This window comes from Desulfovibrio sp. Fe33 (genome assembly GCF_028532725.1).
Classification (GTDB): Bacteria; Desulfobacterota; Desulfovibrionia; order Desulfovibrionales; family Desulfovibrionaceae; genus Pseudodesulfovibrio.
In genome coordinates, this window is the sequence record NZ_JAQKGU010000002.1 from 112316 (window position 1) to 168145 (window position 55830).

Genomic DNA, 55830 nt, shown 5'->3' on the forward strand with positions numbered 1-55830 from the left:
TCGTGACCACGGTGAGGATCGGGGCCAGACGCAGGAAGGAGCCGTCGGACTCGTCCGCCTCGGCGATGAGGTAGTCGCCCTCGCCGAGCCGCGCGTTGGAGCCGTAGGTATTCAGCTTGCCGCCGATGATGACCGTCGGGTCCAGCCCCGCCTCGGTGAAGACGGTCGCCAGCAGCGATGTGGTGGTCGTCTTGCCGTGGGTTCCGGCCACGGCGATGCCGGTGCGCAGCCGCATGAGTTCGGCCAGCATCTCGGCGCGCGGGATGATCGGAATGCCTCGTTCACGGGCCGTCGCCAGCTCCGGGTTGCTGTCCGGGATGGCCGTGGACTTGATGAGCACGTCGGCTTCGCCCACGTTCTCCGCGCCGTGGCCGATGAAGACCGTGGCGCCCAGCTTTTCCAGCCGACGCACGGCCGCCGACGCGGACAGGTCCGAGCCGGTCACGGTGAAGCCCATGTTGATGAGCACTTCGGCGATGCCGTTCATGCCCGAACCGCCGATGCCGACCATGTGGATGTTGCTCACCCTGGCCCGCATGGCCGGACACGCTTCGCCGCCTACGGTAAGATAAGGTCCCTGTGCTGCCATAATGTATTACTCCTGCCCGGCCATGGCGGTCAGCCCGGCCACGATGTCGCGCGCCGCGAATCGTCTGGCCATGCCTTTGGCCGCCGTTTCCATGGATTCCAGCCGCTCGCGGTTGTCGAGCAGCTCGAACACCCGGTCGGCCAGCGTCGCGCCGCTCAACCCGGATTGGGGGAGCAGCTCGGCTGCGCCGATGTCGGTCATGGCCCTGGCGTTCATTGTCTGATGGTCGTGGGTGGCCTGGGGGAAGGGCACGAAGATGGCCGGAGCCCCCGCCGCCGCGATTTCAAAGACCGTGCTCGCCCCCGACCGGCATATCACCAGGTCGCAGGCGGAGTATTCGGTCCCCATGTCCTCGATAAATTCCCGGACCTGAGCCGGGTCCGCACCGGCGGCCTCATAGGCCGACCGCACGCGTGAAAAGTCGATCCGGCCCGTCTGGTGGACCAGGGTGACGCCAGCTTCCATGAACCGGGGCAGGGCCTCGATGACGGCGTCGTTGAGAGGCCTTGCGCCCTGGCTGCCGCCGAAGACGAAGACCCGTTTGCCCGGGACGCGGCCCCGCCGCCGTTCGCCCGCCTTGAAAATTTCTGGGCGCACCGGATTGCCGGTGAGGAAGGTCCGGTCCGCCGGGAACAGGCCCATGGCGTCCGGGAAGCTCAGGAAAATCCGGTTGACCATCTTCCCCAGAATCTTGTTGGTCACGCCGGGCACCGAGTTCTGCTCGTGCACGGCGGTGGGGATGCCCAGGATGCGGGCGGCCAGAACCGGGCAGAAGCCCGCGTAGCCGCCGAAGCCGATGACCGCGTCGGGACGGAAGCGCCACACTTCGAAGAGGGCCTTGGGGATGCCCGTGCCGAGCCAGCCCAGGCCGGAGAGCGCGCCGGGGATGCCCTTGCCCATGATGCCGCCTGCGGGCAGCTCCAGAAATTCCAGGCCGTGCTTGCGGGCCAGCTCGCCCTCGGGGCCGGGACCGCCCATGAACAGGATGCGCACGCCCTTGTTGTATTCGGTCAGGGCCGTGGCCACGGAAAGTGCCGGGAAGATGTGGCCGCCGGTGCCGCCGGTGGTCAGGACAACGCGGTTCAGGGTCATGCCTTGACCCTCCTGGAGAGATTGAGCAGGAGACCTGCGCAGATGAAGGAAACCGTCAGGCTCGATCCGCCGTAGGAAATGAACGGCATGGCCACGCCCTTGGGCGGCACCGTGCCCAGCACGACGGCCAGGTTCAGGATCATGCCGAGCGCCAGGATGCAGGTCACGCCGAAGGCCGTGAAGCGGTCCTGGAGGTCTTCGAGCCGCATGGCGATGCGGAAGGCCCGGTAAAGGAAGAAGCCGACCAGCAGGAAGAACAGGGACATGCCCACGAAACCGAGCTCCTCGCCGACCACGGCCATGATGAAGTCGTTGTGCGCCTCGGGCAGGAAGAAGAGCTTGCGCTGGCCCGCGCCGATGCCGGTGCCGAAAAGTTTGCCCGAGCCGAAGGCGTACAGGGATTGGACCAACTGATAGCCCTCGTTCTGGGCCGAGGCGAAGGGGTCGAGGAAGGCGGTCCATCGCTTGAAGCGGTAGGGCGAGGACGAGATGAGCAGCCAGCCCGCGCCGCCCGCGAAGATCAGCGAGATGAACAGGTAGCTGAACCGGGTGCCGCCCACCAGGCACATGAAGAAGAGCAGGCCGCACATGACCACCGCTCCGCCGAAATCGGGCTGGAGCAGGAGCAGGCCGCAGAGGAAGCCCGTCACCAGGAAGGGCGGCAGGAAGCCCACGGAGAAGGTCTGGACCAGGTCCTGCTTGCGGGCGAAGAAGTAGGCCAGATAGAGGACCAGGGCCACCTTGGCGTATTCCAAGGGCTGGATGTTGAAGGAGCCGATGCGCACCCAGCGGCTTGCGCCGTTGACGCTGGCTCCGAGCGGACTGGCGCACAGGGCCAGCAGCACGATGGCCAGGCCCACCCACAGATAGGTGAGGGAGAAGATGGCTTTGCGGGGAATCTGGATGCAGGCGATCATGGCCAGGATTCCCGCGCCTGTGAACATGAGCTGGCGCTTGAAGAAATAATAGGTGTCGCCATAGATGCGCTCGGCCATGATGCCCGAAGACGACAGGACCATGATGAGGCCGAACCCGGCCAGAAACAGGGTCGCCGTCAGGAGCCAGGGGTCCACGCGGCCCCCTGCGCCGTCTTTGCGGGCATTCAGGGTGCTAGTCATCAAGTCCCTCCACCGCGCGTTTGAAGTCCGCGCCGCGTTCCGCCATGTTGGCGTACTGGTCGAAGGAGGATGTGGCGGGAGAGAGCAGGATCACGTCGCCGGGCGCGGCCAGTCCGGCCTGCCGTCTGACAGCCTGCCCAAGGGTTTCGTCCCAGCTCACGGGGAACCGCTTCTTCAGCTCCGGCTCCAAGATTTCGCGCGATCCGCCGAACAGGCCCACGGCCGCCACGCGGCCTTCGATGGCCTCGGCGAAAGCCTTCACGTCGCCGCCTTTCCAGACGCCGCCCATGAGGACGCGCACCGGACGTTCAAAGGCGTGCACCGCCGCCTGGACCGCATCCAAGGTGGTGGCCTTGGAGTCGTTGACGTAAAGCACGCCGTTCTTCTCGGCCACGGGCTCAATGCGGTGGGCCAGGGGCCGGAAGTCCCGGATGGCCTCGGCCGCTTCTTCTTCGGTGACGCCGAACAGGCTTACCGCCCGCCAGGCGGCTTCCACGTTGGAGCGGTTGTGCTCGCCCATGAGGTGCGGGGCCTCGAAACGTTCGGTCGGCCCGAACCACTCCACGCGCGCATCGGTGAAGGCGCGCCCGTCGAGCAGGGGATGCAGGGAATCGTGGAGCAGCGCCGTGTCGTCGGCCGTCATCCGGCTGAACATGTGGAGCTTGGCGTCCAGGTATTCGTCCATGTCCGCATGATAGTCCAGGTGGTTGGCGGAGAAATTCAGGAACAGGCCCACGTGGGGCTTGAACTTGCGGCAGTTCTGCAACTGGAAGCTGGAGACCTCAAGAATAATGATGTCGGCCGGTTCCATGTCCAGCAGGTATTCGCACAGGGGCACGCCGATGTTGCCGCCGGTGAAGACCTTGCGTCCCGCCTTTTTCAGGATGGCGGAGATGAGCGTGGTGGTCGTGGTCTTGCCGTTGGAGCCGGTCACGGCGAGTATCGGGGCCTCAATGAACCAGGAGGCGAACTCCAGCTCGGAGAGCAGATTCTCGGGGGGCAGCCCTTCCAGGACCGGGGCCAGCTTGCGCACGGGCACGCCCGGGGAGAAGACCACGAGGTCCGCATCCGCGAAATGGGCCTTTTCGTGGGGGCCGGTGACGAGCTCCACCCTGTCCGCGAGCTTGCCGAGCTTGTCCGCGCCGATCTTTTCGTCGCGGTCGACCACCCGGACTTTAGCGCCGAGCGCGTCGAGCAGGCGTGCGGCGGCCAGACCGGACTTGCCGGTGCCGACAACAACGGCCTGTTTGTCTTTGAAGGCGGCGTCGCTGATGTGTTTTTGAACGATGCGGTTCATGACGCTACCTCAGCTTCAGGGTGGACAGGGCCATGAGGGCCATGAGTATGGACAAGATCCAGAACCGCACGATGATCTTGGATTCGGGGATGCCCTTGAGTTCGAAATGGTGGTGCAGGGGAGCCATCTTGAAGATGCGTTTGCCCCCGGTGAGCTTGAAATAGCCCACTTGAAGGATGACCGACAGGGTTTCGAAGACGAACACGCCGCCCACGATGGCCAGCAGCAGTTCCTGTTTGGCCAGCACGGCCACGAAGCCCAGCGCGCCGCCCAGGCCGAGGGACCCGACGTCGCCCATGAAGACCTGCGCCGGATGGGCGTTGAACCACAGGAAGCCGAGCCCCGCGCCGACCATCGCGCCGCAGAAAACCGTGACCTCGCCGATGCCCTGGATGTTCTGGACCTGGAGGTATTCGGCCATGGTGGCGTGGCCCGAAACGTAGATGAATATGGCGAAGCAGGCCATGGCCACGACCATGGGGCCGATGGCCAGCCCGTCCAGGCCGTCGGTCAGGTTGACCGCGTTGCTCGCTCCGACCATCACCACCAGGGCGAACGGCAGGTAAAACCAGCCGAGGTCCGGGTTGAAGTTCTTGAAGAACGGCACGGACAGCCGGGTGGAGTAGGCCGGTTCGTTGATGAGCAGGGCGATGGCCGCCGAGGCGACCAGGCATTGCAGGGTGAACTTCGCTCCGGCGGAAAGCCCCTTGTTGCGCCGTTTGACGACCTTGATGTAGTCGTCCGTGAAGCCTATGGCGCTGAATCCGGCAAAGGCCAGCAGGGTCAGCCAGACGTAGATGTTGGTCAGGTCGGCCCAGAGCAGGGTGGACATCCCCACGGAGAAGAGGATCATGATTCCGCCCATGGTCGGGGTTCCCTGCTTGGCCTGGTGCTTGGGACCGTCCTCGCGGATGTACTGGCCGCATTTTATCCTGGTCAGCCAACGAATCATGGCCGGACCCAACAGGATGGACAGGATCAGGGCCGTCAGGAGCGCCCACACCGAGCGGAAGGTGATGTAGCGGAAGACGTTGAGGACGCCGACATCCGAGCTGAGCGGAACGAGCAGGTTGTAAATCACTTTGCGCCTCCCTGGACTTCCGCGTTCAATTCCCGGCACAGGGCGTTGGCGAAGAGTTCCATCTTCAAGGATCGGGACCCTTTGACCAGGACCACGGCGCGGTCCAGTCCCAGGTCGCGCCAAGCCTCCAGAAATTCGTCGACATCGGCGATTTCGTGCGCCTTGCCGCCCAGGCCGCGTTCCACGTCGGCCCTGTGCTCGCCCTTGTAGAAGACCGCCGCCGGGGCTGCTTCGCCCGCGACGCGGCCGAGCTCTTCATGGCGCATGACGGTTTCGCCGCCGAGCTCGCGCATGTCGCCGAGGACCAGCACGAGGGGAAGCCCGCAGGCCATGCCCGCCGCGGTGCGGATGGCTTTGGCCGTGGAAAGGGGATTGGCGTTGTAGGTGTCGTCGATGACCGTGACGCCGCTGCCTATCTTGCAGCAGAACCGCTGGGGGTCGGCGGCCAGGGATTGCACGCCGTTGACGACGTCGTCGCGGGTCATGCCCAGGCAGTGGGCCGCAGCGGCCACGCAGGCCAGGTTCTCGGCGTAGTGCGTGCCGCAGAACGGAGCGGTCAGCTCGCCGTCGCCGTCGGGGGTGCGCAGCAGGTAGCGGCCCCGCCCGTCGGAGGTGGAGCCGAGGAAAACGGCGGAGAAATCGGTGTCCGCATCCTCCCTGCCGGAAAAGCCCACCGGGGCGTCCGTCAGTTCGAGGGCCGCGTTCCACAGCAGGGGATAGTCCCTGCCGATGACCGCGCTGCCGCCCTGGCGCAGGTAGCGGAGCAGGGAGGTCTTGGCCTGGGCCACACCCGCTTCGTTGCCGAGTCCTTCCAGGTGGCCGGGGCCGACATTGGTGATGATGGCCAGGTCCGGGCTGGCAACCGGAGCCAGCTCTTCCATGTCTCCGCGTCGGGAGATGCCCAATTCCATGATCCACAGCTCCTGGTCCGCGGATGCCTTGAGCATGGACATGGGCAGGCCGATCTGGTTGTTGAAATTCCGGTAGTTTTTGGCCGTTGCGAAACGTTGCGAGGCCACGGCGTGGAGCATTTCCTTGACCGTGGTCTTGCCCGCCGTGCCGGTCACGGCCACGAGTTTGGCGCCGCAGGTGTCGCGCCAGCAGGCGGCGAGCCTGCCCAGGGCGGACACGGTGTCGCGGACCATGATGACCGGCGCGCCGATGTCGCCGATCATGCGCGAAGCCACCACGGCGCAGGCGCCCTTTGCGGCGGCCTTGGCGGCGAATTCATGCCCGTCGAAATTTTCGCCCGCGATGCAAAAGAAGAGGTCGCCGGATTCCACTGTGCGGGAGTCCGTCTTCACTTCGGTGACGACGGTCTCCTCAAAGCCCTCGTCGGCGGGTGCGCCGAGGCAGCGTGCGACTTCAGCCAGGGTCAGATTCACGAATATACTTCCTCGATGGCTTTGAGCGCGGCTTCCTTGTCCGAGAAGTGGCGCTTTGTGGTGCCGATGATCTGGTAATCTTCATGGCCCTTGCCCGCGATGAGCAGGGCGTCGCCCGGTTCCATTTCAGCCACCGCCATCTTGATGGCCTCGGCCCGGTCGGGATTTTCCATTACGTGTTTGGCCTCGGCCAGGCCGGGGCGTGCGTCGTCCATGATGGCCGTCGGGTCCTCGGTGCGGGGGTTGTCCGAGGTGAGCACGGCCACGTTGGCGTAGCGTGCGGCGGATTGCGCCATGAGCGGGCGCTTGGTCCTGTCGCGGTCGCCGCCGCAGCCGAACACGGTGATGAGCCGCGTGAAATCCAGTTCCTTGAGGGTCCGCTGCACGTTTTCGAGGGCGTCCGGGGTGTGGGCGTAGTCCACGAAGATGTCCAGGTTCCTGTCGTTCATGACCCGCTCCAGGCGGCCGGGCACTCCGGGGAACGTGGCGAGCTTGCGCATGTCCTTGCCGCTCAGGCCGAGCTGAAGGCCGACGGCCTGCGCGGCCAGCAGGTTCAGGGCATTGAAGGAGCCGACCAGCGGGGACTTGACCACCCAGGTCTTGTTCTTCCAGGAAGTTTCGATCTCCATGCCCTGGCCGGTCATGGACAGGATGCGGCCTCTGAGCAGGGGCTTGTCGCCGACCTCGGAGGGCTCGCCGATGCCGTAGCCGACGCCGTTGTCGCAGTCGGCCAGGAGCCTTCGGCCGTAGGGGTCGTCGAAGTTGATGACCGCGGCCTTGTTCAGGCGCGGATATTCTGCGAAAAGCTTGGCCTTGGCCCGGAAATACGTCTCCATGTCGCCGTGGTAGTCCAGGTGGTCCTGGGTCAGGTTGGTGAACACGGCGGCGTCGAAGTCCAGCCCCGCGACGCGGTACTGGTCCAGGGCGTGGGAGGAGACTTCCATGACTGCCACGTCCACGTCCGCCTTCTTCATGTTGAAGAGCAGCTCGTGGATCATCCAGCAGTCCGGCGTGGTCAGGGGCGCGTCCATGGTGAAGCCGGGCCAGCGGTAGTTGACCGTGCCGAGCACGCCCACCTTGAGGCCGCTCGACGCCAGCAGGTGCTCGATGATGTAGGAGGTGGTAGTTTTGCCGTTCGTTCCGGTGACGGCCACCAGCTTGAGGTCGCGGTCGAGGAGGTGGAAGTAGGCGCGGGCCAGTTCGCCCAAGGCGATGGCGGGATTTTCCACATACACGGCCACGGCCCTATCTTCCACCACGGGCGCGACCAGGTCGCGGGCCGCTTCGGGGGCCACCACGTAACGCGCGCCGTTGTTCAGCGCGTCGGGAATGTAGTCCACGCCGCGCACCTTCGCGCCGGGCATGGCCACGAAGCATTCGCCGTCCTGGAGCTTGCGCGAATCGGTGCGCACCACCAGTCCTTTTTTCACCTTGTCCAACAGGGATTCGAAATCCATGACGCCCCGTACCTTTTCCTTTTCGCTATGAGAGCCAGAGAACAAAAACATCATCCGCCCCCTCCTTGGTTCGGTTGCCGGGCCAGGGCTGCCCCGCGGGCGGCTCCTGACGCGTGACCGTCATCCCATGTCCCTTGAGCACGGGAACGATTCCCATTCCCGCCAGGGTCTCCAACGCCCTGCGCACGGGAAGCCCCCTCATGTCGGGGACCCGGTCCTTGACGGCCGTGGCCACGGGCATGGGCACGGCCTTATCCAGCGGCGCGCCGGACAGGTCGGATGCGGGTTCGCTCACCGTTGCTTCGGCGTGCAGGGTCTCGGACAACTGGCCGTGGTAGGCCAGGGTGCGCACCGTCACCTCGCGGCAGACCGGAGCGGCGACCATGGAGCCGTATGGGGACTTCTGCGGTTCGTCGATCATGGTGATGACCAGCAACTCGGGTTTCTCGGCGGGAACCAGAGCCACGAAGGAAGAAAGATATTGGTCGCCGTAGCCGCCATTTTTGGAGGCCTTCTGCGCGGTGCCGGTCTTGCCCGCCATGGTGATGCCCTCGATGCGCGCGCTGCGGCCGGTGCCGTCTTCCTGGACCACTTCCTCCATCATCTTCAGGACGGCGGCGGCGGTCTCGGGGCTGAACACCTGGATGGAGGCGTTCCGGCGCATGTGCTCGGGAACCAGGATGAGATTCAGGTCCTTGGTGGCGCCCTGGTTGGCCAGGCAGAGGAAGCCCTTGGCCAACTGCACGGCGGTCACGCCGATGGACTGGCCGAAGCTGATGGCGGCGAGGTCCACGGAGGTCCAGGACCCCGGAGAACGAAGGATGCCCACGGCCTCGCCGGGCATTCCGAGATCGGTTTTTTCGCCGAAGCCCAGCTTGGTAAGGTAGTCGTAGTAAACGCCGGAGCCCAGCTCCATGCCGATCTTGGCCGAGCCGATGTTGGACGAGTAGCGCAGCACCTTGTGGGCGGGGAGCCATTTGGCGGGGTGGGTGTCCCGGATGACCTTGTTGGCCACCCGCCAGCGGCCGTTTTCGCAGTCGATGAGCGTGTCGGAGGAGATCAGGCCTTCCTGGATGGCGGCGGCGAAGAGCAGCGGCTTCATGGTCGAGCCGGGCTCGTAGATATCGGTCAGGGGGCGCAGCCTGCGCTGGGCAGGGTTGGACGAGCGCACCGTGTTCGGGTTGAAGAACGGGTCGCTGGCCATGGCCAGGATGTCGCCGGACGCGACGTCCACCACCAGGACGATGCCGGCGCGGGCGTCGTATTTGGCGATGGAGTTGGCGAGGGCCTGTTCGGCCGCGTGCTGGATGTGGGTGTCGATGGTCAGACGGACGTCCTTGCCGTTGACGTCGATCTCCCGGCCGTGGGCGTCGAGATAGAGCCTTCTGCCCGTGGCGTCGCGCTGGACCACGAACTCGGCCTTGCTCGGAGAGAGCAGCTTGTCGAAGAGATGTTCGACGCCTTCGCGGCCGCGGCCGTCGATATCTGTGAAGCCGAGCAGTTGCCCGGCCAGATGCCCGTTGGGGTAGATGCGGGAATGCTCCGTGGTCAGACGGACGCCCCGGAGGTCCGCCCTGTTCAGGGCGGCGGCTTCGCGGTCCGTGACCTGCCGCTTAATCCAGACGAATTTCTTGCGGGACTTGAGCTTGCGGTAGACGTCGCGGCGGGGAAGCTTGAGGTCGCGGGAAAGGACGTCGCAGGCCACGTCGAGATTGTCGATCTCGTGGGGACGAGCGAATACGGACTGGGCTTCCACGGAAGTAGCCAGCATCTCGCCGTTGCGGTCGAGAATGCGGCCCCGCTCGCCGTATTCGTATTCGGCGGCCAGGCTCTGCCTGGAGGCCTGCTCGGCCAGAGCGTCGCCCTCATGGAGCTGCACCCAGCCTGTGCGGACCCACAGAGCAGCGAGCGCAATCGAGAAGAGGGCCATGACGAACCCCATCTTGATCCCGCTGTGATCCGTGCGCCTTGTATTGTCCTTTGCCATCGTATTCCCTGTTTCCCACTATGGCGGCGCGTTGTATGGCTCAAGCGCGCCGCTATTGCGAGGCGATGCGCCGTATCTGGCCCGGCGCCGCAACTTCCAGGCCAAGCTGGCCCGCGAGCTTTTTGAGCCTGTAAGGCGAAACCAGGTTGTTCCTCTCAACCGTCAGCTTCGCGGCCAGATCCTCTTTCCGGCCCAGGCTTTGCTCCATCCGGCGCAGGTCGTACGCCAGATCCATGCGCTCAATGTTCAACCAAACCGCTCCCAGACCGAGGAACAACGCCATGCCCAACAGGCCCAGCACCATCCAAAGCAGTGTCTTGTCGGTCTTGCTCATGCTTGCTCTCCGTCGGGTCCGAGTTTCTCCGCCACCCGGAGCTTGGCGCTCCTGGCCCGGGGATTCGCGTCCCGTTCAGCCTGCGAGGCGATCATCGGCTTCTTCGTCAACACTTTCATCTCGGGCACGCCTCCGCAGGTGCAGTGGAGCTGATGCGGGGGACATTTGCACCCCTTGGCGGCATCCCGGAATGCGTATTTCACCGCCCTGTCCTCAAGGGAGTGAAACGAAATTATGGCCAGCCTCGCCCCCGGTTTCAGACGTCCGATTATGGTCGAAAGATATTGTTCAAGTTCCTCAAGTTCCCTGTTGACCGCTATACGCAGTCCCTGGAAGGTCCGGGTCGCCGGATGATTGCGCGCCGTATGCCGCATCTTGGGCGGGTAGGCGAGCCGCACGATCTCGGCCAGTTGGAGCGTCCTCGTGATCGCCTTTTCTTCCCGCGCCTTCAGTATTGCCGACGCGATCTTTCCGGCCAGGGGGTCTTCCCCGTACACCCGTATGATCCGCGCCAACTCCCCGTGTTTCAGCGTGTTCACGAGATCCTCGGCCGACGGGCCGGAATCCGGGTCCATGCGCATGTCCAGCGGGCCGTCGTGGATGAAGCTGAATCCTCTTTCAGCCTCGTCCAACTGCATGGATGAAACGCCGAGGTCCAAAACAGCGCCGTCCACCGTGTCCCACCCGGCCTCGTCCAAGGCTTCCTCAAACCTGGAAAAGGGCAGGTGGAAAAGGTGCGTCCGGCCGTCGAACGCCTTCAGGCGTTCGGTCGCGAGGGCAAGCGCCTCCGCGTCCCGGTCGAGCCCGACGAGTTCGGCTCCTTCGCCCGCCGCCTCCATGAGCGCCAGGCTGTGGCCGCCCATGCCCAGCGTGCCGTCCATGTAGCGGCCGCCCGGGCGGGGGTTGATCCACCGAACCACTTCCTGCAAAAGAACAGTCGTGTGGAGCGAGGCGGGGCTGACTTCTCCCGGTTTCATCTAGAACGGCAGGGAGACGTTGTTTTCCGCCAGCTCGGAGGACACGTCGTTATCCTCTTCGAGCAGGGCTTCGAAAGCTTCTGCGGACCAGATCTCGAATCGTCTGCCCGCGCCCATCACCACGACATCCTTGTCCAGCTTGCCGGACTTGCGCAGATGCGCGGGAATGGCGATGCGCCCTTGCTTGCCAACCGGGGTCACGGTGTATCCCAAGTTCAGCAGCCGGATGGTGTTCTGCATCGCGCGGCTGGGGACGCGAATGCTTTCCAGTTCGCTTATGAGTTCATCCCACTGTTTTGGAGTAATGCCGATGACATGCTTATCGTAGATGGTCAGCACCATGACCCCGTCCGGCAATTCGGCGTGGATCTCGTCCCGGAACTCGGGCGGCAGGATAAGCCGACCTTTGTCGTCCAGGCTTCTATGTGCGTGACCTCTGAATCTCATCATATCCCCCGGAAAACCATCTTGCTCCACATCTTTACACTATGTCTACACTAATTTCCACTTATTCCCACCTCTGCGCGAAAATCCCGGGAAAGTCAACCGCCACAACGGGAATTGATCGCCAAAATTCACCGAGTTTAATTGATTTTTTCGAGTGCTGAGCCTAGACTTTCACCAATCTGGAACGAGGGCCTGCGGCAATTGTTCTGTAAATTCAAAATACAAGATGAGCTTCGGCTAAAGCGCCCGGCTGGCGCGGAGCGGAGCTGGGAGGCTGTCATGGACAGGCATATAAAGATCATCGCCACCCTCGGCCCGGCCACCGGGACCTATGAATCGGTCAAGGAGCTGGTCACGTCCGGGGCCAAGATTTTCCGGCTCAACTTTTCCCATGGCGGCAAGGAATTCTTCGCCAAGATGGTGGAGATCATCCGAAAGCTGGAGGAAGAGACCGGGCTGACCCTGACCATTCTCCAGGACCTGTCCGGCCCTAAGATCCGCACCTGCGACGTGGGGCTGGGAGCCATCGAGGTCAGCAAGGGCACCGAGGTCCTGCTGGGCACCCCCGACAAGGTCAAGGGAGCGACGGAGCCGTTCATCTGCCTGGACATCCCCGAGATGTTCCACGGCGTCAAGGTCGGCGACCCCGTGGCCTTGTCCGACGGCATGATCCGCTTCAACGTGGTCAAGATCGAGGGCGAGAACCTTATCCGCCTGAAGGCCGTCAACTCGGGCATGTGTCCGCCGCGCAAGGGGATAACCTTCCCCGGCACGACCACTCCGCTGGCCCCGCTGACCGACAAGGACAAGAAGGACCTGGCCTTCGGCATGGAGCTGGGCGTGGATGTGGTGGCCATGAGTTTCGTCCAGAAGCCCGAGGACATCCGAAACCTGCGCAACGAGATGGCCAAGCACGGCAAGCCGCTGCCCATTGTGGCCAAGCTTGAACGCACCGCCGCCCTGGCCTGCCTGGACGAGATCGTGGACGAGGCCGACGGCATCATGGTCGCCCGCGGCGATCTCGGCCTGGAACTCGACCTGGCCGAGCTGCCCGTGGCCCAGAAAAGAATCATCAAGCAGTGCAATAAGGCCGGGAAGCCGGTTATCGTGGCGACCCAGATGCTTCTGTCCATGGTCAATTCGCCCATGGCCACCCGGGCCGAGACCACGGACGTGGCCAACGCCATCCTGGACGGCGCGGACTGCGTCATGCTCTCCGAGGAAACGGCCATCGGCAACTATACCGGGGAAACCGTCCGGTTCATGCGCAAGATCGCCTACGAGATAGAGGCGTTCATGTTCGAGTCCGGCCGGCCGGAGCTTGACCGGGGAGGGGCGAGGGAGCTTCCCTCCACGTTCCTGGCCTATGCCGCCGCCATGCTGGCGGGCAAGACCAACGCCAGGGCCATAGTCTGCCATTCCACCTCCGGGGCCACCTCGCGGCTGCTCTCCTCCTGCCGCCCCAAGCAATCCATCTACGCGCTCTCCTCCGACCATACGGTCAGGCACTTCACCAACCTGTCCTGGGGCGTGATCCCCGCGGAACCCCTGGACGTCATCCACGACCACCAGGAGCGCGCCGAGGTTTTCGTCCGGCAATGCACCGACTTCGTGCCGGGAGACATCGTCATCATCACGGCGGGGCAGCCGGAACGGGGCAAGGCCACCACCCAGACCAACGTGGTCAAGCTGTACGAGAAACTGAGCAAGGAAGAGGATTAGCCAGCCCATGCGAGCCGACCAGAAGCACGACATCCCGGACGGGCTCAACGAGGAGTACTATCAGGTCAGCGCCGATATCCTCAGCAGCTTCAACAAGTATCGTCCTCCGTTGAACATCTTCATCTTTAAGGAAGATGTGGCCCGGGTGATCCTGTACTACAAGGTCGGCGGCAGGCTTTCCAACGAACAGGTGGAGGAACTGGCCGCTCTGACCGGGCAGGGCGTGGTCTTCTTTTCCCGCGAGGACCATCAGGTCTACGTCAAGCACATCAGCTATCAGCTCGATCTCGTCCTGGTGGACAGGAACCTCAAGGAAAAGGAGATCGCGGACATCTTCACCCAGGCTCTGACACGCAGGCTGGCCGAGTTCTTCGAGCAGCCCGTGAAGGCGGTCTTCGAGAAACTCTGGGTGGACCTCATGGTCCTGTCCGAATACCTCTACACCGACATGAGCCGCGCCCGCGCCCTGGTCAGGCGGCTGCACGGCGTGCATTCCCTGGAAAATCATTCGGTCAACACCGGCTTCCTCGGCCTGGCTTTGTGGGCCAAGCTCAAGGACGGGAGGCTGTCCGATTCGGTGAGACGTCCCGTCTTCGACCGCGTCCTGGCCGGGCTCTTCCTTCACGATCTGGGCATGGCCAAGGTGCCGCTGTTCCTTCGCACCAAGGACAAGCCTCTTACCGGCGAGGAGCGCGCCAAGGTCAATTCCCACACCAAAGTCGGCTACGAGATGCTCGGCAAGCTCGGCCTGCGTTATCCCGAGATAGATCAATGCGTCACTGAGCATCATGAGCGGCTGAACGGTTCGGGCTATCCGCTCAAGTCGACGCGGCAGGAGTTCCCCGGCAGACTGACGGCCGTGGCTGATTCGTTTTGCGCCATGATCTCCAAACGGCCTTACGCCGAGCCCATCGGACACATCAAGGCCGCCGCGTCCCTGGCCCAGGACCCCCGCTATGACCAGGAAATCACCAAGGCGCTACAGACCTTTCTCCTGGTCGACCTGAAGCTCAAGCCGTAATCATATCCAGTAAATAAAAGCCCCTATGCCGGGCTTTCCCGGCGCGGGGCAGTGTCGCGCGGCCGGGGGGCGCATAGTATGGTCTTTCGTCCTTCGCAAGGAATCGCGCCGGGGTGAATTCCCTGTTGCCTATTCCAGACTCTTCAAGTATAGAATAGTTATCGTTATCACCTTAGGCCCGGAGGGCGCATGAAACATTTGACAATCGCAGTGCTGCTGGTCGCCGTTTTCGGCTTCACGGCGTTTGCCATGGACAAAACCATGGACAAGACGATGAGCAAATCCATGGACGAGTCGATGAGCAAGCCCATGGAGAACCCCATGGACAAATCCATGGATAAGCCCATGGACAAAGCCATGGATAAGTCGATGAGCAAGTCCATGGACATGATGCTCAAAGCGGACAGCGCGGCCGTCTGGAAGTACATCACCGAGGTCTCGCCCTACAGGGAATGGGGGCAGTTCCCGGACCACATGGGTATGCGCAAGGGGAAGTCCCCCCATGGCGCGCTGCATGAGGTGTACGTTAACGGGGCGGGCCTGACCAAGGGAACGCCCAAGCCCGAAGGCGCCATGGTGGTGAAGGATAATTTCAATTCCGGGGAGAAGCTGAAGTTCATCACCGTCATGTACAAGGTCAAAGGATACAATCCCTCGGCGGGCGACTGGTACTGGGTGGAATACTCGCCCGAAGGGAAAGTCCTGGTGGAAGGGCCGGGATCATGCGCCCGTTGTCATTCGAAGAGGGCCGACCACGACTACATCATGGTTTCCGACCATTAGACCGTGGGCGGCCTGCCGCATCATTTCATGAAAGAAACGGCCCGTCCCATGAAGGGGCGGGCCGTTCGCATTGCTTGTGCGGGCAACCGCTACTTCTTGAAGACCTGGACCATGTCGCGGGTCATGTCGCGGTACACGTCGGTAACGTAGATCACGCCCATGACGCGCTCGCTTTCGACCACCAGAGCCCAGTCGCGGCGGGATTTGAGGAATACGTCCAGGACCACCAGGATGGGATCGTTGGGCTTGAGGAGCGGCGGGTTGGGGATGATGTATTCGTCGAGCCTGAGCTGGGTGCAGATCAGGCAGGCGTTGGCGAACTGCTGGTCCCAATCCACTTCGCCGTCCGTAATCAGATTTTCGTCCTTGAGCACGGACTGTTTGACCGCCTTGAAAAGCTGCCACAGGTTGATGGTTCCCTTGAGCTTGCCGCCCTTGGTCTTGACCACCACCACCTGCGAGTCCGGGGCTTCCACCATGGCCTCGCGCATGACGCGAATGGCTTCGGCCAGGCTGGCGTCCTCCTGAACGGTCGGGTATTCGTCGCGCATCATGTCCCAGGCGCGTTTTCTAAGCATCATAGGGGCTAATCCTCCGATATCTTGCTACGAGTCAGGGCCGCATATTACCTCCTTCTATCTCGTGCGCGGGGATTTGTCCATAACAACGGCGTGGTTACATGGCTGCGTCTTGACTTGTCCCCGATTGATGGCGACTATGTACTATGCGCGGAATCCTTTTGACCGTCCTTGCGGTTCTTTTTCTGGCCGTCCCGGCTCTCGGGACGGAGGATGCCTCCCCGCCCTTCGGGCCGGGCGAACGGCTGTATTACGATATCCATTGGACCGTTGTCCGGGCCGGCAAGGCGGAGTTGATCTGCCGGGACGACACGGAGATGGACGGCGTGCCCGCGCGCTATTTTTTCGCCAAGGCCCGCACTCTCGGCTGGGTGGACAACTTCTACAAGGTCCGCGACACCATGGAGGCCTGGACCGACATGGGAGTCAACCACGCCTTGCGCTACAAGAAGGACCAGAGGGAAGGTTCCTACCGCAAGAAGGTCGATCTCATATTCGACAAGCGGACCAATCAGTCCTACCGCTACGCCAGGGGCAAGCTCCAGCACACCCTCGACCAGCCCGCGGACGTCTTCGACCCCATGTCCATCCTTTTCGCCTTCCGCAAGCACGCGCTCCACGAAGGAATGGAGTTCAACGCCAACGTGTCCGACGGCAAGGTGTCCGTGGTGGGCAAGGCGTTCGTGGAAGGGCGCGAGAAGGTGGAAACCGGCATCGGCGACGTGGACGCCTATCGCGTGCGCCTGGACATCCGGCACCTTTCCGGGGTGTTCAAGAAGTCCGATAATGCCGAGCTGTATGTCTGGTTCTCGGCGGACGACCGGCGCATTCCGGTCAAGGTCAAGTCCAAGGTGGTGGTCGGGTTCTTCTCCATGACCCTGCGTGAGTATTACCCGCCCAAGAAAGGATAATTCCCGATGGGAGGCCGCTTTCAGCCTTCCCGGAGGTGGACCTTGTTGGAGCGGGGGAATTCCCGCTTGAGGATGGTCTTGAGGCGTTTCTTGAGGTCCTTGGCGGTCGTGGCCGAGGTTTCGTCCAGGTAGCCGAATTCGCGGATTTCGTAGGCGTCGCCGGTCCTGCGCACGGATACGCCCCGGTCCCGCTTGAAGGTCAGCAGTTCCAGGGTCCCGCCGTCGGGCAGCTTTTTCAGCCTGGCCAGCGCCGTGGCCAGGGCGGAGCCCATGTCTATCATATGACCTTGCGTCCCGTGGGCAGGGCGTCGCCGTCGGCCTCGCCGAGGTCGTAGAGTCGGATTTTTGTGGAACGGGGAAATTCCCGTTTGAACAGGACCTTGAGGAGCTTTTTCAGGCCGGAGAAGGGGACTTGGAAACGCTCCTGCCGGAAACCGTCCTCGGTCACGTCGAAAGCGTCCGGGCCGGTGCGCCGGATGAGCACGGAGCGGTTGCGTTTGTAGGTGCGCAGGTCCAGGGCGTGGCCTTCGGGCAGCTTGTCGAGTCTGCGCAGCAGGTCTGGCAGTGCGGTGGCCTTGTCGAGCATGGTCTAAACCATAGACAGCCGCCTTAATCCGTGTCAAACCGCATTGCGCAATCAATATCAGTATACAGTGTCCCGGAGCGTCGTTTCACGCGCCCGGAACCGAGGAGGCTTCATGCCCTTGCAGAAAGACGACGTCATAGAATGTTCCATCGAATCCCTGGCCTTCGGCGGCCGGGGCGTGGCCCATGTGGACGGCATGGCCGTGTTCGTGGCGGGCGGATTGCCCGGCGACACCGTCACCGCCCGCGTGGTCAAGGCCAAGAAGCGGTTCGCCGAGGCCGAGCTCGAAACCGTGGTCACGCCGTCGTCCAACCGCGTGGAGCCGAAATGTCCGCATTTCGGCGTCTGCGGCGGCTGCGCCATCCAGGACCTGGACTATGCCGAGCAGGTGGCCCAGAAGGCGGCTCAGGTGGAGAACGCGCTCAAGCGCATAGGCAAGGCCGAAGGCTTCACCATGGACCCGCCCGCATCCTCGCCGTCGATCTGGAACTACCGCAACAAGATGGAGTTCGTCTTCGAGCAGCGTGACGACGGCCTGCATCTCGGGCTGCGCACCGATTCCCCGGCCGGGGAGAAGGGGCTGTCCCCGGTTCTCGATGTCGAGGAGTGCCGCCTGTGCGCCGACCGGGACATGGAAATCCTGCGCACGGTCCGCGAGTTCGCCCGCGCCTCGGGGCTGCCTGCCTATGATCCCTCCGAGGACGAAGGGTTCTGGCGGCATCTGGTCATCCGCCGCACCGCACTGAACGAGTCCATGGTCCACATCATTACGGCCGAAACTCCGCGTTATTACGACCGCGCCGAAGGGCTGGGCGAAACCCTGGCCGACCGGTTTCCGGAACTGACATCCTTCGTGCACTCCTCGCGCGCACGCCGTTCCCTGGCCGCCACCGGAGAGAAGGTGGTCTTCCGCCTGGGGACCAAGACCGTGGAGGAGATGGTCGAGCACGGCGACCGGCAGGCGCGCTACCACATCGCGCCCAACGCCTTTTTCCAGACCAACACCGGCGGCGCCGGAGAATTGTTCGGGACCATCCGCGAGTTCGGCGGCTTTACGGGGAACGAGACCCTGCTGGACCTCTACTGCGGCTGCGGAGCCATCGGCATCTTCCTGGCGGACAAGGTCGCCAGGGTCGTCGGCGTCGAGATCAGCGAGGAGGCCGTGTCCAAGGCATGGTCCAGCGCCAAGCTGAACGGCCTGGAAAACTGCGAGTTCACCGCCGCAACCCTGGACAGCCCGGCAGCCCTCAAGGCCCTGCCCAAGACCGACGTTCTGGTCATCGATCCGCCCCGGGCGGGTATCCACGAGAGCACGGCCAAGACCATCCTCGGCCTGTCGCCCAAGAAAATTCTGGCCGTTTCCTGCGACCCCTCCACCCTGGCCCGCGACGTCCAGCGGCTCTCGGAAAAGTACGAGCTGAAGCGCGCCCGCGCCGTGGACATGTTCCCCCACACCCACCACATCGAAACCGTGGCTCTGCTGGAACTTCGCTAGGCTGTCGGCCGCTCCCGCGGGGGCGGCGGATAGGCAGGCTTTTTGGCCCTGAAGGATGTTCGTCCTTCAGGGCCTTTTTGCGCGGCCGGGAAAAACCGCCGCATGAATTGCCTGTGGTTTGCCCTTCCCCCCGCGCCTGTCAAGCGGAGGGGGCATCCCGTTCGTCCGGCGGACGCAACGCCTTGGCATGTAAAGAATTGCGGAAAAACGTCGGATGTCTTTACATGTGGATAAATATCATGGCGTAAGAATGTGTTGTAATCTTTAGGCCATTTTGCGCGGTATGGAATTTGCTTTTAAGGGCCTAATCAACAACGCAAAAAGGGGGCGACTGCGCTATGAGACAAATTTTATTCGTTTTACTCACCATGCTTCTGTGCTCGACCACAGCCTTTTCGGCTCAAATCGATCTTTCGAATCTGACACCCTCCGGTACGTTTTTTAACGGAACGGACAACATCACTGACGGGTATGTTCCCAATGAAGGGTATTACTGGATGTCGCCGGAATCCACTTACTTCAGAGCCTACGACGGCGACCAGGAAGAGATTCTCTTCGATCTGGGCGCGCTGTACCGGGTGGACGACATGTTGCTGTCCGTGGACAACAACGACACCTATTATATGGAATATCTCAACGAAGACAGCGGGCTTTGGGTGAACCTGTTCACCATCCAGAACGAGTACGGCGAAATCGGCGGGGGGCTTGATACCATGACGACGTATGAAGGCGGCGAATACATCAGCGGTATCGACTTCGCCAGTGTGGAGACACGGTATCTGAAGTTCTGGGCCGATCCCGCGAACGATTCTTCTGTCGGCGACCGCAACTTCGCCATAGGCGAAATCCAGGCCTTCGGCGAATTGGCGCAGAACGGCCAGACGCCGCCCGTGCCGGAACCCTCCACCGTGCTGTTGCTGGGGATCGGGATTGCCGGTCTCGCCTGGGCGGGAAGACGGCGCAACCAGTAGTTTTCGCGCATGTCGACGCGACAAGGGACCGGCTGGAGCCGGTCCTTTTTTTTGCGGCCGTGCGCGGCCTTCGGATCAGTCGAAATCCGCCAGCAGCGCGCTGATCTGGATGCCCGCGACAACCGGGTGTTCGCGGTATTTCAGTTGGATGCGATAGAGGGCGTGGTGGAGCTGGCCCGACGAGATGCCGTTCTTGAGCGCCGTATGGGCCTCGATGTAGGCGGCGATGGAGTCCGATATCTTGAGAAGCGGGCCGTCCTTGGGGTCCAGGGTGTCGTGGTTGTATTTCCCGGCGAGGTCGGAATCGGACGTTTCGGTGACGGTCCCGTCCAGTACCACCGTGGCCTTGAATTCGCTGCCCACCTCCAGGCCGAGGAAGTATTCCAGCCGGTCGGCTATGTCCCCGTACCCGCCTTCGCGCAGGGGAGTGAGCACCACCCGGTGCAGCTCGAGAATTTCGTATTCGTGAATCAGGTCGCTGATGTCGCTGGAAGCCGCCTTTACCGGGGATATGATGTCCCGGGTGAGCAGTTCCGGCAGGTCGTGGAACAGGCCCGAGAAGAAGTTGTTCTGGCTGCGGGCGCGGCACGCCCCCACCTCCATGGAGAAGAACCAGGAGTAGGCGGCCACGATGAACATGTGGCCTAGCACCGAAGTCTCGGGCACGCGGGGAGTCTGGGACCAGCGTTTCTGGAACCGGAGGCGGCCGCACATGCGGGCGAACCCGCCGAGGACCGTGCCGTCCTCGTCCAGCAACTCGGCCACGCCCTTGAGGTCGCGCATGGCCTCCAGCCTGTCGATGAAGCTCTGTTCGATTTCCGTCAGTTCGTGGTCCATGCGGTTGATGGACTTGAGCAGCTTGAACTCGGAATAACTGGCGTAAAGATGGGCGGCGTGCAGGATGCGCCGGGCCAGTCCCTTGTCCTCGGGGTGCATGAGATAGTCGCTCATGCGGCGGATGAAGTCCTCGCCAAGCGGCATGATGCGCGGGGTCAGCTCTTCGAGGACCCAGTTCGTCAGGGTGCGGTAGTCCTCGGCGTTTTCCTTGATGCGGTAGAAGACCGGCGGCTTGATGTCCGTAATGACCAGCCGGTAGAGGTAGTCGAAGATGCCGCCCTCGATGATCGACTCGCCCAGGGCGCGCTTGCGCGCCACGTCCATGTCGCGGGAGTTGAGCAGGAAGAGCAGCCAGGCGACGATCATCTTGTGGCCCTGCTTGTCCACTTCCACCAGCTCCATGGGCCGCAGCTTGTCGTTCCATCGCTTCATGAACGCGCCGGAAAAAATGAGTTCGAGCAGGCTTTTTCGTATGATGACGGACATGAACGCTCCCTGGGTTGTATCGTGCGGATCAAGATTGCCGAAAATGGCCGGTGAAGGCAATACGCCCGGTTAAAGTCGTGTCCAAACACCGCTTGTAAAAAACCTTCTCCAGATGTATACAAATTCGAAATTGTTAACACGCAAGCGGAATGAGCCCGGATTTCGGGTGGTTGATCCGCCCGCGATCAAGCCAAGCAGGTCTGTATGCACATTTCGGAAGGGGTCCTTTCCGGTCCCGTTCTCTTGGGCGGGGCGGTCCTTACCGTGGCCGGAATGGCCGTCGGGCTGCGAAAGATCGACTACGACCGGGTCATGTCCGTGGCCATTCTGTCCGCAGCCTTTTTCATAGCCTCCCTCATCCATGTTCCCATCGGCCCGGCCAACGGCCACCTCATTCTGGGCGGACTGCTCGGCGTGGTCCTGGGCTGGGCGGCCTTTCCTTCCATCCTGGTGGCCCTGACGCTTCAGGCCGTGCTTTTCCAGTATGGCGGGCTGACTTCGCTTGGCGTGAACTGTTTCGACATGGCCGCGCCCGCCGTGCTTTGCTATTATATCTTCCGGCCCATGCTCGCGAAAGGTTCGGGCAGCCGGTTCGCGGCCGCCTTTGCCTGCGGTTTCCTGGCCATGCTGCTGAGCGCGACCTTGACCGCGGGGGCACTGGCACTGTCCGGCGACGAGTTCCGCGAAGCCGCCCAGGTGCTTTTCATCGCCCATCTGCCCATCATGGCGGTCGAGGGCGTCATCACCGGCTTCGCCTATTCCTTCCTGGCCAAGGTCAAGCCCGAGGTGCTGAGCTGCTGAGGCGGCCCGGAAGCGTTATTTCACAATTTGGAGGAGTTGCCATGAACCGTTTGATTCTCGCCGTGTGCATCGCCATGGCCGCGACCCTGTGTCTGGCCGCGGCGTCCGAGGCCCACAAGGTGAATATCTTCGCTTATGTGGACGGCGACCGTATCGTCACGGACAGCGGCTACAGCCGTTCCAACCGCGTCCATCAGGGCGAGGTCGAGGTCTACGACGCTGGTACCGGAGACAAGCTTCTGAGCGGCCGGACTGACGATCAAGGCGTGTTCGCCTTCGTCATCCCCGAGGCGGCCCGTGAAAAGGAAATGGATTTGCGGCTCCTGCTCAAGGCCGGACAGGGGCATCAGGCGGAATGGACCGTGAAGTACGAGGAATTCGCCGACGCCCCAAGGCCTGCGTCCGATATGGTCGCCGAGGAGGCTCCTGCCGCCGCCCCGGCCGTGCCTGCGGTTTCGGCGGCTCCCGCGTCGCCCGTCGTGTCCATGGAGGCCGCAGCGGGCGGGCTTACCGCCGCGCAGGTGGAAAGCATCGTCAAGCGCGAGGTGGAGCCGCTCAAGCGCATGGTGGCCGAGCTGCACGATACCGGGCCGTCCATGACCGAGATAATCGGCGGCATCGGCTGGATTTTCGGCCTGTTCGGTGTGGCGGCCTACATGAAGAGCCGCCGGAGACCATAATCCCGCCAATTCACCCAAAAAATCAGACTTGAAAGGTCGCGATTGTTGTCGCGGCCTTTTTTTTGTGTTAATCCCCTTCGTAAATATACGGGATTGCCCCGGCGGGTTTTGCCGGGGAAACGCCGCATGGCCGATGGGACGCTTTCGGCGGGAGGGGAAGGACCGCCGATACTGTCCAAAGCCCATTGCGGCTAGGTACGCGCGTACGGCATTCGTGTCGAATGCCGGGGTGCGTCCGGCGCGCTTTCGGCCGGGAAATCGATGAAACGCTCAAGCACAGTAACCAACAAAAGGGGCCACACATGAAACTGACCACACGGAGCCGCTACGGCACCCGCATGATGCTCGATATTGCGCAGCACGGTAAGGAAGGACCTGTGCGCATTCAGGACATCGCCGATCGCCAGGGCGTTTCCGCCAAGTATCTGGAAAAACTCATTCGCAAGCTCAAGGAAGTGGGCTTCGTCAAGTCCAAGCGCGGTCCTCGCGGCGGCCATTCCCTGGCCAAGCCCGCGTCGGAAATCCCCATCGGAGAGGTGGTCCATGCCCTGGAGGGGGATGGCTCCCTGGTGGAGTGCCGCTCCGGCGACAAGGGGTGTGCCCGCATGAAGGACTGCCTGACGCGGAGGCTGTGGCAGGAGGCCGCCGACGCCATGTACGACCGGCTGAACACCTTCACCTTGGCCGACCTCATCAATGATGCCGAGCAGTGCGGCAGCTCCTCGGTGGAGCCGTGGAGCCGCGGCGGATTCTGATTCGTCCGGACGCATTGCGTGCGGCCGTCACCTGATTCTCCTTCTTCAAACGCTTGTTTGCGGAGAGCAAGTGTGTAAGAGTGGAGCTGGCGAAAACCGCCGGGAGGGTGTCATGGCCAGAATCCTTCGCGACCCGGTAAGCGGGCTGACGCACTGCATTGCAGCGGGCTTGGCCGTGCTCGGCACGGTCCTGCTCATCCTGCGTGCGGTCAGCCCGGTCCTGCCGTGGCACATTGTCACCTTTTCCATCTTCGGCGGGGGCATGATCCTGCTCTACACCGCCTCGACCCTGTACCATTGGCTGCCCGTGAGCGAGGATTGGGTCCTGTTCCTGCGCCGCGTGGATCATTCCATGATTTTCTTCTACATAGCGGCCACCTACACGCCCATCTGCCTGATTCCCCTGCGCGGTCCGTGGGGCTGGTCCCTGTTCGGGGTCATCTGGGGGCTGGCGCTGTCCGGCATCGTCATGAAGGTCTTCTGGATCACCGCCCCGCGCTGGCTGTCCACCGCCATCTACCTGGGCATGGGCTGGCTCGCTTTGGTCGGCATTTATCCTTTGGTCATGGCCATGCCCCCGGCTTCGCTTGTCTGGCTTGTGGCGGGCGGCGTGGTTTACTCCCTGGGCGCGGTCGTCTACGCCGTCAAGTGGCCGGACCCGTTCCCCAAGCGATTCGGTTTCCACGAGATATTCCATCTCTTCGTCATCGGCGGCTCATTCTGCCACTTCGTGGTCATGTACTGGTACGTCTAGCAGCGGCTGCCGAAATCCGTGAGCAGGCTTTTCAGGAGTACGCGGCCGGTCCTCGCGCGGGCCGCGCTACACTGCGGCCGTACGCGCTCTGCTTAACGCATTCAGCCTTCTTTGAATGGCTTCTCCGGGAGCCTCGTTCCGGGGAGCGGCCGGGGTGGAGCCGCCTTTCCGGGCGAAGCCCGCATCCGTGCCGTAGGCCGCACAGTGCAGAAGCGCTATATTCATGAGGTATAAGTGCGTCTGTTCTAAATCCCACTGCCAGAAGAAACGGATGGCGGTGGGACAGACCGCCTGGAGAAGGAAAACGGAGAGAATGTAGGCGCCCCATCGGCGGTAACGGCGGCTGGTCGGCATTCCCTGGAATCGGGAGTGCGGTTTTGCCACGGTGAGCCGGTGCAGCATGGCGAGGAGGGCCAGGTATACGAGGATGCATCCGGCAATGGCGAACGTGAGCACCTCGCCTTGGGTGGCGGCGTTTTTGTGCGTGATTATCAGGCTGGCCACCGTCGCGCCGATGGTGAGAGATTGGATCAGAATGTACGCCATGGAGTATTTGAAGCTCCGCCATCGGCTGTCCGTCGTCTTCGGCACGATGGCGAGCTTTACCTTCGCCATGATGGGCTGGACCATGAAAAGGAACAGGATCAGCGGGAATATTCCGGCCAGCCATGCCGCTTCGGAGCCCTCGCGGGCCAGAACAAAGGGACCCACGATGGCGAGCAGGGCGAACAGGCCGACGAAAATGAAAAAGCGGAGCCAGCGGCGGGACCGGCTTTCGAAATCGAGGAACCTGGCCGGACGGAGCACCGTGAGATACAGCGTCATCGGCAGATATATGAACGCCATTATCATGGAGAGCATTACCGGCAGGGCCGAGTTCGGCACGCCGTTTTGGGCCAGTGGTTTGCGGAGCAGCACGGCAAGCGCGGTGAAGACGGTGAAATAGGCCAGGGCGAAGAACACGCCCCTGGTGATGGGCGCGGCGGGGTATGCTTCAGGCGTCGTCGACGGTGACGGTGGAGCTTCTTCTGTTTCTCCGTCGTCCCATTCCTCGTTGGGGGAATACAGCATCCCCAGGAAAAGCAGGGCGGGGATGGCCAGGGTGATGTGGAAGGCCGGGGAATCGCTGTGCAGGAGCAGGAGCGCGGGCAGGAAGACCAGCCCGGCATACAGGAGGAGGTACATCAGCCAGCGCATGATACGCGTCGGCGTCGATTCGAAGGCGAACCGTTTTTGCGGCCGGAGGATAATCAGGTAAAGGCTCAAGGCCACGTAGAACAGGGCCGCCGCCGTTTGGGTAAGGGCATGGGCTTCGTTGGCCGCCGCGCCAAGGGACTGCGTCCATTGCTGAAGCAGAACGTAGGGCGGGTAGTAGAGGGCCAGGGCGATAAGATAGCGCTTCAGGTACATGGCGGAACTCCATGGATGGCGGAACGAGCCGTTGAGTGGAAGCGCGAGGGTATGCGGGAGGGCGCACAAAAGGACGCTTTTGTGCCAGAGCAGAAAAATTAAATACCCTGGCGAATTCGGCGTTGTCAATGTGAAGGAGTGGCCTCTCTGGAGACCTGGGGGTTGTACGCGTTCGAGGATTTCCGCCTGCCGGGGTATCCTTCTTTTCATTTTTATCCAAACCTGTATTATTTGATCTGAAAACCGTAAGGGAGGGTCTATGAAGACTACTGATAAAGGCATGAATCCGTATCTGGCGGGAGCGTTGACCGGCCTGCTCCTGGCGCTTTCCGTGTTGCTGGCGGGCAAGTATTTCGGGGCGTCCACCTCTTATGTCCGCTCCGTGGGGCTGCTTGAGATGGCGGTGGCTCCCGGTCATGTCGAGGCCACGGACTACTTCATGAAATACTTTGGCGCGAACGGCGGCATCGACTGGCAATGGCTGTTCGTCATCGGTATTTTTTTCGGCTCCTATCTGAGCGCGAATTTTACCGGCTCCTTCGCCTGGACGCCGTTGCCGGAAATCTGGAAGGAGCGCTACGGCGAGCGGTCGGGGCTGCGTTTCCTTCTCGCTTTCGCTGGCGGGGCCATCGCCCTTTTCGGCGCGCGTATGGCCGGGGGCTGCCCCAGCGGGCACGGCCTGTCGGGCATGGCGCAGATGACGATCAGCGGAACGCTGGCCATGGTGGCGTTCTTTGTCGGCGGCGTCGCGACCGCCCGTATTCTCTACGGAGGGAAATAGCATGACGCTCGCAATGGGACTTTTTACCGGCGTGTTGTTCGGCGTGCTTTTACAGCGCGCCCGCGTGCTTCGTTTCGACAAGCAGCTCGGCGCACTTCTTTTCCGCGACATGACCATCGTCAAATTCATGTTTTCGGCAATCGTGGTCGCCGCCGTGCTCATTCACCTGTTCGTCGACCTCGGCCTGGTCTCCCTGTCCGTCAAGGCCACGTCGTTGGGCGGGCAGCTTGTCGGCGGCCTGCTGTTCGGCGTGGGTTGGGCGATTCTCGGCTACTGCCCGGGCACTGCCTGGGGCGCGTTCGGCGAAGGCCGTTTCGACGGCCTCTGGGGCATCCTCGGGGGCTGGTTCGGCGCAGCCCTGTATGCCGAGTTCTATCCGTCCATGCAGTCCACGGTTTTGTCCTGGGGAAACTACGGCAAGCTTACGTGGGCTTCGCTGCTCGGCGTCAACCACTGGATTCCGGTCATCGTCCTGGCTGCGGGCGCAGTGGTGTTGTTCAGGTTCTTCGAGAAGAAGGGGCTGTAGGCGTCCAGCGGCGGGCCTCGCGCGTGACGGTTCGCAGCGTCCCGCATACGCGCGTGGGCCTATGTTGTTTCGGAAACGATCGGGAAAGCGGCTGGAATCCGGGAAGGAGGAAGGCGCAAAAAAAGTGGGCGGCATCCGGGGTGCCGCCCACTTTTATTTGTTCATGCGATGCCTAGTGGCGATTGTTCTTTATGGCCAGGCGGACGCAGTAGGCTGCGCCGCCCCAGGTCACGCCGAGGCCGACGCACATCATGATGATAGCGGGTACGGACATAGTGTTCTCCTAGTGTTGGCGAGCGAAGCCGAAGGCGGCAGGGCGCTTGGTCAGGCCCAGGGCGAGGACGAAGGTCACGGGCAGCAGGGACCAGCCGAGAATGAGGAGGTCCTGCTCCGAGTATCCGCCGTACGGGGTGCCCAAGTCGGTGATGACGTTCATGACGAAGGAGTAGCCGAGCACGGCCACGGTGACGAGTTTGAGGCACAGCTTCCAGGCGGTGCCGACCTGGAAGTCGGAAACCGCGTTGACGTGCGCGTTGAGCTCGTCAAGACCGACGATGTAGCTCATCAGCACAATCTCCGCCAGGGCGAGGCCGAGGATGCAGAGGTTGTTGACGAAGTGGTCGACGATATCGAGGATGAGCAGTCCGCCGCCCGTGGTGAAGACCAGGGTGAGGACGTAGCCCAGCAGGCAGACCATGGAAGCGGTCCGCTTGCGGCTCATGCCGAACTTGTCGATGAAGGACGAGCTGACGGCCTCGACGATGGAGATGTGCGAGCTCACTCCAGCCATGGTCAGGCAGAGGAAGAAGAGGGTGCCGACGAACACCGGCGCGGGCATGGTGTTGATGGCCGCGGGGATGGTGATGAAGGCGAGCCCGACGCCGGCTCCGGCCACTTCGGAGATGTCCTGGCCGGTGGCGTGGGCCATGTTGCCGAGCACGGAGAAGATCATCACGCCCGCCAACAGGGAGAAGCCGCAGTTGATGAACACGGTCATGGCCGCGTTGTTGCTGATGTCCGACTCCTTGGGCAGGTAGCTGGAGTAGGCCAGCATGATGGAGAAGCCGATGGACAGGGAGAAGAATATCTGGCCGTAGGCGTCAGCCCAGACCGAGAAGTCGGCCAGCTTGGAGAAGTCGGGGTGGAAAAGGTAGTTCAGCCCCGAGATGGCGCCGGGCAGGTTGATGACACGGGCGATGAGCACGATCACGAGCAGGAAGAGCAAGGGAATCAGAATCTTGCACGCCCGCTCAATGCCCTTGCGTACGCCCGAGGTGATGGCCAGCCAGGTGATGCCCCAGGCCAGGGTGCAGGCTGCGAGGATGGGCCACTGGATGGAGCCCAGATGCAGCGGAGAATCGGTCAGGCCCAGGTAGTCGCCGAAGAAGAACGCCTTGGGATCGCTGCCCCAGGAAACGTCCAGGGCGAAGACGGTGTAGTTGATGGTCCAGCCGATGACCGCCACGTAGTAGATGGAGATGACAAGGGCGACCATGACCTGCATCCAGCCGAGCCATTCCCATTTTTCACCCAGGGCACGGAAAACCTTGGGTGCGGAACCTCGATACTTCTGGCCCATGCCGAACTCGAGGATCATGAAGGGAATGCCCGCGGTGAGCAGGGCGAAAATGTAGGGGATGAGAAAGGCGCCGCCGCCGTTCTCGTAAGCCATGTAGGGGAAACGCCAAATGTTCCCCAGTCCGATAGCGGACCCGACCGCGGCCAGCACGAAACCGGCGCGGGAGCCCCACTGTTCACGTTGAGACATAGTTCACCTGCGATTTTTTAGCGTACGCCGCACAGCCGCGTGCGGCTTCCGTGTAGCGGAAGGGTGCCCCCCCAGAACCCGGATGGAGAAAAAGAGAACGGGACGGCCCTTGCAGGCGTCCCTCACCCTTTGTCCGCGAACGGATTGTTGTATAAAAGCGGTATGTCTGTATGACAAATTAACTCGGCTGTCTACTTTCAACAGGGGGTTTTGCCGGGGAAAATTCGATTTTTGCGGGTAAAAAGGGAAGTTTTCATGGTTTTTTCGGGTGAAAAACCGAAAAAAACGCTTTCAAGACTCCCGCGCGGGCCGAAAATCGGCTTTTGGGCCCGCGCAGGCGGTCTCCTAGAATGTCAGGATGGTGTAGCCCTTGTCCATGTAGGCGGCCATGGACGGATGGCCGGACATGTCGTCGAGCAGGGGCATCCCGGAAGCCTTCACCGCGTCGAGTACGCCCAGTTTGGACGAGCACGCCTTGCACGCGCCCGCCACGAGTCCCGCCTGCCTGGCCTTTTGATAGAGCGCGTGGAACGGGTTTTCCGGTTTTTCCAGCTCGGGCACGAGCTTCACCGCCGCGCCCTCGAAGACGATGATCGCCTCCTTGTCCCTGTCCTTCATGTCCAGCGCGTTGAGCAGGACGTGGACGAAACACATCAGTTCGCCGTTGAACGCATAAAGACAATACATGGTCGCTCCTTGTTTTGCCGGGTCCCCCCGAAAAGGGACCAATATTATTAACTTCCCGCTTTCGCGCCAGGACGCCGCAGAGCGAAAAATCCCGCGCCGAAGGCGCTTACAAGGGATGCAAGGGGGCGAACCCTTGCCCGCCGGAGGCGAAATCATCGACTATCGCCGCGAAGCGGCTTTCAACGCCTGATTCCCTCTTCAGGGAGTCAGGGGTAGTTCTGAAAAAAACAGGCCCTCCGACGGTAGCCGGAGGGCCGATGTATGGTCAAATTCGATTTAGTCGAAGGCCATGGAGACTTTCCACTCCTGCCAGACCTTGCCCACCAGGGCCGGGCCGGGATTGAGTACCGGTTTGCCCGGCCTCCAGCCGGAAGGCGTGGCCTTGGTGCCCTTGGATTCGCGCACCAGTTGGAACGCCTGAATCTGGCGCAGGGTTTCATTGACGTTGCGGCCTACGGGCGGGGTCAGGACTTCGAAGGCCTGTACCACGCCGTCGGGATCGATGAGGAAGCGGCCGCGCACGTCGACGCCGCCCGCGTTATCGTAAACGCCGTACTGGGTGCCCACCGCGCCGCCGCCGTCGGACAGCATGGGGAAGGGAACCTTGCCTCGGGTAATCATCTTGGAAAGTTCGTGGTCCACCCACATTTTGTGCACGAACATGGAATCGGTGGACATGGACAGGACCTGGACGCCCAGCTTCTCGAATTCTTCGTTCTTTTCCGCGACCGCGGAAATCTCGGTCGCTCAAACGAACGTGAAGTCACCGGGATAGAAGCACAGGACGACCCACTGTCCGAGATATTCCGAGAGGGTGACGGAACCGAACAGGCCGTCGATGTAGGCGGGGGCGGTAAAATCTGGGGCCTTCTGGCCGACGCGGATCATGGAGCCTCCTTCTGGTTTGGCGGTTGGAGTCGGGGCCTGCTCCTCGGGCTGAGAGGGGGCCGCCACCTTGGGGGCGGGACGCTCGCACGAGGGATCTTTGATTTCAGGCATGATTGTCTCCTTTGTTTTTGGCAATTGATCAGCCTTTTCAAATCGACAAAACTGATAATAGGTACTGCTATGAAGATATCAAGCTATTTTTGAACATATGCCTAATTGTCGCAATGAGAGGCGAGGATCGGGAGAGGGGCGGCCGTCGGCCGCCGGAGAAACGGAGTGGACTCAGCGGACGCCGCGTTTAATCAGGAAATCGGAGTATTGGGAGTCTGTTCCCTTCATGTGTTCCGTGGTCCAGTCGCGCAGGAATTCATAGACCGTCAGGTCCAGGCAGGAGGCGTTCCGCTCGTGCTCTCCGATGAGTTCGTGGACCTTGGTCGTCAGAACCTGGTGTTCGTATTGATGTTCGGCGAACAGGTCCTCGGGGTAGCCGTGTTCGAGCAGGAGCTGCTCTTCGTGGCCGAAATGATAGGTCGTGTAGTCGGCCAGTTCGTTCAGCACATCGCCCATGACGGTTTTTCCAACGTCATCCATGATGGCCTGGAATAGCTTGTCGGTCAGGGCGATGAGCCGTTTGTGTTGCTCATCGATGGAGGGGACGCCCACGGAGAGCGATTCATACCAGTCCAGTCGGTGATTATCCGTCCGCATGTGCAATTTCCTCTTGAAAAGGGGATGAAATCAAATCCGCAGCGTTGTCACGTTGTGTCAGTGTGGATGCCGGTCGGGATGTATGGTGGAGTTGAGAATAGTTTGTGAAGAGGCGAAGAGGCAAGTGTTGCCGGCAAAAAAAAGGAGCTCCCCCCATCCTTGAGAGGAAAATCAGGCGTTGAAAGCCGCTTCGCGGCGATAGTCGATGATTTCGTCTCCGGCGGGCAAGGGCTCGCACCCTTGCATCCCATGTTTGCGTCTTCGGCGCGGGATTTTTCGCTCTGCGGCGCCCTGGCGTGAAAGCGGGGAGTTGAAAAAAAGCCCCGGGAAATCCCGGGGCTTGATTCTTCTGGTCGGAGTGGAGGGATTTGAACCCCCGGCATCCTGCTCCCAAAGCAGGCGCGCTACCAGTCTGCGCCACACTCCGTCTATCGGTTTGAGGACTTCATCTCGCCCGGACGAAGCCGTGCGTAGCGGGGCGGACGGCGGTCAGGAACCGTTTCGCATCCGGCCGGGGCGGTCCTCAACCGTCCGTCCGGACTCGCGCTGTTGCGCGCGACCCCCCGCGAGGGTGAGCATACCTACTGAAAAAGTGGGCCGTTTGCAAGTCGGTCAGCCCAAATCGACTCCGTGGATGCGCTGTCAGCAGTCCGAGCACCTGCCGTCGCGGATGCCCCGCACGCGGGCCGAGAATCCGGAACGGTTGATGAGCTCCCTGCCGCAGCCGGGGCAGACGGTGTCCTGTTTGTTGGAGCCGGGCATGTTTCCGATGTAGACGTATTGAAGCCCCTTGGCCTTGCCCATGTCGTAGGCGGTTTCCAGCGAGTTGCCGGAGGTCGGCGGGGCGTCGGTCATCTTGTAGTCGGGGTGGAACCGGGAGATGTGCCACGGCGTGTCGGTGCCGATTTCGCGGGCGAGGAAGTCCGTCAGCCGGTCCAGTTCGCCGGGCGAATCGTTTTTGCCGGGGATGAGCAGGGTGGTCACTTCAAGCCACCAGCCGAGCTCGTGCTTGATTTGCTTCAGGTTGTCGAGCACGGGCTGGAGCCGGGCTCCGGAGATGGCCTCGTAGAACGTTTCAGTGAAGCATTTGAGGTCCACGTTGATGGCGTCGATGTCCGGGCCGAGGGCGTCCAGGCATTCGCGGCTCATGAAGCCGTTGGAGACCATGATGTTCTTGAGTCCCCGTTCATGGGCCAGCCGGGCCGTGTCCTGCATCAGCTCGAAGAAGATGGTCGGCTCGGAGTAGGTATAGGAGATGGACGCGGCTTCGAGCCGGATGGCTTCCGCGACCAGGTCCTCGGGGGACATCTCCCGGCCCAGGATGGGACTGCCCGTGCGCGGCGGCTGGGACAGGGACCAGTTCTGGCAGAAGGTGCAGGACAGGTTGCAGCCCATGGTGGCGAAGGAGAAGGTCATGGAGCCGGGCAGGAAATGGTAGAGGGGCTTTTTTTCGACCGGGTCGAGATTCAGTGCGGCGACCTTGCCGTAGTTCAGGGAGAACAGGACGCCCTCCCTGTTCTCCCGCACACCGCACCGGCCTCGCCCGCCGGGCCTGATGGCGCAAAAATGGTTGCACAGCCTGCATTGGACCGCGCCGTCCTTGAGAGACTTCCACAGTCTGGCCTCGATCATGGCGTCACCTCCGGATTCACTTCTTCGGGGCAGTCTTGTCCCCGAGGTCGGGCCTTTCGTCGCGGGGCCAGGATACGTCGGGGTCGACGGCGATGATGACCTTGTCGTACCAGTCCGTCTCTTCCGTCTTCGGCTGGTGCGAGTCGATGGTCGAGTCGCCCGCCTCGTTGACGCCGAAGGTCGTCACTGGCTGTTCGCCCTCCACGGGCCGCGTGCCGAAGGTGTTGTCCTGGCGGTTCTTGGCCGTGTCCTCGTTCTTGAATTTGCTTTGGGCGGCTCCCGGAGCGGGCGTCAAAAGAGCAAGGGCCAGGGTCAGGACGGCCGGGACGATGAAAAGGCGCATGGTTTCCTCCACGGCTAACGGTACTGTCACATTCATATATAATAGACACGGGATGCGGCCTTGGCAATGCAAATGGAAAGCCGTCCACTTGTTGCTTGAACTTGGTCCGCCTTCCATCTATAAGCGACCAAAGCCAACCGAGGAGAGACTCATGAGCGACAGCGCCAAACGATCCCAGGCCTACACCGCTGCTGGTGTGGACATCGAGGCGGGCAACGAATTCGTCCGCCGTATCAAGGACATGGTAAAGTCCACTTTCACGCCCGGCGTAGCCACGGACATCGGCGGCTTCGGCGGCCTGTTCAAGCCCGAAATCTCGGGCATGGAAGCCCCCATGCTCGTTGCCGGAACCGACGGGGTGGGCACCAAGCTCAAGATAGCCTTCATGTTCGACAAGCACGACACCGTGGGCATCGATCTGGTGGCCATGTCCGTCAACGACGTGCTCGTTCAGGGCGCGACCCCGCTTTTCTTTTTGGATTACTTCGCCACAGGCAAGCTGGAGCCCGGCGTGGCCGCCGAAGTGGTCTCCGGCGTGTGTGAAGGGTGCCGTCAGTCCGCCTGCGCCCTGCTCGGCGGCGAGACCGCCGAGATGCCCGGCTTCTACCCCGACGGCGAGTACGACCTTTCCGGTTTCGCCGTGGGCATGGTCGACACTCCGAAGCTCGTCACCGGCAAGGAGATCACGCCCGGCGACGTGCTCATCGGGCTGGCGTCCTCCGGCGTGCATTCCAACGGCTGGTCCCTGGTCCGCAAGCTCCTCGGCGAGTCCGGGCTGGACAAGGACGATATCTTTCCCGGTACGGAAAGGACCGTGGCCGAGGTGCTCATCGAGCCTACCCGAATCTACGTCAAGCCGGTTCTCGAACTCATGGAGTCCCTGCCCATCAAGGGTATGGTCCATGTCACCGGCGGCGGTTTCTACGACAACGTGCCCCGCATCCTTCCCGAGGATGTGGCCGCCACGGTGCAGTTCGGCTCCTGGGCCATGCTTCCGGTATTCGATTGGATCAAGAACCAGGGAGACCTTTCCTGGCCTGAAATGCTTCAGATTTTCAACTGCGGGATCGGCTACATCCTTATTGTCGACCCGGCGCACGCCGACGAGGCCCTCGAGAAACTCGACGCCCGCGACGACGTCGAAGCGTACCGCATCGGCGAGATCACCAAACGCCAGGACGCCTCCGAACAGGTCGAAGTCGTTTTCCCGTAGGGATATTCCCATTGCCAAAAAAAGGCCGCTCCTGATGGAGCGGCCTTTTTTCGTTTCCGGCCCGCCGGTTGTCCCGGCGACGGAAACCGTCCCTAGCCACGGTACGGATTGAAATAGCCGTAGTCGATCCAGGGGAGAGCCTTTTTGAGCCGTTTCCTGAAGTTGTTGAAACCCATGGAGGGAGAACGTCCGAAGGGAGCCATGAGCTTGAGATAGAGCTCTGGGTCGAGGTTGAGATTACGCAGCTGGATGAAGTCGTAGCGGCACGCCTCGCCCAGTTCGACCAGCGCGTCGAACTCTTCCTCGGTATCGGTGACGCCGGGGAAGAACAGCAGGTTGAGGGAGACGAACAGGCCGACATCGTGGGCCTTGCAGATGGTTTCGCGCACGTCGTCGAAGGAATAGCCGCGCGGCCGGTAGTACGCCTCGTAGGGGCCTTTGCGCGCCGAGTTGAGGCTGACCCTGATGGAGTTGACCCCTGCGACTTTGAGGGCGGGCATGGCCTGGTGGCGGGAACCGTTGGTGTTGACGTTGACCGTGCCGGTGCCGCCTTCGCTCCGGTATTGGGACACAGCCTCGCAGATGAGTTCGGCTTCGAGCAGAGGCTCTCCCTCGCATCCCTGGCCAAAGGAAAATATGGGGCGGCGTTCCCGCGACTCGTGGCGGCGCATGATCTGAACGATCTCATCGGCCGTGGGGCGGAACGCGATGCGGCATTGCGGGGAGGGGAAACCGGAATCCTCGGGCTGGTGCGAAATGCAGCCCACGCATTCGGCGTTGCAGGCCTGGGAAGTGGGCAGGGGGCATTCGAAGCGTCCAAGGGACAGGTTCTTGGCCGCCGGGCAGCCGCTGGTCAGGGCGCAGCCCGCCAGATGGTTGACCAGGCGGTTCTCGGGCATCTCGGCCAGGAGCTGATGCGCTCCGGCCTCGATGCGGTCGGGCGGAATATGGGTGAACACCTGCCGTTTGTCCTCGTCCACCTGCTTGGCGCAGACCCAGAAACGGCCGTTGGCATAACCGATGGCCGCGTAGGAAAGCAGGGGCAGGATCGGGGCGTCGTCGTCGGACTCGTAAGCCGCTATCCCGGTGACGGTATGACCCGGACAGACGAAGGCCGCCACCGCCAGCTCCTCCATGACCTCGGCCTGGCCGTCTTCCTGGCTGTAGCCCATGGCATGGCGGCCGGGGAGCATGAAGAATTCTGATTCCTCGGGCAGGGGTATGATTTCGTCGGGCCTGGGCAGGCCGAATTCGTCGCCCCGCCGGACCATCAGCAAGAGGTCCGGGTGGTCGAAAATCTCGCCGTCCGCCGAGGCGAACAGCATACGCGGTTGTGGTTTGTTCTTGGATGACATAGTGGCGGCATTCTATGTGCAAACAATGGTTCGGGCAAGAATTGAATGCGGGTCGGGCCGTTTCGCCGCGCAAAAAACAGGTTTTGCCGTGTAATGCGATCTGGGCGTTCGGTATGGCCGATTTCCTGCAAAACGCTTGGATAATCTCCGGGAGGCGCGGCCGACGCAATCGGCCGCACATGCGAAAAGACCGGCTTCCTTGAGGGGAAACCGGTCTTGAGTGGACTGAATATCCGATTCTCGGCTTAACGCTTGGAGAACTGGAAGGAAGCGCGGGCGCCGCGGAGGCCGTACTTCTTACGCTCTTTCTTACGAGCGTCGCGGGTCAGCAGACCGGCGGGCTTGAGCACGGAGCGCAGTTCCGGATCCAGGTCGCAGAGGGCGCGGGCGATGCCGTGGCGCAGGGCCTCGGCCTGGCCGGACACGCCGCCGCCGGAGCAGTTGGCCTTGATGTCGAAGCGGTCGAGCATCTTGACCAGCTTCAGCGGCTGCTGGACAACCATCTGCAGGGTCTTGCGGGGGAAATAGTCCTCGAAGGGACGGCCGTTGACGGTGATCTGCCCGGTGCCGGCATAAAGGCGGGTGCGGGAGATCGCATTCTTACGTTTGCCAGTGGCGTAGGTGAAATCGCTCATGATTATCCCCGATTAGAAATCCAGAGGTTTGGGAGCCTGGGCCGCGTGCGGGTGCTCGGGACCGGCGTAGACCTTCAGCTTTTTCAGCTGCTGGGCGGCCAGTTTGTTCTTGGGCAGCATACCCTTGACGGCGGCGGTGATGACGTTCTCGGGCTTGATGTCCAGCATCTGGCGCAGGGTCTTCTGCTTCAGGCCGCCAGGATGGTTGGTGTGCTTGTAGTACATCTTGGCGTCCATCTTCTGGCCGGTGACTTTGATCTTATCGGCGTTGATGACCACCACGAAGTCGCCCATATCCATGTGGGGGGCGAACTCCGGCTTGTGCTTGCCGCGCAGACGGGTGGTGATCTCGGTGGCCAGTCGGCCCAGGATCTTGTCCGTGGCGTCGACGATGAACCATTCGCGGTTCGCGTCTTCCGGCTTCGGGCTATATGTCTTCATAAAAATGCTCCTTGCAGATTCTCAAGAAGGGGACCTTTACGGGCATCCTGCCCGCCTGTCAACCCATTTCAATATATATGAGTGGTCACGCGATCAGACCGCCTGGCCAGGAAGAACGGGTTGTAACGGGGTGTTCTTCAAAGCCGGTGGGCAGACCGGGAGAAGGTACTTACCTGAAAACCGAGTCGGCCACAAGCTTTTTGTTTGCGCGAATCAACTCGACGTATTTCGGTGCGTCCGCTCGATATGATTGATGAAATATTGTATTGAACGCCATTCCCGCCCCAAAAAAGTGACCAATATATTTAACTCCCCGTTCCCGCGCCGGACCGCCGCAGAGCGAAAAAGCCCGCGCCGAAGGCGCAAACATGGGATGCAAGGGTGCGAGCTCTTGCCCGCCGGAGGCGAAATCACCCGATTATCGCCGCGAAGCGGGTTTCAACTCCTGATTTCTCCCCCCTTTTTTTAAGGAGTAAAAAACAGCTCCCAAGCAAAGTGACCAATATATTTAACTCCCCGTTCCCGTGCCGGACTACCGCGGAGCGAAAAAGCCCGCGCCGAAGGCGCAAACATGGGATGCAAGGGTGCGAGCCCTTGCCCGCCGGAGGCGAAATCATCCGACTATCGCCGCGAAGCGGCTTTCAACCCCTGACTTTCCTCCTTTAAAGAGTAAGGAGCAGCTCCCCTCAAAAGAAAAGGCCCCCAGGCGGGAAAACTCGCCGGAGGCCTTTGGATTCGATTTTGCAGATTGCCTTACGCGGAGACCAGCTCCTTGAGCTTGGCCAGGGCGTTAGCGACGCCTGCCGGATTGGAGCCGCCTGCGCGGGCCAGGTCCGGACGGCCTCCGCCGCCTCCGCCGACTTCGCCCGCCACGGGCTTGATGAGATCGCCCGCCTTGAAGCGGTCGTGCAGGTCCTTGGTCACGGCCAGGGCCACGGAAACTTTGCCGTCCTCGTGAGGCGAGACCAGGCAGATGATGCCGGAAGGCAGCTTGGAGCGCAGGGCGTCCATCTGTTCGAGCATGACGCCCATGTTCGGGGCCTCCACTTCGACAGCCAGGACCTTGACGCCGTTGATCTCCTCGATCTCGCTCATCATGTCGCGGCCCGCGCCGGAGGCGAGCTTGCTCTGGAGGGTCTTCATTTCCCTGTGCATGTCCTTGACCTGCTGCTGGAGGTCCTTGACCTTCCGGGCCAGGTCGGAGGGTTGCGCCTTGAGCATGGCACCGGCCTCGGAAACGGCTTCGCGGCGCTCGTTGAGCCAGGCAACGGCGTTGTGGCCGGTGGCGGCTTCGATGCGCCGGATACCCGCAGCGACGCCGGATTCGGAGGTGATGACGAAGGAACCGGCGATGCCGGTGTTGTCCAGATGGGTGCCGCCGCAGAATTCCATGGAAACACCCGGCACTTCGATGACCGAGACCGTGTCGCCGTACTTTTCGCCGAACAGGGCGGTCGCGCCCTTGGCCTGGGCGGCTTCGATGGACATGACCTCGCGGGTCACGGGGATGGCGTCGAAGATGGCCTTGTTGACCAGGGTTTCAACTTCGTGGATTTCCTCGGGGGAAAGGCCCTTGATGTGGGTGAAGTCGAAGCGCAGCCGGTCCGGTCCCACCAGTGAGCCAGCCTGCTTGGCGTGGTCGCCCAGCACCTTATGCAGGGCGGCGTGGAGCAGGTGGGTGGTGGTGTGGTTGCGCATGGTCGCCAGGCGCTGCGTGCGGTCCACGTTGAGGAAGGCGGAGTCGCCCGGCTTGAGGACGCCTTCCGTGACGTTGATCTTGTGGGCGGTCAGATTCTTGGACGGCTTGACCGTGTCGAGGACGTCGGCCTTGCCGTTCTTGGCCGCGATGGCACCGGTGTCGCCCACCTGTCCGCCGGACTCGCCGTAGAACGGTGTGACCTTTGCCACCATCCAGCCGGACTCGCCGTCATTGAGCGCGTCCACGACCACGCCTTCGGGGGTCAGGAGGTAGGCGATCTCGGACTGGTCGGCCATGGTCTCGTAGCCGGAGAACTCGGAAGTCACATCCTGCTCGAGCAGGGTCTGGAACACGGAGGCCACGTCCTTTTCGCCGGACCCTTTCCAGGCGGCCTTGGAACGCTGCTTCTGCTCCTGCATGAATTTGTCGAACTCGGCCTCGTCCACGTCCATGGAGTGCTGTTCGGCCACGTCGCGGACGATGTCGATGGGGAAGCCGTAGGTGTCGTAGAGCTTGAAGGTGGTCTCGCCGGGAACGACGGTCGCATTGGCCTTCTTCAGTTCGGCCAGCTCCTCCTCAAGCATTTCGAGGCCCTTGTCCAGGGTCTTGGCGAAGGACTCCTCCTCGCCCCGGACGACCTCAACCATGAAGTTGCGGGTCTCTTCCAATTCCTTGTAGTGGCCGCCCATGTCGTCGATGACCTTGGAGGCCGTCTTCCACAGGAAGGAGCCCTCCAGGCCCATGAGTTTGCCGAAACGGTAGGCGCGGCGGATGAGGCGGCGCAGGATGTAGCCCCGGCCCTCGTTGGACGGCAGGACCTGGTCCGGAATGAGGAAGGCGATGGCCCGGGAGTGGTCGGCGATGACCTGCAAGGCCGTGTCGATTTCCTCGGACTGGCGGTATTTCACGCCCGCAAGCTCGGCCGTGTAGCTGATGATGGACTGGAAGAGGTCGGTCTCGTAGTTGGAGTGCACGCCCTGGACCACGGCGGCGATGCGCTCAAGGCCCATGCCGGTGTCGATGGAGGGGCGGGGCAGGTCGGTCCGGGTGCCGTCCTCGGCCTGATCGTACTGCATGAAGACCAGGTTCCAGATTTCAAGGAACCTGTCGCAGTCGCATTTGCCGATACCGCAGTTCGGGCCGCAGCCCACTTCCTCGCCCTGGTCGTAGTGGACCTCGGAGCAGGGGCCGCAGGGGCCGGTGTCGCCCATGGACCAGAAGTTGTCCTTCTCGCCCAGGCGGTAAATGCGGTCGGTCGGAACTCCGGCGACCTTCTGCCACAGCTCTCCGGCCTCGTCGTCATCCTTGTAGATGGTGATGTAGAGGCGGTTCTTGTCGAGCTTGAGCTCCTCGGTCAGGAACTCCCAGCAGAACCGGATGGCGTCTTCCTTGAAGTAGTCGCCGAAGGAGAAGTTGCCGAGCATCTCGAAAAAGGTGTGGTGGCGGGCCGTGCGGCCCACGTTTTCCAGGTCGTTGTGCTTGCCGCCCACGCGGAGACACTTCTGGGACGTGGTGGCGCGGATGTAGTCGCGCTTTTCCTGGCCCAGGAAGAGCTTCTTGAATTGGACCATGCCCGCGTTGGTGAAGAGCAGGGTCGGGTCGTCTTTGGGGGTCAGCGGAGAGGACTCCACAATGGTATGGCCGTTCCTCTCGAAATATTCGAGGAACCGCCTGCGAATTTCATTGGCTTTCATCGTTTTAATGTTCTCCAGGGAAAGGTATTGCCGAATAAAAGCGCCCCGGGCTCTAGGACCGGGGCGCTCCTTTCGGGCTGAAAATCGGGCTATTCGCCGGAGTCACCGGCATCGCCGGCGTCACCAGTGGTTTCCTCGGGCGCGTCGCGGAATCCGAGGTGGGTCATAAGGGCCTCTTCGATGGCCTCGGCGAGGTCCGGGTTGTCCGTGAGCAGGGCGCGGACGTTCTCCTTGCCCTGGCCCAGCTTTTCGGAGCCGAAACCATACCACGCGCCGGACTTCTCGATGATGCCGTTCTCGACGCCCATGTCGATGAGCTCACCCATGCGGGAGATGCCCTGGCCGTAAAGCACATCCACTTCGGCCTGGCGGAAGGGCGGGGCCACCTTGTTCTTGACCACCTTGATGCGGGCGCGGATGCCGTACGCCTCTTCCTTGTCCTTGAGGGTCTGGATGCGGCGGATGTCGAGACGGCAGGACGCGTAGAACTTGAGCGCGTTGCCGCCCGAGGTCGTTTCGGGGTTGCCGTAGCCGGTCATGCCGATCTTCATGCGGATCTGGTTGATGAAGATGACCACGCAGTTGGACTTGTGGATGGTGCCGGTCAGCTTGCGCAGGGCGTGCGACATGAGCCGCGCCTGGCTGCCCACCTGGGTTTCGCCCATCTGGCCTTCCAGTTCGGACTGCGGGATGAGCGCGGCCACCGAGTCGATGACCACCACGTCCAGCGCGCCGGAACGGACCAGCAGGTCGGCGATTTCGAGCGCCTGCTCGCCGTAGTCGGGCTGCGAGATGAGCAGCTCTTCGGTCTTGACGCCGAGCCGTTTGGCGTAGCCGGGGTCAAGGGCGTGTTCGGCGTCCACGAAGGCCGCTGCGCCGCCCCTCTTCTGGGCCTGGGCGATGATGTGCAGCGCCAGGGTGGTCTTTCCCGAGGATTCGGGGCCGAAGATTTCGATGACGCGTCCGCGCGGCACGCCGCCGATGCCGAGCGCTATATCCAGGCCTATGGAGCCGGTGGGGATGGCGGGGATGGAATGCGACGCCTCGTCATCCAGGCGCATGATGGAGCCTTTGCCGAACTTGCGTTCGATGGTGGTCAGGGCGGTGCCGAGCGCTTCCTTGCGCAGGGCATCGGGGTCTACGGCTTTACGGGCCATGTGGTTTCCTCCGAAATTTACTGGCGGCAACAAACGAGCAACACGTTTGGATACCAGATACGCCTTCTGCGGGCAACACCCATATATATGGGGAAAAAGCGCGGGATGCACGGCGGGTTGCGGGGCGCGGGCGGGGTGAGCCGCGCTCCGGGACTTGCCCTCGGCGCCGATCTCACATAATGGACCCTCCCATGGCGGAACAAAAAAGATATGATGCGCTGGCGCTGCTCTCCGGCGGCTTGGATTCCATTCTGGCCATGCGTACGGTCATGGACCAGGGACTGTCCGTTCTGGGACTGCACTTCGTCACGCCCTTTTTCGGCAAGCCCCACCTCATCCCGTTCTGGCGGAGCCATTACGGCATCGAGGTTGTGGAAGTGGACATCAGCCAAAAGTATGTGGACATGATCCTCGACGGGCCTTCCCAGGGGTTCGGCAAGTGGCTCAACCCGTGCATCGACTGCAAGATCGTCATGCTCGGACACGCGCGCGGGCTCATGGCCGAATACGGGGCGAAGTTCCTGATCTCCGGCGAGGTCATCGGCCAGCGGCCCATGAGCCAGCGGGAAGACGCCCTCAACTTGATCACCAAGCGGGCCGAGGTGCGCGATCTGCTTCTGCGCCCCCTGTGCGCCGGGAACCTTCCGCCCACGCCCATGGAGGAATCCGGGCTGGTGGACCGGGCCCGGCTTCACGACTGGCACGGCCGGGGGCGCAAACCGCAATACGCCCTGGCCGAACAGTACGGCTTCACCGAGATCCCCACACCGGCGGGCGGCTGCTGCCTGACCGAGTCCCAGGGCGCGGCCCGTTTCGTCAAGCTGCTGACCCATCGCGACCGGCCGACTCCAAACGATTTTTCCCTGGTCCGCGCCGGACGGCAGGTCTGGGCCGGGTCGCACTGGCTGGCTTTCGGCCGAACTTCCGTCGACAACGATCAACTCGCCGCCTGCGCCGAGCCGAACGACTATGTCTTCAAGCTGGCCGACCTGCCCGGTCCCCTGGCAGTGGGCAGACCCGTCGCGGGCGACTGGGAGCCGGAGACCGTGCGGGACGCCGCCGCCCTGGTCAGCTCCTATTCGGGCAAGGCGCGCAAGCTGTTCGAGTCCACGGGCGAGCCTACTCGCGTCAGCGTCAGCCGCGGCGGGAACGTGGAAATCGTGTCCGTGGTCCCGGCCCGCGAGACTGCTCTTGCCTGGTCCGAACCCGCTCCCGACCTGGTCCGCGAGTGGAAAAAGAAAGAAGTGAAAGCTTAACTTGCTTCCGCCAAATCCTTCTCTTAGAGTTTTTCGATGTTCATCGATATAGTCACTTTTTGTGTCTCGGCTTTTCTGCTTTGGTTCGGAGCCAACTGGATAGTCGCCTCGGCGGCGCTCATTGCCCGCAAGTACAACGTCTCTGAGCTGGTCATCGGTTTGACCATCGTGGCGGTAGGTACTTCGGCACCGGAATTTCTGGTGACCTTGAACGCTGCCTTCCGGGGGCAGAACGACATTTCCCTTTCCAACGTGGTTGGCTCCAACATCTTCAACCTCGGCTTTATTCTCGGCGTGATGGCCATGATAAAGCCGCTTGTCTCGAACCGGACCATCGTCTATCGCGACGGCCTGCTCCTGTTCCTGACCACTGCGGGCATCCTGGCCGTGTCGTTCACCGGCACCCTGGGGCGCTTCTTCGGCGGATGCCTGATGACCCTGCTCATAGGATACCTCATCTATCTCGGCCGGAAGCGTGAAAACGTGGGGGCCGAGGAGCTGGAGGAGACCAGGGGCAAGGTCGCGACCTGGCGCGACGGAATCTGGCTTGTGGCCGGTTTCGCCGCCATTTCCGCAGGCGGGCACCTGATGGTTACCGCAGCCTCGTCCATCGCGGCCGACTTCGGCGTGTCGTCCTGGGTCATCGGCGTGACCATCGTGGCCGCTGGCACGTCCCTGCCCGAGCTTGTCACCTGCCTGGCCGCATCCGTACGCGGCAAGAACGAGATGCTGCTCGGCAACCTCATCGGTTCCGACTTCTTCAACTTCGCGGGCGTGCTCGGCCTGACCTGTCTGCTCAAGCCGCTGCCCGTTTCTCCCGAGGCCTCTTCCGGCCTAATCCTTTTGGTGGCGATGGTCGGTCTGGTCATGATCCTCCTGCGCACCGGCTGGAAGCTCACACGCTGGGAGGGCGGACTGCTCGTGGGCATCAACCTCTTCCGCTGGGCCCACGACTTCATGCAGTAGGCGCAAAGACGCGCGCGGTCCCGGTGCTTCCGGGGGGCGGCACGTATGCTTCGGTCCGCACCGAAAGGGCGGAAATTCCTCTCCCCAAACCGTCAATCTTCGACCTGCCTGTCGCGCACAGGCAGGTCTTTTTCGTTGTGGGGTCCTCCCATCCTCGTCCTTTCCGCGCAGGGCGGGCCGTATGCATTGCGGTCCTGATTCCTGCTCCCGTCGGGGCCGTCCAAGGCTGGGGGGAGAAATGGTGTTGTGGCTATATAAGGAGTTAAAACAACGGGATGGACCGTTGCAGAGTTGTAATCTTTTCGTCACCCGCCGTTTTCCCGGACTCATGTTTCCGTAACGTTCCGGGCGTAGATACTTGGGCACTGAAAAACAACAAACGGACCTGAGGAGGTTTGACATGTTGAAAGTGGAAAAACTGATTTTCCGGTGTGTCCTCGCGCTGGCCCTCGCCATGGTGTTCATGGCCGGTCCCGCCTGGGCGAAAGACGCCAAGTATGTGTTTTTCTTCATTGGTGACGGAATGGGGCTGCCCCAGCGCGCCGCCAGTTCGGCTTATCTGGGCAAGAAGCTCGCCATCGAGACAATGCCTGCCCAAGGCATCACCACCACCTTCGCCAACGACCGGTTCATCACCGGCTCCGCCGCTTCCGCCACGGCTCTGGCCACCGGCATGAAGACCAACATCAATTACATCGGCGTCGATCCCGAGTTCAAGCCCGTCAAGACCATCGCCGAGATGGCCCGCGACCGCGGCATGAAGGTCGGCATCGTTTCTTCCGTGTCCGTGGACCACGCCACCCCGGCGGCCTTCTACGCCCACGTGAAGTCCCGCTCCATGTACCACGAGATCGACCACGCCCTGGCGGATTCCGGTTTCGATTTCTTTGCCGGCGGCGGTCTCAAGGACCCTGCGGGCAAGAAGTCCAAGGCTCCCATGGGCGACGCCCTGGAAAAGGCCAAGGCCAACGGCTACAAGGTCATCGACAACAAGGATGACTTCATGGCCCTGAAGCCCGGCGACGGCAAGGTCATCGCCTGGAACGCCTGGCTCCAGGACGGCAAGGCCCTGCCCTACGTCATGGACATGACCGACAAGGACATTACCTTGCCCCAGTTCACCTCCAAGGCCATCGAGATGCTCGACAACGACAAGGGCTTCTTCCTCATGGTCGAGGGCGGCAAGATCGACTGGGCCTGCCACGCCAACGACGCGGCCGCTTCCATCAAGAACACCATCGCCTTTGACGAGGCCGTCCAGCAGGCCATCGCCTTCTACGACAAGCACCCCGGCGAGACCCTTATCGTCGTCACCGGCGACCACGAGTGCGGCGGCCTGACCCTGGGCTTCGCGGGCACCAAGTACGGTTCCCACTATGACGTCCTGAGCAGCCAGAAGGTCTCCTTCCAGAAGTTCACCGATGAAATCATGGGCGAATTCAAGCAGAAGGGCGGCGATTTCAACGCCATGAAGCCGATCATCACCGCCGAATTCGGCCTGAAGTTCGACGGCGACGCCAAGACCGACCCTATGGTTCTGGCCGACTACCAGACCGCCGACATCGAGCAGGCCTTCCGCCGCTCCATGGCCGGTGAAAAGATCAAGGGCGGCGACTACCTTCTGTACGGCGAGTACGACCCGCTGTCCGTCACCCTGACCCACGTGCTGAACCAGAAGGCCGGTCTGGGCTGGACCTCCTACAAGCACACCGGCGTTCCGGTCACCACTTCCGCCATGGGCGTGGGAGCCGATTCCTTCAACGGCAGCTATGACAACAAGGACGTGGCCACCAAGATCATGTCCTCCATGGGCCTGCCCGCCAAGGCCGTGTACGCCGAAGCCGCCAACGTGCGCGTGGCCGCGAACTAACCTCCATCATACAACCTGCGGCGGGCGGACCGGAACCGGTCCGCCCGCCGCGCTTTTCAAACAATATGCACCCACTCAGCAAAACGTCCCGCGACTGGCTTCTGGTCATCATTTTTCTCGCCATCTCGGCGGTTCTCTACTTAGTGCCCACGGGGTTCGAGTCCGCGAAGGACGAAAACTCGGTTCACTGCGCGGCCCGCGTCATCGCCGTGGACGACGCCGAAATACAGGTCCTGGGCATGATCCGGGCTGGGGAGCAGGCAGTCGAACTCGAAATCCTCGACGGTCCGTTCCAGGGCGAAACCTTTACGGCCAACAATCAGCTCATGGGCCAGCTCGATCGCGACAAGCTCTTCAAGCCGGGCGACAAGGCCTACGTCATTCTTACGGTGGACGGCGACGGCAAGGTCGTGTTCGTCAACCCCCAGGCCCATTACCGCCTGGGGCTTGAATTGTTTCTGCTCGGCCTGTTCGCCGCGCTGCTTCTGCTCTTCGGCGGGCTGACCGGGTTCAAGGCGTTGCTTTCCTTTGTCTTCACCGGTCTGGTCCTGTGGAAGGTCCTGGTGCCATTGCTGCTCAAGGGGACGGACCCGGTCTGGCTGACCCTGTGTGTGGTCGCCCTGCTCAGCGCGGTCATCATTTTCCTGGTGGCGGGCGTCAACCGCACCGGGCTGACCGCCTTCCTCGGAGCCCTGCTCGGCGTGGTGGCAAGTTGCGCCATGGGTATTTATTTCACCCGCCATTTCCATGTGCACGGGGCGGTCATGCCCTTTGCCGAAACCCTGCTCTATGCCGGGTACGGCCACCTGAACCTGACTCGCGTGTTCATGGCGGGGGTGTTCCTCTCCTCCTGCGGCGCGGTCATGGACCTGGCCATGGACGTGGCCTCGGCCATGAGCGAAGTGGTGGCCAAGAAGCCCGGCATATCGCGCATGGAGGCGATCTGGTCGGGCATCCGCGTGGGAAGGGCCGTGGTCGGGACCATGACCACCACGCTGCTGCTGGCCTACTCCGGCGGGTTCGTGACCCTGCTTATGGCCTTCATGGCCCAGGGAATCCCGCTGGATACGACCTTCAACTTCATCTACGTAGCCGCGGAGGTCCTCAAGACCCTGGTGGGCAGCTTCGGTCTCGTCACCGTGGCCCCGTTCACGGCGCTGGCCGGGGGCCTGCTCATGACCGCGGGGGAGTCCGCCGCAACGGACTCCGCCCATTGACGAAAGTCGCGGCATGGGCCAATACCATACGTGTCCAACAAGCGTAAGGAGGCTCCATGCTTTCGTTTCTCGGCAATCTCATCTGGTGGTTCATAGGCGGGCTGTTCATGGCCCTGGGCTGGCTCTTTGCCGGTTGCCTCATGGCCATTTCCATCGTCGGCCTGCCCTGGGCGCGCTCCGCCTTCGTCATCGCGGGCTTTTCGCTGCTCCCGTTCGGGCGGACTCTTATCCGGCGCGACGCGCTTACCGGCCGGAAGGACCTCGGCACTTCGGACTGGGGCACCGTGGGCAACATCATCTGGTTCATCGTGGCGGGCTGGTGGCTCGCCCTCGGACACATCCTGGCCGCGCTCGGCTGTTTTATCACGATCATCGGCATCCCTTGGGGCTGGCAGCATCTCAAGCTCGCCGGAGCCACCCTGGCCCCCATCGGCATGGCCGTGGTCACCGTGGAGGAAGCCGAGCGGGTGTACGGAGTTCGCGTGAACCGTTAGGTCCCGATACGGTTGTGCAATTTCATGCATCCTCTTGCCTTGACCGTAAAAGCTGATTAGATAGACTTATTGACGGACAGTATCCGGCAAGCAGTTCGTAATAAATTCCGGAGGAATATCGATGACTCAGTATCCCAGTATGCCTCAGGCGGGCGCGGCCCGCGCCGAGGTTGTCAACGCTTTTATGCGCGGTGTCTACGGGTGGATGAGCGCGGGCCTGGGCCTTACCGCTCTGATCTCCTTTGCCACTTTGACCGTTCCCGCGCTGACCAACCTGGCTTTCGTCTACAATGCCCAGACCGGCCAGTACGCTCCGACCATGCTTCCCATGATCGCCCTGTTCGCGGCCTTCGGCATGGTCTTCTTCATGAGCTTCAAAATTTCCACCATGAACCCCAGCACGGCGACGGGGCTGTTCCTGGCGTTCAGCGCCCTCAACGGGTTCTCCCTGGCTCCGATCCTTTACGCCTACACCACGGCTTCGGTGGTTTCGACCTTCGTCACCACCGCAGGCATGTTCGGGGCCATGTCCCTGTACGGCCTGCTGACCAAGAAAGATCTGACCGGCTGGGGCAGTCTGCTCTTCATGGGGCTCATCGGCATCATCATCGCCATGTTGGTGAACATGTTCCTGCAGAGCCCGGGCATGTCCTTCGCCATTTCCGTCATCGGCGTGATAATCTTCGTCGGCCTGACCGCCTACGACACCCAGAAGCTCAAGACCATGGGCGAGACCGTGCCCATGGGCGACACCGCGGCCATCCGGCGCGGCACCATTCTGGGCGCGCTGACCCTGTACCTGGACTTCTACAACCTGTTCCTCATGCTGCTCCGTCTCATGGGCGACCGCAGGTAATCCCGCCTACACCAATGCATCGGCGAGGCCGCGTCCCCTGGGCGCGGCCTTTTTTGCCTCCCGCCGTGAAGTGTTGCGCGAACCGGCTCAAAATGTTTCGGAAATGAAAGGAACCGACGCCGCGGAAAGGAACATGCTGATGGCTGTTGCGGGAGGCGCGCATCTTCCGGTCCCGACTGCCGGGGCTCCTCGACTAGCGCTTGCCAGGGCGGTGCGGGGAACGTATGCTTTTTCAATGACGAATCTTTTTGCTGGAGCGACATGTCCGAGACCGTAACTGAACTGCAACGCACGCTTTCCCCGGTGCTGCGCCCCGTTTCCTGGCTGTATGGCGGGATCATGCGCATACGGGCCGGCCTGTACCGCCGGGGGCTGCTCAGGCGTTGGGAAGCGCCCGCCCTCACGGTCTCCGTGGGCAACATAGGCTGGGGCGGCTCGGGCAAGACGCCCGTGGCCGACTGGCTGCTCGGCTGGGCCGAGTCCCGTTCCATCCCGGTGGTCCTGCTGACGCGAGGCTACCGGGCCAAGCCGAAGAATCTCCCCTACGAAGTGAAGCCGGGCGCGTTGGCCGAGGAGGCCGGGGACGAGCCGCTCATGCTCGCCCGCGCCCACGAGAAGGCGCTTATCCTGGTCGACCCGAACCGGACCAGGGCGGGCCGGTTGGCCGTGAGCAGGACCAGGCCGGAACTGGTCATTCTCGATGACGGTTTCCAGCATATGGCCGTTGAGCGGCATGTGAATTTGGTTCTGCTTCGGCCCGACGATCTCGGGGAAGGGTGGAACCGGGTCATTCCGGCGGGCAGTTGGCGTGAGCCCGAGGCCGCGCTGGAGCGGGCCGACGCCTTCATGATAAAGACCGATGCCGCGGGTTTCGAGGCGCTCAGGCCGAGCATCGACGAACGCCTCGCCCGGTTCGGCAAACCCGTGTTCAGCTTCCGGCTCTCGCCCTCGGGGGTGCGCCGGGTCGTTGGCGGCGATAGCGCCCGCGACTTCGACGGCGCACCGTATCTCCTGGCCACGGGCGTTGGCGACCCGGCCCAGGTCCGGGCAACGGCCGAAACGTACCTGGGGTATGCGCCCGTGCGGCACCGGGTGTTCCGCGACCATTATGACTATTCCAAGCGGGACGCGCTGGCCCTGGCCGAAGAGGCCGCCCGCCTCGGTTGCGCGGCAATCCTGTGCACGCCCAAGGATGCGGTCAAGCTCGGCCCCATGTGCACGGACAAATTTTGGCAGTTCGATCTGAGTCTGGAGTTCGGCCCCTCCACGCTCGGGCCGGACGCGCCGTTCTCCTCATGGTGGGATCGGCGGTATGAATCTTTCTGTTTACGCCGCGCGGACCGCGCCGAACACGAGGCGGATTATCGAATGCGGCGCGGGGCGGAGCGGTAATTCTCCGCCAAGGAGACAATAATGGCTAAAAAGAAACGAAGCCAACCCAGGCCTTCGACGCCGCCTCTTTCCATGGCGGCTTTGCTCAAGCTTTTCAAGGAAGTGAAACGGCCCATGTCCAGGGCCGAGGTCATCCGGCGGCTCAACCTCAAGAAGAAGGACAAGGCGTTGGTCAAGGACCTGCTCAAGGAGCTGGTCCAGAACGGCAAGCTTGTGCGCATCCGCCGTGGCTACGGCTTGGCCGAGGCCATGCACTGCATTACCGGGCGGCTGGAGATTCAGCGTCAGGGGTTCGGCTTCGTCGTGCCCGAGGATTCGCGGCGCAAGGATATTTTCATCAACCAGCGGGACCTGAACGACGCCTGGCATGGCGACCGTGTCGTGGTCTCGGTGGTGGGCGAACCCAAGGCGGGCCGCAGCGCCGAGGGGCGCGTGGTGCGCATCCTGGAGCGCGGCCGCAAGGTCCTGCCCGTCAAGGTCATCAAGAAGATGACCGGCGGGGAATGGCTCTGCCGTCCGTCCGACCCCCGGCTCAACTTCGGCATCATCGCCACGCCCAAGGACGATTCCGTCCGGGTGAAGCCCGGCGAGATCGCCCTGTGCGCGCCCGGCGAGCGTATCGATCCGACCATGTGGGAAGGGGAGATAACCAAGCGGCTCGGCGAGGAGACCGACATCGACGTGCAGGAGGCCCTGGTCAAGTCCAACCACAACATCCGCACCCGGTTCCCGTCCGGAGCCGCGAGCCAGGCCGAGGGGCTGCCCCTTGAGCCGTCCCGCAAGGACTTCGAGGGCCGCCGCGACCTGATGAACAAGGCTTTCGTGACAATCGACGGGGCCACGGCCAAGGATTTCGACGACGCGGTTCTGGTGGAGCGGCTGAAAAAGGGCTACCGGCTCTGGGTGGCCATCGCCGACGTGGCCCACTATGTTGCGGAAGGGTCGCCCCTGGACCGCGAGGCTCTCGAACGCGGCAACTCCTATTATTTCCCCCGGTCCGTGGAACCCATGTTCCCGGAGCGACTGTCCAACGGCTTGTGTTCCCTCAACCCCGGCGTGCCGCGCCTGACCATGGTCGTGCGCATGGACACCGACGAGAGCGGGCGCACGCTTGAGGCCGACGTGTTTCCGGCGGTCATCCGCAGCCACGCCCGGCTGACCTATTCCCAGGTCCGTGACGCGGTCATCGAGAAGATCGCCGAGGTCCGGAACGGGATGGAGCCGCAGGTGGTTGAAATGCTGGAGCTGGCCGAGGAGCTGGCACGCAAGATAAACCGCCTGCGTTCCAGGCGCGGCTCACTTGATTTCGACCTGCCCGAGCCGGAGATATTCTTCGACGTGCATGGCGAGACCTCGGACATCCGGCCCAAGCGGCGCAACTTCGCCCACCAGCTTATCGAGGAATTCATGATCGCGGCCAACGAGGCCGTGGCGCGGTTCCTCATCGAGCGCGACCTGCCCTGCCTGTTCCGCATCCATCCCCCGGCGGACGAGGAAAAGCTCAAGAACCTTTTCCGGCTGCTGTCGCGCACGGACAAGTCGGTGGTCATGCCCAAGGAGATCACTCCCAAGTCGCTCCAGATGCTGGTGGCCGCCATGACGGGCACGGACAAGGAGTACATCGTCAACCGGATGCTCCTTCGCTCCATGAAACAGGCCAAATACTCGCCCGACAATGAGGGGCACTTCGGACTGGCGAGCGAGGAATATGCCCATTTCACCTCGCCCATCAGACGGTACGCCGACCTGGTCGTCCACCGCCTGGTCAAGGCGTCCTCCCGGGGCGAAGACGGCGCGCCCGCGCCGGTTCCCGGCCGCAAGAAGCTGCTCAACGTGGCCAACCACCTGTCCAGCCGCGAGCGGGTCGCCATGGACGCCGAACGCGAGATCCTCAAGCGCGTCACCGTCCTGTTCATGCGCGACAAGGTGGGCGAGACCTTCAACGGCGTCATCTCGCACATCACCGACTTCGGTTTCTATGTGGAACTCAAGGAGGTCATGGCCGAAGGGCTGATCCGTCTGTCCTCCATGGACGACGACTACTACACCTATTGGCCGCAGCGCGAAATGCTCGTGGGCGAGCGGACGGGCCAGGCATTCCATCTGGGCCAGCCAGTCGAGGTCGTCCTGGAGGAGGCCAGCGTCGAACGGCTTGAGCTCAACTTCAGCCTCAAATCCGTGGTGGCCGCCGCCATGGATTACAAAGATTTGATCTAGGAATTCGAACGGATGCGGGCCGCCTTCGGACGGCCCGTCGCCAACCTGTTTCGCGATTGGCGCGCCGTCTTCGTTTTCGGCGTGCGACCGCCATGTATCCTCTCTTTGTCGCGGTGTCCCCGATACCGCTTTTCATTAATCAATGCATGAGAGTAACCGCATGGCAACCCGTCGAGAATTCATTAAACTGTCCCTGGCAACATTGCTCGGCGCCGGAATCGGCGCCGTGCCTTTTTTCCCGAATCGCGCAGCCTTGGCCGCGCCCGGTGAACTGATCGCCCAAGCGGGTACGCCCAACCCCAACGGCGCGTTCGAGCAACTCTACTGGCTGAGCGGCGACGCCTTGGCCGCACCCATATCAACCATATCCGGGGCAACGTTGCCGCTGGAATCAAAAGCAAGTAAATCTAAAATATTGCGCATTGTGCATTTTAATGATCTGCACAACATGATCTCCCTTCCCAACAAGAAGAAAGGCACTACTCATCCCTTTTCCCAGATGGTCTCCCTGCTTGAGCGGCGGCGTGCTTCGGCCGGTCCGGACGAGGTCGTCCTGTTTCTGGCCGCCGGTGACGACCACACCGGGTCGGTTTTTGACGAATTGGTGGGCTGGAGCACCGATGAATACGTGGTGGACCCGGCCTACACCGTCTACACCGCAGCCGGCCTCGATTGCGGCGCGCTGGGCAATCACGAGTTCGACCGGGGCGCGGCGGTCCTGCGCAAGGGCATCCGCGAGGCCGCGAGATTTCCGGTGTTGTCCGCCAACGTGTTCGGCTCGGCGCACCTGGAGAGCGGCCGTGATTATTACCCGGCGGTCATAGGGGTGTCCAAAGGGGTGCGCGTGGGCATCATCGGCCTGACCACACCGGTGGACACCCACACCGGAATGGAGGCCGACCCCGGGCTTGCCGTGGGCAGCCCTGTGGAGGCCGTCCGCAACCTGACGCCGATTTTGAGCCGTCAGGTCGATCTGCTCGTGGTCCTGTCCCATTGCGGCTACGGCCTGTCGAAGAGCCGCTCGGGCAAGGCCGGGGCCGACCGCTTCCTGAGCGAGGGCGACAGCATGATAGCCGAGGCCGTGGGCAAGGCGTCGGCCTGTGCGGCCCTGGTCATAGGCGGACATACTCACACCGTGCTCAACGAGGACGGACTGTCTCCGGAAAACGTGGTGGGCGGGGTGCCCATCGTGCAGGCAGGCGGACGCGGAAGCCATGTGGGCGAGGTTTCGCTGGCGCTGGGGCGCGGCGATCGTCCTGTGGAGGCCCGCCTGCACAGGATCAGGAAGAGCGACATCCGCATGGCGGCGGACGATCCGAAATATTCCTCTCTGGAACACGACGGGGATTTTGATGCCGCCTTCGAACAGAAGCACGTGGCTCCGCTTTTGGCAAATCTGGAAAGCAAGATGGCCGGAGAGATCGGCACGGTGAAAGACAACCCGCCCGTGACCACCGATGAAGTGTTCGCCGCGAGGTACATTGGGGAAATGGAGCTCGCCAACTTCATGAACGACGCTTTGGCGGCCCGCTCCGCGACTTTCCCCGAAGGACGGGTGGATGTGAGCCTGTTCAACGCCACCGGGTTCGCAAGCGGCATTCCGGCTTCGGGACCGCTGACCTTTCAGGACTGGTACAATGTCATGCCCTTTGCGGACACCGTGTTTCTGGTCGAGATGACCGGCCGCCAGATAGCGGCCATGCTCGACAGCAACGCCAAGCGGCTGGTCAGGCCCGAGGAGTTGAAGGGCGGTGGCGTGGACGTCGCCGGGTACGTGTCGCGCGGGTTCCTGCATTTCTCTGCGGGATTGCGTTATTCGTTGCGTCTCAACGGTTCAGCCGCACAGGCGACGGCCACGGATATCACCATCGGCGGCATGGGCATGAAGGATGCGGCGGACAAAACCTTCCGCGTGGCCATGAACTCCTACGTCGCGGCCGGGGCCTACGGAGAGAGCTGGAACGGGAATCCCATCGGCGGCGGCGTGCCCGGCTCCATAAAAGGATTCGACATCAAATCCCTGCCCAAAATCGACACGGGTCTCGTCTACCGCAACGAGATCATTGCGAGAATCAAGGAACTCTCCGTCCTTTCGCCTGGCACCGGCCTGGCCCTGGACGGCCGCTTGAAGGTCGTTTAGCCCGCAACTGACCGGCTTCGCGCTTTGAGCCGTTCGGTTCGCAGGTGAAATACTCCTGGGGACCGAGCGGTTTTCATTTTATTCTGATGGGTTGATGTTGGTTTGGAGAGTTTTCAGCTGATCGATGCGGTGAGCCGACTCGCTGTACGGTGGCGGCAGATGAAAATGACGAAATTGTTTTCTGTTGTTGACAATACGGTTAATCAATAATAAACAAGGACAGCAACATTCATTAACCAAGGCGCAACAATGAGCAACGGATTCGAGGCGTTTTTCAAGAGACTCTGTTCCGAGACGGAGATAAAGAATCAGTCCCAACTGGCTCGTGAGCTGGACGTGGGGCGGGCGGCGGTGTCCCTGGCCAAGCGCAAGAATTCGGTGCCCGCCCGCTGGATATTGGACCTGTCCGCGCGGTTCGGGCTGAATCCGCTGTGGCTTGAGCAGGGCAAGGGCTTCGCCCGTCCCGAGGCCGCGCTGGCGGCCGCCGCCGAGGACGGGGCGTCCTACGAGGAGGTCCCCAAGGTGCGCGCCAGGCTGTGCGCAGGCGGAGGCTCCTTCGAGACCGAGGGCCAGGTGGAGGGATACTATTCCTTCCGGTCCGATTGGCTTACTCGGCGCGGCAATCCTGCGAATATGGTACTCATGGAGGTCATCGGCAACTCCATGGAGCCGGAGATCAAGGAAGGGGACATGGTCCTGATCGACCAGTCCCGCACCGACGTCCTGTCCGGCGGCATCTACGCCGTGGGCGTGGAGGACACGGTCATGGTCAAGCGCGTGGAGCGGTTGCCCGGCACGCTGGTGCTGCGAAGCGACAACGTCGATTATTCCCCCATCCATCTGTCCGGCGACGAACTCGACAACGTTCGCGTCATCGGTCAGGTCTTGTGGGCGTCCAGAGAATACCGCTAGCTCCCGGTGCATATTGTCCGAAAAAGCCCCCGCAACGCGACGCGTTGCGGGGGCTTTTTGTATCTACATGAAATTCCGAAGGATTTATCCGAAGAGGGGGGAGTTCTGAAAAAAAACAACACATTGTAAAATAATAGTTGACAAAAACTCCGAATGTTGTTTATTAAATGCTCACGTTGAGTCAATAAATACGACACACGCGTTTCGACGCGATACAAGGCAAAGGAGAAGAGGTCATGCAGGAGCGTTTTTGCAAGTGTGGTCACAGGCTGATGGTTCAATACACCCTTGACGGATTCATCCCTTGGGAAGCGGTCATTCGCGACGATGACGGCAAGTATCGTCCGGTCAAGGTCTGTCCTTGCTGCGGCAGCTACCTGTCCATCCATTTTCTCCGATAAGCCTTTTCTGATTGTTCCTCACGGCCGTTCGAACCTTGCGGACGGCCGTCCATCATCCCTGTTTGAGGGCCATGCGCTTTTCCCCGGAGCGTGTGGCCCTCTGCCTTTTGCCTTCCCGAAGCGGGCGGGCTGTAGATAAAGGTGATTCCGGTTCCCCGTCGTATTTTTTTCAGACTGCCCGGTAACGTCTGTCCTGATCTCCTGACGTCGTGATGCCGGGCTTTCCAGGCGATGTCGGCAACTGAACGGAAAGCTTCCCGTCTTGCCGTCCAGTCCGGCTTGGGCGGGAAAAACTGTGTGCGGAAGGCGGGAGGGCGGTCACTGCGCCAGCAGGCCGGGTTCGGGGAGGCAGACGGATTCCGTGCGGTTCCTGCCGGACTGCTTCGCCTGGTACAGGGCTTTGTCCGCGGTCTGGATGAGGTGCTCGGGAGTGGACCCGCAGGTGGGCACGACCGCGGCCGCGCCGATGGACACGGTGACGTTGCGGGAGACCTGCGACGCGGGATGGCTGATGTTGGTTCTGGAAAGGCTGGCGTGGATGTTTGCAGCCACGACCAACGCGCCGTTGAAGTCGGTGTTGGGCAGGATGATGGCGAATTCCTCGCCGCCGTACCGGGCCACGAGATCGCCGGGGCGGTTGGTGGCGGCGCGGATGGATTCCGCCACGTTGCGCAGGCAGACGTCGCCGTTCACGTGGCCGAGGGCGTCGTTGTACGCCTTGAAGTGGTCGATATCGATCATCAGCAGTCCCACCGGGTTGTCCTCGCGCCCGTTGCGCACCCACTCCCGGATGAGCGTGTCGTCGAAACAGCGGCGGTTCGCCAGGCCGGTGAGTCCGTCCTGGTTGGACATGCGTTCCAGCTTGCGGGCAAGCCGTTCCAATTCACGTTCGCGGAGCATCCTCTTGACCATTTCCCGCCTGAGTTGCAGGGCCGAGCGCACCCGCGCCCGCAGCTCGGTGCGGCCCACCGGCTTGACGATGTAGTCCGAGGACCCGGCGGCGAACGCCCGGTCCAGCTCGCTCGAAT

General features: G+C 62.3%; 53 protein-coding genes and 1 tRNA gene (2 of these 54 only partly in view). 24 read left to right on the forward strand and 30 right to left on the reverse strand.

From position 1 onward, the window contains the following. The 11 genes in view from murC to PSN43_RS03390 are tightly spaced (at most 57 nt apart) and all read right to left on the reverse strand, a layout consistent with a single transcriptional unit that may run on beyond the window. Positions 1 to 538: the start of a UDP-N-acetylmuramate--L-alanine ligase gene (gene murC, locus PSN43_RS03340; protein ID WP_272699631.1), read on the reverse strand. 851 nt of this gene lie to the left of the window's left edge; only the first 538 of its 1389 coding nucleotides appear in the window; the start codon lies at positions 536 to 538; its stop codon lies off the left edge, out of view. Between the two features lie 57 nt (positions 539 to 595). Then, positions 596 to 1681 (reverse strand): undecaprenyldiphospho-muramoylpentapeptide beta-N-acetylglucosaminyltransferase, encoded by a 1086-nt coding sequence (gene murG, locus PSN43_RS03345; RefSeq protein ID WP_272699305.1) that lies wholly within the window; start codon positions 1679 to 1681, stop codon positions 596 to 598. Further along, positions 1678 to 2799 (reverse strand): putative lipid II flippase FtsW, encoded by a 1122-nt coding sequence (gene ftsW, locus PSN43_RS03350; RefSeq protein WP_272699306.1) that lies wholly within the window; start codon positions 2797 to 2799, stop codon positions 1678 to 1680. The genes murG and ftsW overlap by 4 nt, the downstream gene beginning before the upstream one ends. Then, positions 2792 to 4096 (reverse strand): UDP-N-acetylmuramoyl-L-alanine--D-glutamate ligase, encoded by a 1305-nt coding sequence (gene murD / locus PSN43_RS03355; RefSeq protein WP_272699307.1) that lies wholly within the window; start codon positions 4094 to 4096, stop codon positions 2792 to 2794. The genes ftsW and murD overlap by 8 nt, the downstream gene beginning before the upstream one ends. 4 nt (positions 4097 to 4100) lie before the next feature. Then, the gene (gene mraY, locus PSN43_RS03360) at positions 4101 to 5177 is read right to left on the reverse strand and encodes a phospho-N-acetylmuramoyl-pentapeptide-transferase (RefSeq protein WP_272699308.1); all 1077 of its coding nucleotides are present in this window, start codon (positions 5175 to 5177) and stop codon (positions 4101 to 4103) included. Then, positions 5174 to 6562, reverse strand: a complete 1389-nt coding sequence (locus PSN43_RS03365) for a UDP-N-acetylmuramoyl-tripeptide--D-alanyl-D-alanine ligase (protein ID WP_272699309.1) — start codon at positions 6560 to 6562, stop codon at positions 5174 to 5176. The genes mraY and PSN43_RS03365 overlap by 4 nt, the downstream gene beginning before the upstream one ends. Continuing rightward, complete coding sequence (locus PSN43_RS03370) at positions 6559 to 8070, reverse strand: UDP-N-acetylmuramoyl-L-alanyl-D-glutamate--2,6-diaminopimelate ligase (RefSeq protein ID WP_272699632.1); 1512 nt, start codon at positions 8068 to 8070, stop codon at positions 6559 to 6561. The genes PSN43_RS03365 and PSN43_RS03370 overlap by 4 nt, the downstream gene beginning before the upstream one ends. After that, positions 8045 to 10006 carry a penicillin-binding transpeptidase domain-containing protein gene (locus tag PSN43_RS03375; RefSeq protein WP_272699310.1) on the reverse strand — a complete coding sequence of 654 codons (1962 nt, stop codon included), beginning with the start codon at positions 10004 to 10006 and terminating at the stop codon, positions 8045 to 8047. Before PSN43_RS03375 ends, PSN43_RS03370 begins: the two co-directional genes overlap by 26 nt. Positions 10007 to 10058: 52 nt before the next feature. Further along, the gene (locus PSN43_RS03380; protein ID WP_272699311.1) at positions 10059 to 10340 is read right to left on the reverse strand and encodes a hypothetical protein; all 282 of its coding nucleotides are present in this window, start codon (positions 10338 to 10340) and stop codon (positions 10059 to 10061) included. After that, positions 10337 to 11317, reverse strand: a complete 981-nt coding sequence (rsmH, locus tag PSN43_RS03385; protein WP_272699312.1) for a 16S rRNA (cytosine(1402)-N(4))-methyltransferase RsmH — start codon at positions 11315 to 11317, stop codon at positions 10337 to 10339. Before rsmH ends, PSN43_RS03380 begins: the two co-directional genes overlap by 4 nt. Next, entirely contained in the window at positions 11318 to 11764 is a 447-nt protein-coding gene (locus PSN43_RS03390; protein ID WP_272699633.1) for a division/cell wall cluster transcriptional repressor MraZ, read from the reverse strand. A 279-nt stretch (positions 11765 to 12043) separates the two neighbouring features. Here PSN43_RS03390 and pyk point away from each other — a divergent pair, with 279 nt between their 5' ends. From pyk to PSN43_RS03405, 3 genes are all read left to right on the forward strand, one after another. Beyond that, positions 12044 to 13486 (forward strand): pyruvate kinase, encoded by a 1443-nt coding sequence (pyk, locus tag PSN43_RS03395; RefSeq protein WP_272699313.1) that lies wholly within the window; start codon positions 12044 to 12046, stop codon positions 13484 to 13486. Positions 13487 to 13493: 7 nt separating this feature from the next. Beyond that, positions 13494 to 14507, forward strand: coding sequence for an HD-GYP domain-containing protein (locus PSN43_RS03400; RefSeq protein ID WP_272699314.1), 1014 nt, complete (start codon positions 13494 to 13496; stop codon positions 14505 to 14507). A gap of 189 nt (positions 14508 to 14696) precedes the next feature. Beyond that, positions 14697 to 15290 (forward strand): cytochrome P460 family protein, encoded by a 594-nt coding sequence (locus tag PSN43_RS03405; RefSeq protein ID WP_272699315.1) that lies wholly within the window; start codon positions 14697 to 14699, stop codon positions 15288 to 15290. A gap of 89 nt (positions 15291 to 15379) precedes the next feature. On the opposite strand, the gene PSN43_RS03410 is transcribed toward PSN43_RS03405, so the two are convergent. Next, positions 15380 to 15871, reverse strand: coding sequence for a CBS domain-containing protein (locus PSN43_RS03410; protein ID WP_272699316.1), 492 nt, complete (start codon positions 15869 to 15871; stop codon positions 15380 to 15382). Positions 15872 to 16014: 143 nt separating this feature from the next. Here PSN43_RS03410 and PSN43_RS03415 point away from each other — a divergent pair, with 143 nt between their 5' ends. After that, positions 16015 to 16779, forward strand: coding sequence for a DUF3108 domain-containing protein (locus PSN43_RS03415; RefSeq protein WP_272699317.1), 765 nt, complete (start codon positions 16015 to 16017; stop codon positions 16777 to 16779). Positions 16780 to 16799: 20 nt separating this feature from the next. Here PSN43_RS03415 and PSN43_RS03420 read toward each other — a convergent pair whose 3' ends face one another. Both PSN43_RS03420 and PSN43_RS03425 read right to left on the reverse strand, forming a co-directional pair. Then, positions 16800 to 17060, reverse strand: coding sequence for a hypothetical protein (locus PSN43_RS03420; RefSeq protein ID WP_272699318.1), 261 nt, complete (start codon positions 17058 to 17060; stop codon positions 16800 to 16802). Beyond that, positions 17057 to 17365: a hypothetical protein gene (locus tag PSN43_RS03425; protein WP_272699319.1), complete on the reverse strand. Its 309-nt coding sequence runs from the start codon at positions 17363 to 17365 to the stop codon at positions 17057 to 17059. The genes PSN43_RS03420 and PSN43_RS03425 overlap by 4 nt, the downstream gene beginning before the upstream one ends. A 112-nt stretch (positions 17366 to 17477) precedes the next feature. Here PSN43_RS03425 and rlmD point away from each other — a divergent pair, with 112 nt between their 5' ends. Both rlmD and PSN43_RS03435 read left to right on the forward strand, forming a co-directional pair. Next, positions 17478 to 18860, forward strand: coding sequence for a 23S rRNA (uracil(1939)-C(5))-methyltransferase RlmD (rlmD, locus tag PSN43_RS03430; RefSeq protein ID WP_272699320.1), 1383 nt, complete (start codon positions 17478 to 17480; stop codon positions 18858 to 18860). 497 nt (positions 18861 to 19357) lie between these two features. Beyond that, entirely contained in the window at positions 19358 to 19831 is a 474-nt protein-coding gene (locus PSN43_RS03435) for a PEP-CTERM sorting domain-containing protein (protein ID WP_272699321.1), read from the forward strand. A 75-nt stretch (positions 19832 to 19906) separates the two neighbouring features. Here PSN43_RS03435 and PSN43_RS03440 read toward each other — a convergent pair whose 3' ends face one another. Continuing rightward, positions 19907 to 21154 (reverse strand): HD domain-containing protein, encoded by a 1248-nt coding sequence (locus PSN43_RS03440; RefSeq protein WP_272699322.1) that lies wholly within the window; start codon positions 21152 to 21154, stop codon positions 19907 to 19909. 204 nt (positions 21155 to 21358) lie between these two features. Here PSN43_RS03440 and cbiM point away from each other — a divergent pair, with 204 nt between their 5' ends. The 4 genes from cbiM (at position 21359) to trhA (ending at position 24144) form a co-directional block, all read left to right on the forward strand. Continuing rightward, positions 21359 to 21955 carry a cobalt transporter CbiM gene (gene cbiM, locus PSN43_RS03445; protein WP_272699323.1) on the forward strand — a complete coding sequence of 199 codons (597 nt, stop codon included), beginning with the start codon at positions 21359 to 21361 and terminating at the stop codon, positions 21953 to 21955. A 41-nt stretch (positions 21956 to 21996) separates the two neighbouring features. Further along, positions 21997 to 22635 (forward strand): hypothetical protein, encoded by a 639-nt coding sequence (locus PSN43_RS03450; protein ID WP_272699324.1) that lies wholly within the window; start codon positions 21997 to 21999, stop codon positions 22633 to 22635. Positions 22636 to 22937: 302 nt separating this feature from the next. After that, positions 22938 to 23390, forward strand: coding sequence for an RrF2 family transcriptional regulator (locus tag PSN43_RS03455; protein WP_272699325.1), 453 nt, complete (start codon positions 22938 to 22940; stop codon positions 23388 to 23390). A gap of 112 nt (positions 23391 to 23502) precedes the next feature. Further along, positions 23503 to 24144: a PAQR family membrane homeostasis protein TrhA gene (gene trhA, locus PSN43_RS03460; RefSeq protein WP_272699326.1), complete on the forward strand. Its 642-nt coding sequence runs from the start codon at positions 23503 to 23505 to the stop codon at positions 24142 to 24144. Between the two features lie 66 nt (positions 24145 to 24210). Here trhA and PSN43_RS03465 read toward each other — a convergent pair whose 3' ends face one another. Continuing rightward, on the reverse strand, positions 24211 to 25554 hold the full coding sequence (locus PSN43_RS03465) for a hypothetical protein (RefSeq protein WP_272699327.1): 1344 nt from the start codon (positions 25552 to 25554) through the stop codon (positions 24211 to 24213). A gap of 259 nt (positions 25555 to 25813) precedes the next feature. On the opposite strand from PSN43_RS03465, the gene PSN43_RS03470 reads away from it, so the two are divergent. Then, positions 25814 to 26335 carry a YeeE/YedE thiosulfate transporter family protein gene (locus PSN43_RS03470; RefSeq protein ID WP_272699328.1) on the forward strand — a complete coding sequence of 174 codons (522 nt, stop codon included), beginning with the start codon at positions 25814 to 25816 and terminating at the stop codon, positions 26333 to 26335. Between the two features lies 1 nt (position 26336). Beyond that, on the forward strand, positions 26337 to 26861 hold the full coding sequence (locus tag PSN43_RS03475; RefSeq protein ID WP_272699329.1) for a YeeE/YedE thiosulfate transporter family protein: 525 nt from the start codon (positions 26337 to 26339) through the stop codon (positions 26859 to 26861). Positions 26862 to 27033: 172 nt separating this feature from the next. On the opposite strand, the gene PSN43_RS03480 is transcribed toward PSN43_RS03475, so the two are convergent. From PSN43_RS03480 to PSN43_RS03515, 8 genes are all read right to left on the reverse strand, one after another. Beyond that, positions 27034 to 27135 (reverse strand): MetS family NSS transporter small subunit, encoded by a 102-nt coding sequence (locus tag PSN43_RS03480; RefSeq protein ID WP_272699330.1) that lies wholly within the window; start codon positions 27133 to 27135, stop codon positions 27034 to 27036. A gap of 9 nt (positions 27136 to 27144) precedes the next feature. After that, positions 27145 to 28629, reverse strand: a complete 1485-nt coding sequence (locus PSN43_RS03485) for a sodium-dependent transporter (RefSeq protein WP_272699331.1) — start codon at positions 28627 to 28629, stop codon at positions 27145 to 27147. A gap of 345 nt (positions 28630 to 28974) precedes the next feature. Next, positions 28975 to 29316, reverse strand: a complete 342-nt coding sequence (locus PSN43_RS03490; protein WP_272699332.1) for a DsrE family protein — start codon at positions 29314 to 29316, stop codon at positions 28975 to 28977. Positions 29317 to 29592: 276 nt separating this feature from the next. Further along, positions 29593 to 30315 (reverse strand): thioredoxin-dependent peroxiredoxin, encoded by a 723-nt coding sequence (gene prxU / locus PSN43_RS03495; RefSeq protein WP_272699333.1) that lies wholly within the window; start codon positions 30313 to 30315, stop codon positions 29593 to 29595. 171 nt (positions 30316 to 30486) lie between these two features. Then, positions 30487 to 30912 carry a bacteriohemerythrin gene (locus tag PSN43_RS03500; RefSeq protein WP_272699334.1) on the reverse strand — a complete coding sequence of 142 codons (426 nt, stop codon included), beginning with the start codon at positions 30910 to 30912 and terminating at the stop codon, positions 30487 to 30489. A gap of 350 nt (positions 30913 to 31262) precedes the next feature. Next, a tRNA-Pro gene (locus tag PSN43_RS03505) sits at positions 31263 to 31339 on the reverse strand. A gap of 215 nt (positions 31340 to 31554) precedes the next feature. Beyond that, a complete protein-coding gene (gene amrS, locus PSN43_RS03510; RefSeq protein ID WP_272699335.1) occupies positions 31555 to 32544 on the reverse strand; it encodes an AmmeMemoRadiSam system radical SAM enzyme in 990 nt (329 codons plus the stop codon). A 16-nt stretch (positions 32545 to 32560) separates the two neighbouring features. Then, a complete protein-coding gene (locus tag PSN43_RS03515) occupies positions 32561 to 32917 on the reverse strand; it encodes a hypothetical protein (protein ID WP_272699336.1) in 357 nt (118 codons plus the stop codon). A 121-nt stretch (positions 32918 to 33038) separates the two neighbouring features. On the opposite strand from PSN43_RS03515, the gene purM reads away from it, so the two are divergent. Beyond that, entirely contained in the window at positions 33039 to 34100 is a 1062-nt protein-coding gene (gene purM / locus PSN43_RS03520; protein ID WP_272699337.1) for a phosphoribosylformylglycinamidine cyclo-ligase, read from the forward strand. Between the two features lie 92 nt (positions 34101 to 34192). Here purM and PSN43_RS03525 read toward each other — a convergent pair whose 3' ends face one another. The 5 genes from PSN43_RS03525 to recA all read right to left on the reverse strand — a co-directional run bounded on the left by PSN43_RS03525 (position 34193) and on the right by recA (position 41081). Next, positions 34193 to 35455: a radical SAM protein gene (locus PSN43_RS03525; protein WP_272699338.1), complete on the reverse strand. Its 1263-nt coding sequence runs from the start codon at positions 35453 to 35455 to the stop codon at positions 34193 to 34195. A gap of 245 nt (positions 35456 to 35700) precedes the next feature. Continuing rightward, positions 35701 to 36090, reverse strand: a complete 390-nt coding sequence (gene rpsI / locus PSN43_RS03530; RefSeq protein ID WP_442874862.1) for a 30S ribosomal protein S9 — start codon at positions 36088 to 36090, stop codon at positions 35701 to 35703. 12 nt (positions 36091 to 36102) lie between these two features. Beyond that, the gene (rplM, locus tag PSN43_RS03535; RefSeq protein WP_272699339.1) at positions 36103 to 36531 is read right to left on the reverse strand and encodes a 50S ribosomal protein L13; all 429 of its coding nucleotides are present in this window, start codon (positions 36529 to 36531) and stop codon (positions 36103 to 36105) included. Between the two features lie 753 nt (positions 36532 to 37284). Then, positions 37285 to 39924 (reverse strand): alanine--tRNA ligase, encoded by a 2640-nt coding sequence (alaS, locus tag PSN43_RS03540; RefSeq protein ID WP_272699340.1) that lies wholly within the window; start codon positions 39922 to 39924, stop codon positions 37285 to 37287. Between the two features lie 89 nt (positions 39925 to 40013). After that, complete coding sequence (gene recA, locus PSN43_RS03545) at positions 40014 to 41081, reverse strand: recombinase RecA (protein WP_272699341.1); 1068 nt, start codon at positions 41079 to 41081, stop codon at positions 40014 to 40016. 191 nt (positions 41082 to 41272) lie between these two features. On the opposite strand from recA, the gene PSN43_RS03550 reads away from it, so the two are divergent. From PSN43_RS03550 to PSN43_RS03600, 11 genes are all read left to right on the forward strand, one after another. Further along, complete coding sequence (locus tag PSN43_RS03550) at positions 41273 to 42337, forward strand: tRNA(5-methylaminomethyl-2-thiouridylate) methyltransferase (RefSeq protein ID WP_272699342.1); 1065 nt, start codon at positions 41273 to 41275, stop codon at positions 42335 to 42337. A 36-nt stretch (positions 42338 to 42373) separates the two neighbouring features. Next, complete coding sequence (locus tag PSN43_RS03555) at positions 42374 to 43303, forward strand: calcium/sodium antiporter (protein WP_272699343.1); 930 nt, start codon at positions 42374 to 42376, stop codon at positions 43301 to 43303. 400 nt (positions 43304 to 43703) lie between these two features. After that, the gene (locus PSN43_RS03560; protein ID WP_272699344.1) at positions 43704 to 45173 is read left to right on the forward strand and encodes an alkaline phosphatase; all 1470 of its coding nucleotides are present in this window, start codon (positions 43704 to 43706) and stop codon (positions 45171 to 45173) included. A 65-nt stretch (positions 45174 to 45238) separates the two neighbouring features. Further along, positions 45239 to 46390, forward strand: a complete 1152-nt coding sequence (locus tag PSN43_RS03565; RefSeq protein WP_272699345.1) for a YibE/F family protein — start codon at positions 45239 to 45241, stop codon at positions 46388 to 46390. A gap of 56 nt (positions 46391 to 46446) precedes the next feature. Beyond that, positions 46447 to 46884: a YccF domain-containing protein gene (locus PSN43_RS03570; RefSeq protein WP_272699346.1), complete on the forward strand. Its 438-nt coding sequence runs from the start codon at positions 46447 to 46449 to the stop codon at positions 46882 to 46884. Positions 46885 to 47005: 121 nt separating this feature from the next. After that, on the forward strand, positions 47006 to 47740 hold the full coding sequence (locus PSN43_RS03575; protein ID WP_272699347.1) for a Bax inhibitor-1/YccA family protein: 735 nt from the start codon (positions 47006 to 47008) through the stop codon (positions 47738 to 47740). 261 nt (positions 47741 to 48001) lie between these two features. Continuing rightward, positions 48002 to 49132 carry a tetraacyldisaccharide 4'-kinase gene (lpxK, locus tag PSN43_RS03580; RefSeq protein WP_272699348.1) on the forward strand — a complete coding sequence of 377 codons (1131 nt, stop codon included), beginning with the start codon at positions 48002 to 48004 and terminating at the stop codon, positions 49130 to 49132. A gap of 21 nt (positions 49133 to 49153) precedes the next feature. Beyond that, complete coding sequence (rnr, locus tag PSN43_RS03585) at positions 49154 to 51349, forward strand: ribonuclease R (protein WP_272699349.1); 2196 nt, start codon at positions 49154 to 49156, stop codon at positions 51347 to 51349. A gap of 160 nt (positions 51350 to 51509) precedes the next feature. Continuing rightward, complete coding sequence (locus tag PSN43_RS03590; protein WP_272699350.1) at positions 51510 to 53489, forward strand: bifunctional metallophosphatase/5'-nucleotidase; 1980 nt, start codon at positions 51510 to 51512, stop codon at positions 53487 to 53489. A gap of 249 nt (positions 53490 to 53738) precedes the next feature. Next, positions 53739 to 54401, forward strand: a complete 663-nt coding sequence (locus PSN43_RS03595; protein ID WP_272699351.1) for a LexA family transcriptional regulator — start codon at positions 53739 to 53741, stop codon at positions 54399 to 54401. Positions 54402 to 54637: 236 nt separating this feature from the next. After that, entirely contained in the window at positions 54638 to 54802 is a 165-nt protein-coding gene (locus PSN43_RS03600) for a hypothetical protein (protein WP_272699352.1), read from the forward strand. Positions 54803 to 55120: 318 nt separating this feature from the next. On the opposite strand, the gene PSN43_RS03605 is transcribed toward PSN43_RS03600, so the two are convergent. Continuing rightward, on the reverse strand, positions 55121 to 55830 hold the 3' portion of the coding sequence (locus PSN43_RS03605; protein WP_272699353.1) for a GGDEF domain-containing response regulator. Its footprint extends 271 nt past the window's final position; 710 of the gene's 981 nt are visible here — the last part of the coding sequence; its start codon lies beyond the right edge, outside the window; its stop codon occupies positions 55121 to 55123.

Coding starts and splice junctions, on each gene's coding strand:
- murG (WP_272699305.1), bottom strand. CDS start 1,681: ATGACCCTGAACCGCGTTGTCCTGACCACCGGCGGCACCGGCGGCCAC.
- ftsW (WP_272699306.1), bottom strand. CDS start 2,799: ATGACTAGCACCCTGAATGCCCGCAAAGACGGCGCAGGGGGCCGCGTG.
- murD (WP_272699307.1), bottom strand. CDS start 4,096: ATGAACCGCATCGTTCAAAAACACATCAGCGACGCCGCCTTCAAAGAC.
- PSN43_RS03370 (WP_272699632.1), bottom strand. CDS start 8,070: ATGTTTTTGTTCTCTGGCTCTCATAGCGAAAAGGAAAAGGTACGGGGC.
- PSN43_RS03375 (WP_272699310.1), bottom strand. CDS start 10,006: ATGGCAAAGGACAATACAAGGCGCACGGATCACAGCGGGATCAAGATG.
- PSN43_RS03380 (WP_272699311.1), bottom strand. CDS start 10,340: ATGAGCAAGACCGACAAGACACTGCTTTGGATGGTGCTGGGCCTGTTG.
- rsmH (WP_272699312.1), bottom strand. CDS start 11,317: ATGAAACCGGGAGAAGTCAGCCCCGCCTCGCTCCACACGACTGTTCTT.
- PSN43_RS03390 (WP_272699633.1), bottom strand. CDS start 11,764: ATGAGATTCAGAGGTCACGCACATAGAAGCCTGGACGACAAAGGTCGG.
- pyk (WP_272699313.1), top strand. CDS start 12,044: ATGGACAGGCATATAAAGATCATCGCCACCCTCGGCCCGGCCACCGGG.
- PSN43_RS03400 (WP_272699314.1), top strand. CDS start 13,494: ATGCGAGCCGACCAGAAGCACGACATCCCGGACGGGCTCAACGAGGAG.
- PSN43_RS03405 (WP_272699315.1), top strand. CDS start 14,697: ATGAAACATTTGACAATCGCAGTGCTGCTGGTCGCCGTTTTCGGCTTC.
- PSN43_RS03410 (WP_272699316.1), bottom strand. CDS start 15,871: ATGATGCTTAGAAAACGCGCCTGGGACATGATGCGCGACGAATACCCG.
- PSN43_RS03415 (WP_272699317.1), top strand. CDS start 16,015: ATGCGCGGAATCCTTTTGACCGTCCTTGCGGTTCTTTTTCTGGCCGTC.
- PSN43_RS03420 (WP_272699318.1), bottom strand. CDS start 17,060: ATGATAGACATGGGCTCCGCCCTGGCCACGGCGCTGGCCAGGCTGAAA.
- PSN43_RS03425 (WP_272699319.1), bottom strand. CDS start 17,365: ATGCTCGACAAGGCCACCGCACTGCCAGACCTGCTGCGCAGACTCGAC.
- rlmD (WP_272699320.1), top strand. CDS start 17,478: ATGCCCTTGCAGAAAGACGACGTCATAGAATGTTCCATCGAATCCCTG.
- PSN43_RS03435 (WP_272699321.1), top strand. CDS start 19,358: ATGTCGCCGGAATCCACTTACTTCAGAGCCTACGACGGCGACCAGGAA.
- PSN43_RS03440 (WP_272699322.1), bottom strand. CDS start 21,154: ATGTCCGTCATCATACGAAAAAGCCTGCTCGAACTCATTTTTTCCGGC.
- cbiM (WP_272699323.1), top strand. CDS start 21,359: ATGCACATTTCGGAAGGGGTCCTTTCCGGTCCCGTTCTCTTGGGCGGG.
- PSN43_RS03450 (WP_272699324.1), top strand. CDS start 21,997: ATGAACCGTTTGATTCTCGCCGTGTGCATCGCCATGGCCGCGACCCTG.
- PSN43_RS03455 (WP_272699325.1), top strand. CDS start 22,938: ATGAAACTGACCACACGGAGCCGCTACGGCACCCGCATGATGCTCGAT.
- trhA (WP_272699326.1), top strand. CDS start 23,503: ATGGCCAGAATCCTTCGCGACCCGGTAAGCGGGCTGACGCACTGCATT.
- PSN43_RS03465 (WP_272699327.1), bottom strand. CDS start 25,554: ATGTACCTGAAGCGCTATCTTATCGCCCTGGCCCTCTACTACCCGCCC.
- PSN43_RS03470 (WP_272699328.1), top strand. CDS start 25,814: ATGAAGACTACTGATAAAGGCATGAATCCGTATCTGGCGGGAGCGTTG.
- PSN43_RS03475 (WP_272699329.1), top strand. CDS start 26,337: ATGACGCTCGCAATGGGACTTTTTACCGGCGTGTTGTTCGGCGTGCTT.
- PSN43_RS03480 (WP_272699330.1), bottom strand. CDS start 27,135: ATGTCCGTACCCGCTATCATCATGATGTGCGTCGGCCTCGGCGTGACC.
- PSN43_RS03485 (WP_272699331.1), bottom strand. CDS start 28,629: ATGTCTCAACGTGAACAGTGGGGCTCCCGCGCCGGTTTCGTGCTGGCC.
- PSN43_RS03490 (WP_272699332.1), bottom strand. CDS start 29,316: ATGTATTGTCTTTATGCGTTCAACGGCGAACTGATGTGTTTCGTCCAC.
- PSN43_RS03500 (WP_272699334.1), bottom strand. CDS start 30,912: ATGCGGACGGATAATCACCGACTGGACTGGTATGAATCGCTCTCCGTG.
- amrS (WP_272699335.1), bottom strand. CDS start 32,544: ATGATCGAGGCCAGACTGTGGAAGTCTCTCAAGGACGGCGCGGTCCAA.
- purM (WP_272699337.1), top strand. CDS start 33,039: ATGAGCGACAGCGCCAAACGATCCCAGGCCTACACCGCTGCTGGTGTG.
- PSN43_RS03525 (WP_272699338.1), bottom strand. CDS start 35,455: ATGTCATCCAAGAACAAACCACAACCGCGTATGCTGTTCGCCTCGGCG.
- rpsI (WP_442874862.1), bottom strand. CDS start 36,090: ATGAGCGATTTCACCTACGCCACTGGCAAACGTAAGAATGCGATCTCC.
- rplM (WP_272699339.1), bottom strand. CDS start 36,531: ATGAAGACATATAGCCCGAAGCCGGAAGACGCGAACCGCGAATGGTTC.
- alaS (WP_272699340.1), bottom strand. CDS start 39,924: ATGAAAGCCAATGAAATTCGCAGGCGGTTCCTCGAATATTTCGAGAGG.
- recA (WP_272699341.1), bottom strand. CDS start 41,081: ATGGCCCGTAAAGCCGTAGACCCCGATGCCCTGCGCAAGGAAGCGCTC.
- PSN43_RS03550 (WP_272699342.1), top strand. CDS start 41,273: ATGGCGGAACAAAAAAGATATGATGCGCTGGCGCTGCTCTCCGGCGGC.
- PSN43_RS03555 (WP_272699343.1), top strand. CDS start 42,374: ATGTTCATCGATATAGTCACTTTTTGTGTCTCGGCTTTTCTGCTTTGG.
- PSN43_RS03560 (WP_272699344.1), top strand. CDS start 43,704: ATGTTGAAAGTGGAAAAACTGATTTTCCGGTGTGTCCTCGCGCTGGCC.
- PSN43_RS03565 (WP_272699345.1), top strand. CDS start 45,239: ATGCACCCACTCAGCAAAACGTCCCGCGACTGGCTTCTGGTCATCATT.
- PSN43_RS03570 (WP_272699346.1), top strand. CDS start 46,447: ATGCTTTCGTTTCTCGGCAATCTCATCTGGTGGTTCATAGGCGGGCTG.
- PSN43_RS03575 (WP_272699347.1), top strand. CDS start 47,006: ATGACTCAGTATCCCAGTATGCCTCAGGCGGGCGCGGCCCGCGCCGAG.
- lpxK (WP_272699348.1), top strand. CDS start 48,002: ATGTCCGAGACCGTAACTGAACTGCAACGCACGCTTTCCCCGGTGCTG.
- rnr (WP_272699349.1), top strand. CDS start 49,154: ATGGCTAAAAAGAAACGAAGCCAACCCAGGCCTTCGACGCCGCCTCTT.
- PSN43_RS03590 (WP_272699350.1), top strand. CDS start 51,510: ATGGCAACCCGTCGAGAATTCATTAAACTGTCCCTGGCAACATTGCTC.
- PSN43_RS03595 (WP_272699351.1), top strand. CDS start 53,739: ATGAGCAACGGATTCGAGGCGTTTTTCAAGAGACTCTGTTCCGAGACG.
- PSN43_RS03600 (WP_272699352.1), top strand. CDS start 54,638: ATGCAGGAGCGTTTTTGCAAGTGTGGTCACAGGCTGATGGTTCAATAC.